General features: G+C 69.9%; 51 protein-coding genes (1 of these 51 cut by a window edge). 15 read left to right on the top strand and 36 right to left on the bottom strand.

What is annotated here, in order from left to right:
- A protein-coding gene (gene hisI, locus NRF20_RS32950) for a phosphoribosyl-AMP cyclohydrolase (protein ID WP_398629607.1) crosses the window boundary here: on the bottom strand, positions 1-291 show its 5' portion. Its footprint begins 93 nt before the window's first position; only the first 291 of its 384 coding nucleotides appear in the window; the start codon lies at positions 289-291; its stop codon lies beyond the left edge, outside the window.
- Between the two features lie 84 nt (positions 292-375).
- Here hisI and NRF20_RS32945 point away from each other — a divergent pair, with 84 nt between their 5' ends.
- On the top strand, positions 376-1,008 hold the full coding sequence (locus tag NRF20_RS32945) for a TIGR03085 family metal-binding protein (RefSeq protein WP_266362033.1): 633 nt from the start codon (positions 376-378) through the stop codon (positions 1,006-1,008).
- Between the two features lie 168 nt (positions 1,009-1,176).
- Here the strand turns inward: NRF20_RS32945 and hisF are convergent, their stop codons facing one another.
- Genes hisF through hisD form a run of 8 tightly spaced genes read right to left on the bottom strand, consistent with a single transcriptional unit; the run spans position 1,177 to position 6,934 of the window.
- Entirely contained in the window at positions 1,177-1,932 is a 756-nt protein-coding gene (gene hisF / locus NRF20_RS32940) for an imidazole glycerol phosphate synthase subunit HisF (protein WP_398629608.1), read from the bottom strand.
- Positions 1,929-2,327 carry a RidA family protein gene (locus NRF20_RS32935; RefSeq protein WP_093894915.1) on the bottom strand — a complete coding sequence of 133 codons (399 nt, stop codon included), beginning with the start codon at positions 2,325-2,327 and terminating at the stop codon, positions 1,929-1,931. Before NRF20_RS32935 ends, hisF begins: the two co-directional genes overlap by 4 nt.
- Positions 2,324-3,049: a bifunctional 1-(5-phosphoribosyl)-5-((5-phosphoribosylamino)methylideneamino)imidazole-4-carboxamide isomerase/phosphoribosylanthranilate isomerase PriA gene (priA, locus tag NRF20_RS32930; protein ID WP_266362029.1), complete on the bottom strand. Its 726-nt coding sequence runs from the start codon at positions 3,047-3,049 to the stop codon at positions 2,324-2,326. The genes NRF20_RS32935 and priA overlap by 4 nt, the downstream gene beginning before the upstream one ends.
- Positions 3,049-3,705: an imidazole glycerol phosphate synthase subunit HisH gene (hisH, locus tag NRF20_RS32925; RefSeq protein ID WP_398629609.1), complete on the bottom strand. Its 657-nt coding sequence runs from the start codon at positions 3,703-3,705 to the stop codon at positions 3,049-3,051. The genes priA and hisH overlap by 1 nt, the downstream gene beginning before the upstream one ends.
- 10 nt (positions 3,706-3,715) lie before the next feature.
- Entirely contained in the window at positions 3,716-3,883 is a 168-nt protein-coding gene (locus NRF20_RS32920) for a hypothetical protein (RefSeq protein ID WP_176740053.1), read from the bottom strand.
- Positions 3,880-4,482: an imidazoleglycerol-phosphate dehydratase HisB gene (gene hisB / locus NRF20_RS32915; protein WP_093894918.1), complete on the bottom strand. Its 603-nt coding sequence runs from the start codon at positions 4,480-4,482 to the stop codon at positions 3,880-3,882. Before hisB ends, NRF20_RS32920 begins: the two co-directional genes overlap by 4 nt.
- Positions 4,479-5,615 carry a histidinol-phosphate transaminase gene (locus tag NRF20_RS32910; protein ID WP_413753801.1) on the bottom strand — a complete coding sequence of 379 codons (1,137 nt, stop codon included), beginning with the start codon at positions 5,613-5,615 and terminating at the stop codon, positions 4,479-4,481. The genes hisB and NRF20_RS32910 overlap by 4 nt, the downstream gene beginning before the upstream one ends.
- Positions 5,612-6,934, bottom strand: coding sequence for a histidinol dehydrogenase (gene hisD, locus NRF20_RS32905; RefSeq protein WP_413753800.1), 1,323 nt, complete (start codon positions 6,932-6,934; stop codon positions 5,612-5,614). The genes NRF20_RS32910 and hisD overlap by 4 nt, the downstream gene beginning before the upstream one ends.
- A gap of 138 nt (positions 6,935-7,072) precedes the next feature.
- Here hisD and NRF20_RS32900 point away from each other — a divergent pair, with 138 nt between their 5' ends.
- The 4 genes from NRF20_RS32900 to ybaK all read left to right on the top strand — a co-directional run bounded on the left by NRF20_RS32900 (position 7,073) and on the right by ybaK (position 11,263).
- On the top strand, positions 7,073-8,674 hold the full coding sequence (locus NRF20_RS32900) for an oxidoreductase (protein WP_398629611.1): 1,602 nt from the start codon (positions 7,073-7,075) through the stop codon (positions 8,672-8,674).
- A 266-nt stretch (positions 8,675-8,940) separates the two neighbouring features.
- On the top strand, positions 8,941-9,978 hold the full coding sequence (locus tag NRF20_RS32895; protein WP_398629612.1) for a hypothetical protein: 1,038 nt from the start codon (positions 8,941-8,943) through the stop codon (positions 9,976-9,978).
- Positions 9,979-9,983: 5 nt separating this feature from the next.
- Entirely contained in the window at positions 9,984-10,727 is a 744-nt protein-coding gene (locus NRF20_RS32890; RefSeq protein WP_266362018.1) for an LON peptidase substrate-binding domain-containing protein, read from the top strand.
- 32 nt (positions 10,728-10,759) lie between these two features.
- Entirely contained in the window at positions 10,760-11,263 is a 504-nt protein-coding gene (ybaK, locus tag NRF20_RS32885) for a Cys-tRNA(Pro) deacylase (protein WP_398629613.1), read from the top strand.
- 416 nt (positions 11,264-11,679) lie between these two features.
- On the opposite strand, the gene NRF20_RS32880 is transcribed toward ybaK, so the two are convergent.
- The 4 genes from NRF20_RS32880 to NRF20_RS32865 form a co-directional block, all read right to left on the bottom strand.
- Positions 11,680-12,426, bottom strand: coding sequence for an ABC transporter permease (locus NRF20_RS32880; protein WP_398629614.1), 747 nt, complete (start codon positions 12,424-12,426; stop codon positions 11,680-11,682).
- A 34-nt stretch (positions 12,427-12,460) separates the two neighbouring features.
- Complete coding sequence (locus NRF20_RS32875) at positions 12,461-13,339, bottom strand: ABC transporter permease (protein ID WP_413754634.1); 879 nt, start codon at positions 13,337-13,339, stop codon at positions 12,461-12,463.
- A 28-nt stretch (positions 13,340-13,367) separates the two neighbouring features.
- Positions 13,368-14,342 carry an ABC transporter ATP-binding protein gene (locus NRF20_RS32870; RefSeq protein WP_398629742.1) on the bottom strand — a complete coding sequence of 325 codons (975 nt, stop codon included), beginning with the start codon at positions 14,340-14,342 and terminating at the stop codon, positions 13,368-13,370.
- A gap of 154 nt (positions 14,343-14,496) precedes the next feature.
- On the bottom strand, positions 14,497-15,768 hold the full coding sequence (locus tag NRF20_RS32865) for an NYN domain-containing protein (RefSeq protein WP_266362012.1): 1,272 nt from the start codon (positions 15,766-15,768) through the stop codon (positions 14,497-14,499).
- 224 nt (positions 15,769-15,992) lie between these two features.
- On the opposite strand from NRF20_RS32865, the gene NRF20_RS32860 reads away from it, so the two are divergent.
- Positions 15,993-16,172 (top strand): hypothetical protein, encoded by a 180-nt coding sequence (locus tag NRF20_RS32860; RefSeq protein WP_398629615.1) that lies wholly within the window; start codon positions 15,993-15,995, stop codon positions 16,170-16,172.
- A gap of 98 nt (positions 16,173-16,270) precedes the next feature.
- Here the strand turns inward: NRF20_RS32860 and dnaE are convergent, their stop codons facing one another.
- The gene (dnaE, locus tag NRF20_RS32855; RefSeq protein WP_413753799.1) at positions 16,271-19,810 is read right to left on the bottom strand and encodes a DNA polymerase III subunit alpha; all 3,540 of its coding nucleotides are present in this window, start codon (positions 19,808-19,810) and stop codon (positions 16,271-16,273) included.
- Positions 19,811-19,979: 169 nt separating this feature from the next.
- Between dnaE and NRF20_RS32850 the strand changes: the two genes are divergently transcribed.
- The 6 genes from NRF20_RS32850 (at position 19,980) to NRF20_RS32825 (ending at position 26,634) form a co-directional block, all read left to right on the top strand.
- Positions 19,980-21,305, top strand: a complete 1,326-nt coding sequence (locus NRF20_RS32850; RefSeq protein ID WP_398629617.1) for a DUF2252 domain-containing protein — start codon at positions 19,980-19,982, stop codon at positions 21,303-21,305.
- 65 nt (positions 21,306-21,370) lie between these two features.
- Positions 21,371-22,093 (top strand): hypothetical protein, encoded by a 723-nt coding sequence (locus NRF20_RS32845; protein WP_398629618.1) that lies wholly within the window; start codon positions 21,371-21,373, stop codon positions 22,091-22,093.
- A gap of 48 nt (positions 22,094-22,141) precedes the next feature.
- The gene (locus NRF20_RS32840) at positions 22,142-22,963 is read left to right on the top strand and encodes a DsbA family protein (RefSeq protein ID WP_398629619.1); all 822 of its coding nucleotides are present in this window, start codon (positions 22,142-22,144) and stop codon (positions 22,961-22,963) included.
- Between the two features lie 196 nt (positions 22,964-23,159).
- Entirely contained in the window at positions 23,160-23,561 is a 402-nt protein-coding gene (locus NRF20_RS32835; protein WP_398629620.1) for a hypothetical protein, read from the top strand.
- Between the two features lie 115 nt (positions 23,562-23,676).
- Complete coding sequence (locus NRF20_RS32830; protein ID WP_398629621.1) at positions 23,677-25,338, top strand: alkaline phosphatase D family protein; 1,662 nt, start codon at positions 23,677-23,679, stop codon at positions 25,336-25,338.
- Between the two features lie 285 nt (positions 25,339-25,623).
- Entirely contained in the window at positions 25,624-26,634 is a 1,011-nt protein-coding gene (locus tag NRF20_RS32825; RefSeq protein WP_413753798.1) for a zinc metalloprotease, read from the top strand.
- A 50-nt stretch (positions 26,635-26,684) separates the two neighbouring features.
- Here NRF20_RS32825 and NRF20_RS32820 read toward each other — a convergent pair whose 3' ends face one another.
- The gene (locus NRF20_RS32820; RefSeq protein WP_398629743.1) at positions 26,685-27,263 is read right to left on the bottom strand and encodes a dienelactone hydrolase family protein; all 579 of its coding nucleotides are present in this window, start codon (positions 27,261-27,263) and stop codon (positions 26,685-26,687) included.
- 37 nt (positions 27,264-27,300) lie between these two features.
- Here NRF20_RS32820 and NRF20_RS32815 point away from each other — a divergent pair, with 37 nt between their 5' ends.
- The gene (locus tag NRF20_RS32815; RefSeq protein ID WP_413754633.1) at positions 27,301-28,425 is read left to right on the top strand and encodes a mechanosensitive ion channel family protein; all 1,125 of its coding nucleotides are present in this window, start codon (positions 27,301-27,303) and stop codon (positions 28,423-28,425) included.
- 18 nt (positions 28,426-28,443) lie between these two features.
- On the opposite strand, the gene NRF20_RS32810 is transcribed toward NRF20_RS32815, so the two are convergent.
- Entirely contained in the window at positions 28,444-30,030 is a 1,587-nt protein-coding gene (locus NRF20_RS32810) for a Na+/H+ antiporter (protein WP_266361997.1), read from the bottom strand.
- Between the two features lie 241 nt (positions 30,031-30,271).
- Here NRF20_RS32810 and NRF20_RS32805 point away from each other — a divergent pair, with 241 nt between their 5' ends.
- Positions 30,272-32,587: a glycosyl hydrolase family 95 catalytic domain-containing protein gene (locus tag NRF20_RS32805; RefSeq protein ID WP_413753797.1), complete on the top strand. Its 2,316-nt coding sequence runs from the start codon at positions 30,272-30,274 to the stop codon at positions 32,585-32,587.
- Positions 32,588-32,655: 68 nt separating this feature from the next.
- On the opposite strand, the gene NRF20_RS32800 is transcribed toward NRF20_RS32805, so the two are convergent.
- Genes NRF20_RS32800 through NRF20_RS32785 form a run of 4 tightly spaced genes read right to left on the bottom strand, consistent with a single transcriptional unit; the run spans position 32,656 to position 35,577 of the window.
- Positions 32,656-33,132 carry a GNAT family N-acetyltransferase gene (locus tag NRF20_RS32800; protein ID WP_413753796.1) on the bottom strand — a complete coding sequence of 159 codons (477 nt, stop codon included), beginning with the start codon at positions 33,130-33,132 and terminating at the stop codon, positions 32,656-32,658.
- Positions 33,129-34,070 carry an RluA family pseudouridine synthase gene (locus tag NRF20_RS32795; RefSeq protein WP_266361992.1) on the bottom strand — a complete coding sequence of 314 codons (942 nt, stop codon included), beginning with the start codon at positions 34,068-34,070 and terminating at the stop codon, positions 33,129-33,131. Before NRF20_RS32795 ends, NRF20_RS32800 begins: the two co-directional genes overlap by 4 nt.
- Positions 34,071-34,093: 23 nt before the next feature.
- Complete coding sequence (lspA, locus tag NRF20_RS32790; RefSeq protein ID WP_398629625.1) at positions 34,094-34,684, bottom strand: signal peptidase II; 591 nt, start codon at positions 34,682-34,684, stop codon at positions 34,094-34,096.
- Positions 34,685-34,743: 59 nt separating this feature from the next.
- Complete coding sequence (locus NRF20_RS32785; RefSeq protein WP_413753795.1) at positions 34,744-35,577, bottom strand: TraR/DksA family transcriptional regulator; 834 nt, start codon at positions 35,575-35,577, stop codon at positions 34,744-34,746.
- 541 nt (positions 35,578-36,118) lie between these two features.
- Between NRF20_RS32785 and ileS the strand changes: the two genes are divergently transcribed.
- Complete coding sequence (gene ileS, locus NRF20_RS32780) at positions 36,119-39,268, top strand: isoleucine--tRNA ligase (RefSeq protein ID WP_413753794.1); 3,150 nt, start codon at positions 36,119-36,121, stop codon at positions 39,266-39,268.
- 331 nt (positions 39,269-39,599) lie between these two features.
- On the opposite strand, the gene NRF20_RS32775 is transcribed toward ileS, so the two are convergent.
- The 16 genes from NRF20_RS32775 to rsmH all read right to left on the bottom strand — a co-directional run bounded on the left by NRF20_RS32775 (position 39,600) and on the right by rsmH (position 57,592).
- Positions 39,600-40,742: a DivIVA domain-containing protein gene (locus NRF20_RS32775; protein WP_266361984.1), complete on the bottom strand. Its 1,143-nt coding sequence runs from the start codon at positions 40,740-40,742 to the stop codon at positions 39,600-39,602.
- 49 nt (positions 40,743-40,791) lie between these two features.
- Positions 40,792-41,076 carry a YggT family protein gene (locus tag NRF20_RS32770; protein ID WP_072483208.1) on the bottom strand — a complete coding sequence of 95 codons (285 nt, stop codon included), beginning with the start codon at positions 41,074-41,076 and terminating at the stop codon, positions 40,792-40,794.
- A gap of 70 nt (positions 41,077-41,146) precedes the next feature.
- Positions 41,147-41,764 carry a cell division protein SepF gene (locus NRF20_RS32765; protein WP_327278232.1) on the bottom strand — a complete coding sequence of 206 codons (618 nt, stop codon included), beginning with the start codon at positions 41,762-41,764 and terminating at the stop codon, positions 41,147-41,149.
- A gap of 126 nt (positions 41,765-41,890) precedes the next feature.
- Positions 41,891-42,610: a YggS family pyridoxal phosphate-dependent enzyme gene (locus NRF20_RS32760; RefSeq protein WP_398629627.1), complete on the bottom strand. Its 720-nt coding sequence runs from the start codon at positions 42,608-42,610 to the stop codon at positions 41,891-41,893.
- A 6-nt stretch (positions 42,611-42,616) separates the two neighbouring features.
- Positions 42,617-43,366 (bottom strand): peptidoglycan editing factor PgeF, encoded by a 750-nt coding sequence (gene pgeF / locus NRF20_RS32755; RefSeq protein ID WP_398629628.1) that lies wholly within the window; start codon positions 43,364-43,366, stop codon positions 42,617-42,619.
- Positions 43,363-44,577, bottom strand: a complete 1,215-nt coding sequence (gene ftsZ / locus NRF20_RS32750; protein WP_266361980.1) for a cell division protein FtsZ — start codon at positions 44,575-44,577, stop codon at positions 43,363-43,365. The genes pgeF and ftsZ overlap by 4 nt, the downstream gene beginning before the upstream one ends.
- A gap of 277 nt (positions 44,578-44,854) precedes the next feature.
- Complete coding sequence (locus tag NRF20_RS32745; RefSeq protein WP_398629629.1) at positions 44,855-45,649, bottom strand: cell division protein FtsQ/DivIB; 795 nt, start codon at positions 45,647-45,649, stop codon at positions 44,855-44,857.
- Positions 45,650-45,700: 51 nt separating this feature from the next.
- Positions 45,701-46,795 (bottom strand): undecaprenyldiphospho-muramoylpentapeptide beta-N-acetylglucosaminyltransferase, encoded by a 1,095-nt coding sequence (gene murG / locus NRF20_RS32740; protein WP_398629630.1) that lies wholly within the window; start codon positions 46,793-46,795, stop codon positions 45,701-45,703.
- 6 nt (positions 46,796-46,801) lie between these two features.
- Complete coding sequence (gene ftsW, locus NRF20_RS32735; RefSeq protein WP_398629631.1) at positions 46,802-48,247, bottom strand: putative lipid II flippase FtsW; 1,446 nt, start codon at positions 48,245-48,247, stop codon at positions 46,802-46,804.
- Positions 48,248-48,360: 113 nt separating this feature from the next.
- Positions 48,361-49,788: a UDP-N-acetylmuramoyl-L-alanine--D-glutamate ligase gene (murD, locus tag NRF20_RS32730; RefSeq protein WP_398629745.1), complete on the bottom strand. Its 1,428-nt coding sequence runs from the start codon at positions 49,786-49,788 to the stop codon at positions 48,361-48,363.
- The gene (gene mraY, locus NRF20_RS32725) at positions 49,785-50,855 is read right to left on the bottom strand and encodes a phospho-N-acetylmuramoyl-pentapeptide-transferase (RefSeq protein WP_398629632.1); all 1,071 of its coding nucleotides are present in this window, start codon (positions 50,853-50,855) and stop codon (positions 49,785-49,787) included. The genes murD and mraY overlap by 4 nt, the downstream gene beginning before the upstream one ends.
- A complete protein-coding gene (locus NRF20_RS32720) occupies positions 50,852-52,258 on the bottom strand; it encodes a UDP-N-acetylmuramoyl-tripeptide--D-alanyl-D-alanine ligase (protein ID WP_398629633.1) in 1,407 nt (468 codons plus the stop codon). Before NRF20_RS32720 ends, mraY begins: the two co-directional genes overlap by 4 nt.
- Positions 52,259-52,262: 4 nt before the next feature.
- Entirely contained in the window at positions 52,263-53,987 is a 1,725-nt protein-coding gene (locus tag NRF20_RS32715; protein WP_413753793.1) for a UDP-N-acetylmuramoyl-L-alanyl-D-glutamate--2,6-diaminopimelate ligase, read from the bottom strand.
- Between the two features lie 18 nt (positions 53,988-54,005).
- On the bottom strand, positions 54,006-55,988 hold the full coding sequence (locus NRF20_RS32710) for a penicillin-binding transpeptidase domain-containing protein (protein ID WP_413753792.1): 1,983 nt from the start codon (positions 55,986-55,988) through the stop codon (positions 54,006-54,008).
- A 4-nt stretch (positions 55,989-55,992) separates the two neighbouring features.
- The gene (locus NRF20_RS32705; protein WP_398629746.1) at positions 55,993-56,577 is read right to left on the bottom strand and encodes a septum formation initiator family protein; all 585 of its coding nucleotides are present in this window, start codon (positions 56,575-56,577) and stop codon (positions 55,993-55,995) included.
- Positions 56,578-56,626: 49 nt separating this feature from the next.
- Positions 56,627-57,592: a 16S rRNA (cytosine(1402)-N(4))-methyltransferase RsmH gene (rsmH, locus tag NRF20_RS32700; protein WP_398629636.1), complete on the bottom strand. Its 966-nt coding sequence runs from the start codon at positions 57,590-57,592 to the stop codon at positions 56,627-56,629.
- Positions 57,593-57,671: the final 79 nt, after the last annotated feature.

Here is a 57,671-nt window from a genome sequence, read left to right as displayed (position 1 = left end):
GTCGGCGTCGCAGTCGAGGGCGACGGACTTGACCTGCTGGATGTGGCCCGAGGTGTCGCCCTTGACCCAGTACTCCTGACGGCTGCGGGACCAGTAGGTGCAGCGGCCGGTGGTGAGGGTGCGGTGCAGGGCCTCGTCGTCCATCCAGCCGAGCATCAGCACCTCACCGGTGTCGTACTGCTGGGCGATCGCCGGGACGAGGCCGTCGGCACCGCGCTTGAGGCGGGCGGCGATGGCCGGGTCGAGGTTGCCGGACGGCGGCGGAGTGCTGGGCGTGGTCGCGCTGGTCATGCGCCCATTGTGCCGTGGCCGCGGGAGCGGCTCTGTGCAGCGTCCACTGGGCGGACCGCGTGCGGCGGTCGTACGCTGGCGAGCATGTCGACCCATGCGAAGCGTGAACGACTTCTGCTCGCCGACCTGTTGGAGGCGGCGGGACCGGAAGCCCCGACCCTGTGCCACGGCTGGACGGCCCGGGACCTGGCCGCCCATGTGGTGGTCCGCGAGCGCCGGCCGGACGCGGCGGGCGGGATTCTGCTGGGCGCGCTCAAGAACCGCCTTGAGCGGGTGCAGGCCGAATTCGCCTCGAAGCCGTACGAGGAGCTGATCCAGCTGATCCGTACGGGACCGCCGAGGTTCTCCCCGTACGCCGTGAAGCAGGTCGACGAGGCCGCCAACACCATCGAGTTCTACATCCACGCGGAGGATGTGCGCCGGGCCCAGCCGGACTGGTCGCGGCGCGAGCTGGACCCGGTCTTCGCCGATGTGCTCTGGTCGCGCGCCGAGAAGACGGCCCGGCTGCTGGGCCGCAAATCCCCGGTGGGACTGGTGCTGCGACGCCCGGACGGCCAGACGGCGGTGGCGCACAAGGGCACCCCGGTGGTGACGGTCACCGGCGAGCCGGGCGAGCTGCTGCTCTTCGCGTTCGGCCGGCAGGACGCGGCGACGGTGGACCTCGTGGGCGACAAGGAGGCGGTGGCCCGGCTGCACACGGCGGAGCTGGGGATGTAGGACCGACCGGTGGATGGGGGGCGGGCCAGCTGTCCGGCGGCGGTGATCCGGGGCGCTTTTGGGTGGGGTGTTGCCGCGACCGGAGATGCGACGCGACTGCCCTCGGAACGCCGATCGCCGGACGGAGCCGAAAAATCGGCTCCGTCCGGCGATCGATGAGTGCTGCGGTCAGCGGACCGGGTGTCCGGCCTCCCTGAGCGCGCCCTTGACCTCGGAGATCCGCAGATCACCGAAGTGGAAGACGGACGCGGCGAGCACCGCGTCGGCGCCCGCCGCGATGGCGGGTGCGAAGTCTGCGAGCCGGCCCGCGCCGCCGGAGGCGATGACGGGGACGGTCACGTGCTCCCGTACCGCCGCGATCATCTCGGTGTCGTAGCCGTCCTTGGTGCCGTCCGCGTCCATCGAGTTGAGCAGGATCTCGCCCGCGCCCAGCTCGGCGGCCCGGTGCGCCCATTCGACGGCGTCCATGCCGGTGCCCCTGCGGCCGCCGTGCGTGGTGACCTCGAAGTTGCCCGCGGGTGTGCGCCGGGCGTCCACGGAGAGCACCAGGACCTGGCGGCCGAAGCGCTCGGCGATCTCCCGGATGAGGTCCGGGCGGGCGATGGCCGCGGTGTTGACGCCGACCTTGTCCGCACCGGCCCGCAGCAGCTTGTCGACATCGTCGGCGGTACGGACGCCGCCGCCGACCGTGAGCGGGATGAAGACCTGCTCGGCGGTGCGGCGCACCACGTCGTAGGTGGTCTCCCGGTCGCCGCTGGACGCGGTGATGTCCAGGAAGGTCAGCTCGTCGGCGCCCTCGGCGTCGTACAGCTTCGCCATCTCGACGGGGTCGCCCGCATCGCGCAGGTTCTGGAAGTTGACGCCCTTGACGACCCGGCCGTTGTCGACGTCCAGGCACGGAATGACGCGTACCGCGAGGGTCATCGCGCACCTGCCCGGTATGCCTCGACCTCGACCTCGACGACCAGGCTCGGGTCCACGAACCCGGACACGATGATCATCGACGCGGCGGGGCGGACGTCGTCGAAGAGCTCCTTGTGGGCGCGGCCGACCTCGTCCACGTCCCGGGCGTGCGTGATGTACATCCGGGTGCGGACGACGTCCTCGCGGCCCAGACCGAGCTGCTTCAGGGCGTCGAAGGCGACCTTGAAGGAGGTGACGGTCTGCTCGTACGGGCCGCCCGCGGAGATCTGCCCGTTCTCCACCGACGTGCAGCCGGCGACCAGGACGAGGCCGTTCGGCAGCTCGACCGCGCGGGAGTAGCCGAACTTGTCCTCCCAGGGGGCGCCGGAGGAGATGCGGTTGACGGAGTCGGTCATCCGGAGACCACCTGCAGTGCTTCTTCGAGGGTGAACGCCTTCGCGTACAGCGCCTTGCCGACGATCGCGCCCTCGACGCCGTTGGGGACGAGCGAGGAGATGGCCCGCAGGTCGTCCAGCGAGGAGACACCGCCGGAGGCGACGACGGGCTTGTCCGTGGCGGCGCAGACGTTCTTCAGGAGCTCCAGGTTGGGGCCCTGGAGCGTACCGTCCTTGGCGATGTCGGTGACGACGTAGCGGGCGCAGCCCTCGGAGTCGAGACGGGCGAGCGTCTCGTAGAGGTCACCGCCGTCGCGGGTCCAGCCGCGGCCGCGCAGTGTCGTGCCGCGGACGTCGAGGCCGACGGCGATCTTGTCACCGTGTTCGGCGATGACCTTGGCCACCCACTGAGGGGTCTCCAGGGCGGCGGTGCCGAGGTTGACCCGGGTGCAGCCGGTGGCGAGGGCCGCGGCGAGCGAGGCGTCGTCGCGGATGCCGCCGGAGAGCTCGACCTTGATGTCCATGGAGCGGGCGACCTCGGCGATCTGCGCCCGGTTGTCGCCGGTGCCGAACGCGGCGTCCAGGTCGACCAGATGCAGCCATTCGGCGCCCGCCTGCTGCCAGGCGAGGGCGGCCTGCAGGGGGTCACCGTAGGAGGTCTCGGAGCCGGACTCGCCGTGGACGAGGCGGACGGCCTGGCCGTCGCGGACGTCGACGGCGGGGAGGAGTTCAAGCTTCGGCATTACAGCGTCTCGATCCAGTTGGTCAGCAGCTGGGCGCCGGCATCGCCGGACTTCTCGGGGTGGAACTGGGTGGCCCACAGGGCGCCGTTCTCCACGGCCGCGACGAACGGCTCGCCGTGGGTGGCCCAGGTGACCCGGGGCGCGCGGATCTTGGCGTTGGTGACCTCCAGGCTCCAGTCGTGCACGGCGTAGGAGTGCACGAAGTAGAACCGGGCCTCGGGGTCGAGACCTGCGAAGAGCTGGGAGTCCTCGGGGGACCGCACGGTGTTCCAGCCCATGTGCGGGACGATCGGGGCCTTCAGCGGGGCGACGGTGCCGGGCCATTCGTCCAGCCCCTGCGTCTCCACACCGTGCTCGATGCCGCGCTCGAAGAGGATCTGCATACCGACGCAGATGCCCATGACGGGGCGGCCGCCGGAGAGCCTGCGGCCGATGATCCATTCCCCGCGGGCCTTCTTCAGCCCCTCCATGCAGGCGGAGAACGCACCGACGCCGGGCACCAGCAGCCCGTCGGCGTTCATCGCCTTCTCGTAGTCGCGGGTGATCTCGACATCCGCGCCGACGTGGGCGAGGGCCCGCTCGGCGGACCGGACATTGCCGAAGCCGTAGTCGAAGACGACGACCTTCTTCTTGTCGCTCTTCTTCTTGTCGCTCACAAGTCGTACCTCAGTCCCAGAGTCCCTGGATCCGCATGACGCCTGCCACCAGGCACATCACGGACGCGAGCCCGAGCAGGACGATGACGCCCTTGGGCATCTTCTGCTTCGAGAAGGAGTAGACCCCGCCGGCCAGGAACAGGCCGACCAGGATCAGGATGGTGTTGAGGCCGGTCACAGCGCGCCCTTCGTGGAGGGAAGAATTCCGGCAGCACGCGGATCGTGCTCACTGGCGTACCGCAGGGCGCGGGCGAGCGCCTTGAACTGGCACTCCACGATGTGGTGGGCATTGCGCCCGTACGGCACGTGGACGTGCAGGGCGATCTGCGCCTGGGCGACGAAGGACTCCAGTATGTGCCGGGTCATCGTCGTGTCGTACTCGCCGATCATGGGCGCCATGTTCTCGGGCTCGGTGTGCACGAGGTACGGGCGGCCGGACAGGTCGACGGTGACCTGGGCGAGCGACTCGTCCAGCGGGACGGTGCAGTTGCCGAATCGGTAGATGCCGACCTTGTCGCCGAGGGCCTGCTTGAACGCGGCACCCAGGGCGAGGGCGGTGTCCTCGATGGTGTGATGCGAGTCGATGTGCAGGTCGCCGTCGGTCTTGACGGTGAGGTCGAAGAGTCCGTGCCGGCCGAGCTGGTCGAGCATGTGGTCGTAGAAACCGACCCCGGTCGACACCTCGACCTTGCCGGTGCCGTCGAGGTTGATCTCGACGAGTACCGAGGTTTCCTTGGTGGTGCGTTCGACTCTTCCTACACGGGCCGCGCGAGTCATGCGTCGTGCTCCTTCTTGGCGATCTCATTTACAAGCGTGCGTACCGCATCGAGGAACGCGTCATTCTCTGCCGGGGTGCCCGCGGAGACCCGCAGCCATCCAGGTACGCCGTTGTCCCGGACCAGGACGCCCCGGTCGAGAATCTGCTGCCAGGCGGTGTGGCTGTCGGCGAAGCGGCCGAACTGGACGAAGTTGGCGTCCGAGTCGGTGACGTCGTAGCCGAGAGCGCGCAGCCGGGTGACGATCCGGTCGCGCTCGCTCTTGAGCTGCGCGACGTATCCGAGCAGCGTATCCGTGTGCTCCAGGGCGGCGAGCGCGGTGGCCTGGGTGATGGAGGACAGGTGGTACGGCAGTCGCACCAGCTGGACCGCGTCGACGACGGCCGGGTCGGCGGCGAGGTAGCCGAGGCGCAGTCCGGCGGCGCCGAACGCCTTCGACATGGTGCGCGAGAGCACCATGTTCGGCCGGCCCTCGATCAGCGGGAGCAGCGAGGCGTGGTGGCTGAACTCGCCGTACGCCTCGTCGACGACGGCCATCGACGGCTTGGCCGCCTGGGCGGCCTCGTACAGCGCGAGTACGGTCTCGGCGTCGACGGCGGTGCCGGTGGGGTTGTTGGGCGAGGTGATGAAGACGACGTCGGGCCGGTGCTCGGCGATGGTCTTCCGGGCGGCCTCGACGTCGATGGTGAAGTCCTCGTTGCGCGGTCCGGAGATCCAGCCGGTGCCGGTGCCGCGGGCGATGAGGGCGTGCATGGAGTACGAGGGCTCGAAGCCGATCGCGGTGCGCCCCGGGCCGCCGAAGGTCTGCAGCAACTGCTGAAGCACCTCGTTGGAACCGTTGGCCGCCCAGACGTTGGCGAGGCCGACCTCGTGCCCGGCGGTGCGGCTCAGGTAGCGGGCCAGCTCCGTACGGAGCTCGACGGCGTCCCGGTCGGGGTAGCGGTTGAGGTCGCGGGCGGCCTCGCGGACGCGCTCGGCGATCCGGTCGACGAGCGCCTCGGGCAGCGGGTACGGGTTCTCGTTGGTGTTCAGCCGCACGGGTACGTCGAGCTGCGGCGCGCCGTACGGGGACTTGCCGCGCAGTTCGTCGCGGATCGGGAGATCGTCCATGCGGGTGGTGTTGCTGTGCGTCACTGTTGCGGAACCTCTCCGCCGAACCTGGCCTTGAGCGCGGCGCCGTGGGCGGGGAGGTCCTCCGCCTCGGCGAGGGTCACGACATGGTGGGTGACCTCGGCGAGCGCATCGCGCGTGTAGTCGACGATGTGGATGCCGCGCAGGAAGGACTGCACGGACAGGCCCGAGGAGTGGCAGGCGCAGCCGCCGGTCGGCAGGACGTGGTTGGAGCCGGCGCAGTAGTCGCCGAGCGAGACCGGGGCCCACGGGCCGACGAAGACCGCCCCGGCGTTGCGGACCCGGTCGGCGAGCGCGGCGGCGTCGGCGGTCTGGATCTCCAGGTGCTCGGCGGCGTACGCGTCGACGACCTTGAGGCCGTCCTCCAGGTCGTTGACCAGGACGATCGCGGACTGGCGGCCGGCCAGTGCGGGCTCGATCCGGTCGGTGACGTGCTTCGTCGCGGCGACCTGCGGCTTCAGCTCGGCCTCGGTGGCTGCGGCCAGTTCCTCGGAGTCGGTGACGAGGACGGCGGCGGCCATCGGGTCGTGTTCGGCCTGGCTGATCAGGTCGGCGGCGACGTGCACCGGGTCGGCGGTGGAGTCGGCGAGGATCGCGATCTCGGTGGGGCCCGCCTCGGCGTCGATGCCGATCCGGCCCTTGAGGAGGCGCTTGGCGGCGGCGACATAGATGTTGCCGGGGCCGGTGACGAGGTTCACCGGAAGACATTCGGCCGTTCCGTACGCGAACATCGCGACGGCCTGGGCGCCGCCGGCCGCGTACACCTCGTCGACGCCGAGCAGGGCGCAGGCGGCGAGGATCGTCGGGTGCGGCAGACCGTCGAAGTCCTTCTGCGGCGGGGATGCGACGGCGATGCCCTCGACGCCCGCCTCCTGGGCCGGTACGACGTTCATGACGACGGAGGACGGGTAGACGGAGCGCCCGCCCGGTACGTACAGCCCGACGCGCTCGACCGGCACCCACTTCTCGGTGACGGTGCCGCCGGGGACGACCTGGGTGGTGTGCGTGGTGCGGCGCTGCTCGCGGTGGACGAGGCGGGCGCGGCGGATCGACTCCTCCAGGGCGGCCCGTACGGCACGGTCGAGCCGCTCCAGCGCCTCGGCGATCGCCGAGGCCGGGACGCGGATCGAGTCGATCCGTACGCCGTCGAATTTCTCCCCCCACTCGATCACTGCCGCCGAGCCACGATGGCGTACGTCCTCGCAGATGGGCCGCACCGTCTCCAGGGCGGCTTCCACGTCGAACTCGGCACGGGGCAGCAGGTCGCGCAGGGCTCCACCCTCGGGGAGGGCGTTGCCGCGCAGATCGATTCGAGAGATCACACCGCAATTCTCGCAGACCGCCTCCGGCGTCCGGTCGCCCGTATCACTGGCTGATACATGTCCCGGACGTCACTGCTGACCAATAGCGTTCACTTCGTCACACAGAGGGAAGAACAGCTCCGAGCGGAAGGGGCACCCGTGACCGAACCGCACGACGGCGATTTTCCGGACGGTCTCAGCGCGGCCGAACTGGGCATGTGGCAGGCGTTCCGGAACGGCAGCACCTACGATCTGCGCGCCCGCGACCCGGCGCGGGACGATCCGTTCGCGCCGCGCACCTGGGGACCGGAGCGCAGTGTGGACGGGCGCGTCGTCGCCCGGCTGCTGCTGTCCGGGCCACCGCCGCGGCCCGGCCGGGTCGCGGCGCTGAAGCTCCGGGGCGTACGGATCACCGGGACGCTGGATCTCGCGGGCGGGCGCGTCGCGCCGTACGTCGAGCTGACCGGCTGCCGCTTCGAGAGCGAGGTGGCGCTGCCGGAATGCCATTTCACGACGTTGCGGATGGTCGGCTGCGCGATGCCGCGGCTGGAGGCGGCCCGGCTGCGCACCGAGGGCGATCTGCATCTGCCGCGCTGCCGCATCAAGCGCGGGATCCGGCTCACCGACGCACAGATCGGCACCGATCTGCTGATCAACCAGATCGAGATCGGCCCCGACCGCAACGGGCGGGCCCTGGCCGGTGACGGGCTGGCGGTCGCCCAGGACCTGCAGGCGGAGATGGTCGAGGCGCGCGGCGAGCTGAGCCTGCGCGGGGCGAAGGTCGGCGGCTCGCTGAGTCTGCGCGGCAGCCGACTGCGGGGCAGGGAGGGACGGCGCGCACTGAACGCCCCTCAGCTGACCGTGGAGCGGACGCTGTACATGAGCGAGGCGTGGGTGAGCATCGACACCGGGAACCAGGGCACCACTCCCCCGTACGGCATCGTCATGGCGCCGACCCCGGCGCGCGGTACGCGTTCGCAGATCTTCGAGTGCCGCGGCGGGGTGCGCCTGGACGACGGACGGTTCGGCGACGCGGTCGATCTGCACAAGGCGCGGTTCGTACTGGCCAGGCACGAGGAGCTGTCGCTGCGCCGGATCGTCACCCCGGAGCTGCGGTTCAACGCGGAACAGCCGGAGGAGGGCCGGGTCGTGCTGAACGGCGCGAAGGTCGTCACGCTGATCGATGTGTCGACCAGCTGGCCGGGGCCCGGCGGTCTGGCGATGGGCGGTTTCGTGTACGAGAACCTCGTCCCGTACGGGCACTTCCCGCTCTCCCGGCGCCTGGAGTGGGTGGCGGCGGCGACCCCGGAGTACGTACCGGAGCCGTACGAACGCCTCGCCACGGTGCTGCGCAACTGCGGGGAGGACGCGGACGCCCGCGAGGTGCTGCTGGCCAAGCAGCGGCGGCGCCGCGAGACGCTGCCGCCCGCCGCAAAGCTCTGGGGCTTCCTCCAGGACTGGACGGTGGCGTACGGCTACCGGCCGGGGCGGGCCGCGGTGTGGATGGCGGTGCTGTGGGCGGCGGGTGCGGTGGCCTTCTCCCAGCACGTCCCGGCGGCGATCAAACAGGATGAGCATCCGCAGTGGAATCCGGCGCTCTATGCACTCGATCTGCTGGTGCCGGTCATCAACCTCGGCCAGGACGGTTACTGGCGTATGGAGGGCGGCTGGCAGTGGGCGGCGGCCGTGCTCGTCCTGCTGGGTTGGATACTGGCCACGACGGTCGCGGCAGGCGCCTCACGGCTGCTGCGCCGGGGCTGACCGGAATCCGGCTTCGGCCGGCCGGACGACCGACCGTCCGACCGGCCGAAGCCCTTCTGCGCAGTGGCCGTCGCAGGCCGGAGGCCGTGGTCGAACGATCTACCGAGCCACGGCCGAAGTGTCGGAGACCGATGGCCGGATCAGTGAAAACAAGCCAGATCCCCCGCTTTCCTTTACTTTTTATTGACCCAGCCCGATACAACCCATGCAGTCGGCACCAAAGCTTCACAGCGCCCCCCTGGCGCCGTCCCGACCAGCGCTTTTCAATGGCCTGCACCATGTCATTCCTTCGCGCTCTGCTCCGTACCGCGCGCATGATCCGGCACTCCCCCCAGGGGTCCGCCGGACTGCCCGCGGACGACGCGGTGCTGCTCGACGCCCCCGACGAACGGCTCTCCCCGGCGCTTGTCGCCGCCGCCCTCGGGGAGTACGAACCGGCCGCGAAACTCCTCGCCACCACCCGGGACGGCGCCGAGTGGGAGGACCGGGACCGCTACCTCAGCCGGCTCGCCACGTTCGCCCGCAACCGCGACAGATGGCTGACCGACTGGCTCGCCGCCGCACCGCACGACCCGGACGCGCTGCTCGTCAAGGCCGAGCTGGCGGTCCGCCGGGCCTGGGAGTCGCCCGTCCGGGCAGAGCAGCTGCGCGAGGTGGGACCGCTGATCACCGCGGCGGCCGAGAGCGACCCCCGCGACCCGGTGCCGTGGCGGCTCGCGCTCGACCATGCGCGCGGCACCCATGCCACGCACACCATGTTCGAGGCGCTGTGGGAGCAGGCGATCCAGCGCTCCTCGCACCACTACGGCTGCCATGTCGCGGCGCTGCGGTATCTCTCCGCCGCCTGGTACGGCTCGCACCGCGAGTGCTTCGACTTCGCCGAGCGGGCCGCCGAGGACTCGCTGCCCAGCTCACTGGTGCAGGCGCTGCCGCTGCGGGCCGCCTTCGCCCTGCTGATCGAGGGGCCGGACGTACGGACCACCTCGGTGCAGGAGGAACGGATCGACGCGGCAGTGGATCTGACGATCACGCTGTCCGCCTCGTTCGCGCCCGGCGATCCCTGGCCCGCCGAGGTCCGCAACCTGCTGGCGTACGTGCTGGTCGCGCGGGGCCGCTGGGGCGAGGCGCTGGAACAGTTCCGGCAGATCGGACTCCATGCTGCGTCGTTCCCGTGGTCGTCGGTCTCCGACGATCCGCTGGGCCGGTTCCTCGACGCGAGGGACGAGGCGCGGCTCCGGGTGGCCTGTGCGACGCCCTTGTCGGGCCGGGCCGACCGAGGTCGGCCCCGCGGCCATTACGCTTGACCGTTGTGACCACCGCTCGCCTGCCTCTGTTCCCGCTGAACGCGGTGCTGTTCCCCGGCCTCGTGCTGCCGCTGAACGTCTTCGAAGAGCGTTATCGCGCCATGATGCGCGAGCTGCTGAAGACCGACGACGACGAACCCCGCCGCTTCGCCGTGGTCGCGATCCGCGACGGCCGCGAGGTCGCCCCGACGGCCGCCGGAATGCCCAAGGCGGTGAGCACCCCCGCCGAGCGCGGTCCCGCGGACGGCTTCGGCCCCGACCCGATCCAGACCTTCCACCGGGTCGGCTGCATCGCCGACGCGGCGAAGATCCGGGAACGGCCGGACGGCAGCTTCGAGGTCCTCGCGACCGGCACCACCCGGGTCAAGCTGCTCTCCGTCGACGCGAGCGGCCCCTATCTGACGGCCGAACTCGAAGAACTGGACGAGAAACCCGGCGAGGAGGCCGGCGCACTCGCCGAGGGTGTCCTGCGGGCCTTCCGCAGCTACCAGAAGCGACTGGCCGGGGCGAGCGAACGCTCCCTGACGACGGGGGCGGACCTGCCCGACGACCCCTCCGTCGTCTCCTACCTGGTCGCGGCGGCGGCCGTATTCGACATCCCGTGCAAGCAGCGGCTGCTCCAGGCACCCGACACCGCGACCCGGCTGCGCGAGGAACTGACGCTGCTGCGCTCCGAGACCGCCGTCATCCGGCATCTGCCGTCCCTGCCCGCGGTGGACCTGACGCGTGCGCCGACCCACCCCAACTGACTGACGACCGACCGACCCGAGGACCCTCCCCCGTGGCGAAGAAGCCGAAGAAGCAGCAGCAGTCCGGCGGCACCCCGGCAACGGTCGCACTGACCGCGGCCGGCACGGCGTTCACCGTCCACTCCTACGACCACGACCCGGCGTCGGCCTCCTACGGCGAGGAGGCGGCCGAGGCACTGGGCGTCTCCCCCGACCGGGTCTTCAAGACCCTGGTCGCGGACGTCGACGGCACACTCACCGTGGCGGTCGTCCCGGTGGCCGGCTCCCTGGATCTCAAGGCCCTGGCCTCCGCGGTGGGCGGCAAACGAGCCGCGATGGCCGACCCGACAGCCGCAGAACGCACCACCGGCTACGTACGGGGCGGCATCTCCCCCCTGGGCCAGCGGAAGCGGCTGCCTACGGTGCTGGACGCGTCGGCACAGTCCCACGAAACAATCTGCGTCTCGGCGGGCCGCCGCGGCCTGGAGGTCGAACTCGCCCCCACGGATCTGGCGTCCCTGACGGGGGCGGTGTTCGCGGAGATCGGCCGGGAGTAGCCGCCCTGGGCACTTCTCGGCCCGGCGCTTGCGGGTGCCGTTCAGCCTGCCCGGCGCTGGAGGACGCTTTCAGCCCGTCCGGCGTTTGAGGACCGGCGTCCGGGGCGGAGCCCCGGTCCGGAAAGGGGCGGGCAGGGGACAAGCCCCGCGCAGCGGCCCACCCCTCACCGGCACCCCGCGCTCCGCACCCTGTCTAAGACCGACCGGCACATGGGGGTGGGAGAAGGAGCGGGGCTGGGTGCGTGCAGCTGCAAGGCGGCGGAGGGAGGCAACGCGAAGGGGGCCCCATGCCTTCAGGGCTATGGGGGGGGGGTTGTCGACTGACGACAACGCCGGAGGGGGTCCCCCCTGGCCCTTAATGCCTTGGGGGAGTGCGTGCCCAGCCCCGCGACGCCGCCCCCCATGTGCCGGTCGGTCTAAGACTCAGTCGGCGGCACAGGCGGCACACCCCCACCCGCGGGCGACGGCCCCGCCCCCGGTACAGGCCCACCCGCGGCCCACCCCGGAAACACACCCCACTCCGGCTCCGGATCCCGCGGCCCGAACCACGCCGTCAACCCGAGATGAACCGCCATCGCCCCCAGCGGCCACGCCAGCAACGCCGCCTTCGCCCGCAGCTGAAGCGGCGCATCGAAGACCACACCCTTGCCGACCGCTCGCGCGTGCGCGACCACGTCCTGGTCCGGCCCGAGCCACACCCCCAGCCGCCAGGCCAGCAGCGAACCGAGCAGCCCGCCCAGCGCGAGCCCCACCACCAGGGCGATTCCGCCACGCCGCTGGAACAAGAAGACCAGCGCCGCGGAGAGCGCACCGAAGGCCAGCGCCAGCAGCACGAACGTACCGTCGGCGCCGATCGCCTCCTCGCCCTCACTGTCACTGAGGAAGACGGCCGTGCTGTCGGAGATCAGCGGAACCCGCGGCGCCAGCCACAGCCAGAGGAGTCCGAGCCCGATGCCGAGGACGGTCACGAGAACGGTGACAACAGCGGCACGCAGCAGATCCGACCGGAGATTCCGCTCCTCCTGCGACTCCAGCAGGGCGCCGGAGTGGGCGGCACCCGGGCCGCCGGGACGACCGGGCCCACCCTGACCACCCCATTTCGGCGGGGTCTGCCAGGGGTCGTTGGACGAGGGCTGGTGAGGCGGCGTCAGAGGTGCGGTCACCTTGCCATCGTGCCAGGCGTCCCTGTGCCGCGCCTCACCGGACCGCTGCCCTGCGGTACGCCCAGGTGGCCGCAGCCAGCGAGAGGACGCCGACGACGGCGCAGACCGCGAGATCCAGGGCGACGACCGCCCAGTCGGGGTGGGTGTCGAAGGACCGGGAAAGCGCCTCTACACCGTACGTGGAGGGCAGCAGATCGCGGGCCCAGCCGATCGGCCCGGGCAGCCGGTCGGCCGGAAGGACGCCGAGCAGCAGCGCCGCCGACATGCCCAGCTGCCCGAGCAGCGTGGCCAGCTCCTGCCGGGGCGCGAGCAGCCCCATCGCGGCACCGAGCCCGGAGAGCGCCGCCCCGGAGAGCGGGATGACGGCGACGAGCACCCACAGATGCGTCAGCGGCAGTCCGAACAGCACGCTCCCCGCCACGGCCGTGACGATCGTGCCGGGCACGGTGAAGGAGGCGTATGCCCCGGCCGCACCGAGCACCACCGCGGCGGGCGGCACCGGCAGGGTGGCGTAGTGGTCGAGTCCGCCGCCGGCCCGCAGCTGCCCGAAGTACTGGGCGAGCAGGTTGAGCGCGACGAAGGCCACCACGAGGACGCTGGATCCGGCGACGACGGCGCGCGCCTCGGAGCCGCCGTCGACGACCCCGCGCATCAGCACCATGATCCCGACGGACTGGAAGGTCGCGACGAAGAGCAGCGGGATACGGGCGACCCTGGCCCTGGACAGCTGGGCACGGTAGACGGCCGCGAGCGAGGGGAACAGCCGGGCCCCTGGCGCGAGCGGCGCGGGAGCTGCCTCTTCCTGGCCGGCACGGCCGTCATCGGCGGTCCGGACGGGTCCGGTCACCGCCTGCGCGGGAACGATGCTCGTCACCTGGCGCTGCTCCTGTTCGCTACCTGCCCGGCCACGCATGCGCATCCGGTCGCCCCGCCCGCGCCGGTCATGACTTCACCAGCCCCTTGGTCGCGTCTCCGCCGAGCGCGAGATAGACGTCCTCCAGGCTGGGCGTCGCCAGCGTGAAGTCGTCGAGTGCGGCAAAGGCCGCGCCACCGGTCACGGTGGCGACCGCCGCCCGCGCCTCGTCGGGACCGAGCCTCAGCACCCAGCGCCGCCCGGACTCCTGGGCCGAGCCGCGCAGCGCGGCCACTTCGGGCACGTCCAGGGGCGCCTGTTCGCGCCACACCAGCTCGACCCGGACCTCGCCGGCGACACGTTCCTTGAGCCCGGTCGGCGTGTCGCAGGCGATGACCTGGCCGCGTTCGATCACGGCGACCCGGTCGAGAACCGTCTCGGCCTCGATGACGTTGTGGGTGACGAGCAGCACCGTCGTGCCGCGTTCGGCCCGGCGCCGGTCGACGGCGGCCCAGACGGCGCGCCTCGCGACGGGGTCCATGCCGGTCGTCGGCTCGTCCAGCACCAGCACCGGCCGCTCGCCGACCAGCGCGGCCGCGAAGCAGGCGAGCCGCCGCTGTCCGCCGGAGAGCTTCTTCAGGGGGCGTCCCGCGATCTCGGTGAGGCCGAGTTCGTCGAGCACGTCGTCGCGCTCGGAGCGGGCGTCCCGCACCGCGAGGCCGCGCAGCCGTCCGGTGGTCTCGGCGGCGAGCGACACGGTCAGCTCGTCGAGGGCGGTGGACTCCTGCCCGAGGTATCCGATCAGCCGGGAGGCCCGCTCGGGATGGCGTACGAGGTCGTGGCCCAGCATGGTGACACTGCCGGAGTCGGGCCTCATCAGCCCGGTGAGCTGCCGCACCAGGGTGGACTTTCCGGCGCCGTTGGGGCCGAGGAGGCCGAAGATCTCGCCGCGCCGCACATCCAGGCTGATCCCGTCGGTGGCGCGCACCTCAGGTGTGGCGGGTGCACCGCGGCGGCCGCGGGCGGCGGGATAGGTCTTGACCAGATCACGCACCGCGCACACGGTCCCGGTCGCCGTCTGCGCCTGTGCTGTGCCCGTACTCACGAGGTACGAGAGTACGGGGTCGGATGCCCCGTATTGCGCCCGGGGCCATGCCGGTCGGACGCCGACGCCGCAATCGCAGGCGGGGTTGCCCGCCCGCACGGCCGTTGTGCCGTCAGTCGCCGGACGGGCTCGTCCGCTCCACCGCCGGGGCGTGTTCCGCAGCGGCCCGTACATCGATCTCCCGCCAGAATCCGGCCCGGATCGCGTAGCGGTCGTGCTCGTCGATCTGGTCGTCCTTGTGGGCGAGCAGGCCGAACCGTGCCGCGTACCGCAGCAGTTCGCCGTCGATGCGGTGCGGGATGCGCGGATACATGGTCGACAGCTTCTGCAGATGGACGGTCTCCGGCAGCCGCTCCATCCAGCGCCGGGCGAAGACCTGGCCCACCTCGAAGGGGTCGCCGCCCACGGTGGTGATGTCCTCCTCCCGGTCCGCCCAGCGCTGCTCGGCACTGGTGAGCTGGGCCAGCGTCGGGAGGGACGCGGTTTCGGCGGGCTCGCCCAGCGGTCCGCCGCGTTCCATCCAGCCCTTGTCGGAGGACCAGCGCAGTGTGGCGTTGGCGGGCGACGGCTGGGTGGGCTGGGCGCCGGGGCCGCGGAGGCTGCCCGCCAGGTCCTTGGGTGTGGGGACGCCCCTTCCGCCGTGGCCGGGCCGGTCGGCGGTGGAACTCTCCTCGGGCGGCGGCACCGCACCATTGCCGGCGGCCGCGGCCTGGGCCTCCGATGCCCGCTCGGCGGAGGCAGCGAGGGCCGCCTCGGGCAGCGGTGCGGAGAGGATCGCAGCGATCTCCGGTCGGGGGGCGGGCGGCGGGGCGCAGACACCGCCGGTCTCCTTGGCCCGTACGGCCTGGGTGATCCAGGCCCGGTCGAGCACCCTTCGTTCGTCGGCCTCGGCGACCAGGTCCTCGGACTGGTTGTAGTCGCCGTCGGCGGCCTGGACGGCCCACAGATGGACGGCGACGCCGTGTTCCTTGGCGGACATCAGGCCGGGCAGCAGATCTCCGTCACCGGTCACCAGCACCACGTCGGAGCAGGCCCGGTTCCTGGCCAGTTCGGTGAGCTCGGCGTGCATCGCGGCGTCGACGCCCTTCTGCGCCCAGCGCCCGTCGCTGCGGGTGAGAGCACCGAGCCGGACGGTCACCCGGGGCATCACACGAAGTCTGCGGTGCTCGGGCTGCGGTACGCGGTCGGGGGCGCCGTCGAACCAGTAGATCCGAAGCAGCGGCTGCCGCGTATCGGCCTCTGCCAGCTCGCGCAGGCCCCGGATGAGGGCCGCGTGGTCGACGGTGATGCGGGAACGGGCGGGCTCCCCGGCCAGCAGACTCGCGGCTGCGCCCAGCAGGTAGCCGGCGTCCACCAGGACGACGCAACGGTCCACGCGTTCCACCCTCTTCCAGAAGTTCGGGTGTGGTCTTTGCCAAGGGTTTCCTTCGAGTCTGCCCGACCGCGCAGGGGTTGACGGCCGGAACTCGATCATCGGCGTGGCGGATCCGGAAAACGGCGCATGATACCCCCTCACTACGCACGGTAATGATCCAACATGCACGCTTTACCCCGCTATGTGAATCTGAACGCGGTCCTGGCCCCGAGAGTCCCCGTAGGAGGAACACCATGGCCAAGAACAAGAACCGCAAGCAGAGCAGCCGGCAGAACCGCGCGTCGGATCCGGAGCGCGGTGCGGAAGAGGCCAAGTCGACGGGTTACGACTCGCAGATACAGCCTCAGTCGCAAGCCCAGGGCAGCCCTGCTGATGTTGCCCGTAAGCACCAGCGGCGCTTCGGCCACAACTGACCGGACGGGTCCCCGGTCACGGCCGCCGGCCGGGTGGCCGAGAGGGGCGCTCCCGCTTTCGCGGGGCGCCCCTCTCGTATCGTCGGCCGTGAACCGGCTCAGCCGGCCAGGCAGGACGGCCCGAGCAGCACCTTCAGATCGCCGAAGAGCGCCGGGTCGGGCTTCACCCGGTGCCGGTCGAGCCGGAGCACCGTGGTCTTGCGGGGGCCCTGGAGCCTGATCCGCACCTCGGTGTCGCCCCGGTGGTTGCTGAGGACCTCGCCGAGGCGGCTGACCATCGGCGGGGTGATCTTGACCGTGGGGATGGTCAGGACCACGGGGGCGTTGGTGCCGGCCGACGAGATGTCGGGGACCTGCATCTCCATGGCGACGAGCCGGGGCACGTCCTCCCGCTTGTCGAGACGTCCCTTGACGAAGACGACGGTGTCCTCGACGAGCTGGGTGGAGACCAGCTGGTAGGTGGCGGGGAAGAACATGCACTCGATGGATCCGGCCAGGTCCTCGACGGTGGCGATGGCCCAGGCGTTGCCCTGCTTGGTCATCTTGCGCTGCAGGCCGGAGATGATGCCTCCGACGGTGACGATGGCACCGTCGGAGTGCTCCCCGCCGGTCAGCTGGGAGATCGAGGAGTCGGCCTTGTCGGACAGCACGTGTTCCAGACCGAAGAGCGGGTGGTCGGAGACGTACAGGCCGAGCATCTCGCGCTCCTGGGCCAGCAGGTACGACTTCTCCCACTCGATGTCGGAGAACTCCACATCGAGCCCGAAGCCCGGCTCGTCGCTCTCCTCCTCGCCCATGCCGCCGAAGAGGTCGAACTGGCCCTCGGCCTCCTTGCGCTTGACCTGCACCACGTTGTCGATCATCGGCTCGTGGTGGGCGACCAGACCCTTGCGGGTGTGCCCCATCTCGTCGAAGGCGCCGGCCTTGATCAGCGATTCGACGGTGCGCTTGTTGCAGACGACTGCCTCGACCTTGTCCAGGAAGTCGGGGAAGCTGCTGTACTTCCCCTTCGCCTTGCGGCACCGGATGATCGAGTCGACGACGTTCTGACCCACGTTCCGCACGGCCGTGAGGCCGAAGAGGATCACGTCGTCGCCCTGCGCGGCGAAGTTCGACAGCGACTCGTTCACATTGGGCGGCAGCACCTTGATGCCCATGCGACGGCACTCGTTGAGATAGACCGCCGACTTGTCCTTGTCGTCCTTGACCGAAGTCAGCAGCGCCGCCATGTACTCGGCGGGGTAGTTCGCCTTGAGGTACGCGGTCCAGTAGGTGACCAGGCCGTACGCGGAGGAGTGCGCCTTGTTGAAGGCGTAGCCGGCGAACGGGACCAGCACGTCCCACAGCGCCTTGATCGCGGCGTCGGAGAAGCCCTTCTCCTTGGCGCCCGCCTCGAAGAGGACGAAGTTCTTCGCCAGTTCCTCGGGCTTCTTCTTGCCCATCACGCGGCGCAGGATGTCGGCCTCGCCGAGCGAGTAGCCGGCGACGATCTGGGCGGCCTTCTGCACCTGCTCCTGGTACACGATCAGGCCGTAGGTGAGGCCGAGGACCTCCTTGAGCGGTTCCTCCAGCTCCGGGTGGATCGGGGTGATCTCCTGGCGGCCGTTCTTGCGCTCGGCGTAGTTCGTGTGCGAGTTCATGCCCATCGGGCCCGGCCGGTACAGGGCCGAGACGGCGGAAATGTCCTCGAAGTTGTCGGGCTGCATCTGGCGCAGCAGGGAGCGCATCGGACCGCCGTCGAACTGGAACACGCCGAGCGTGTCACCGCGGCAGAGCATTTCGTACGTCTTCGGGTCGTCCAGCGGGAGGCCGAGCAGGTCCAGCTTGACGCCCTTGTTGCTCTCCACCATCTTGACGGCGTCGTCCATGATGGTCAGGTTCCTGAGGCCCAGGAAGTCCATCTTCAGCAGGCCGAGCGACTCGCACTGCGGGTAGTCCCACTGCGTGATGGTGACGCCGTCGGTGTGCCGCACCCAGATCGGGGCGTGGTCGACGATGGGCTCGCTGGACATGATGACGCCTGCGGCGTGCACGCCCATCTGCCGGACCAGGCCCTCGACGCCCTTCGCGGTGTCGATGACCTTCTTCACGTCCGGCTCGTTCTCGTACATCCCCCGGATCTCGCCCGCCTCGCTGTAGCGCGGGTGCTTGGGGTCGGTGATGCCGTTGAGGTCGATGCCCTTGCCGAGGACGTCTGCGGGCATGGCCTTGGTGAGCCGGTCGCCCATCGCGTACGGGTAGCCGAGGACACGGGCGGAGTCCTTGATGGCGTTCTTCGCCTTGATCTTGCCGTACGTGCCGATCATGGCGACCTTGTCGGCGCCGTACTTCTCCGTCACGTACCTGATCACTTCGACGCGCCGACGCTCGTCGAAGTCGATGTCGACGTCGGGCATGGAGACGCGCTCGGGGTTGAGGAACCGCTCGAAGATCAGTCCGTGCTCGATCGGGTCGAGGTCGGTGATGCCCATCGCGTACGCCACGATCGAACCGGCGGCGGAGCCCCGGCCGGGGCCGACCGCGATGCCGTTGTTCTTCGCCCACATGATGAAGTCGGCGACGACCAGGAAGTATCCCGGGAACCCCATCTGGATGATGATGTCCATCTCGTACTCGACCTGCTTCTGCCGGTCCTCGGGGACACCTCCCGGGAAGCGCCGGTTCATGCCGACGCGGACCTCTTCCTGGAACCAGGTGATCTCCGTGAAACCGTCCGGGATGTCGAACTTCGGCATCAGGTCGCGCTTCTCGAACATGCCGGTGGTGTCGATCTGCTGCGCGACCAGCAGGGTGTTGGCGCAGCCCTCCTGCCAGGCGTCGGAGGAGTCGACGGCGTACATCTCGTCGGTCGTCTTGAGGTAGTAGCCGGTGCCGTCGAAGCGGAAGCGGTCCGGGTCGGAGAGGTTCTTGCCGGTCTGGATGCAGAGCAGGGCGTCGTGCGCGGTGGCCTCGTGCGCGTAGGTGTAGTGCGAGTCGTTGGTCACCAGCGGCGGGATGTTCAGCTTCTTGCCGATTTCGAGTAGCCCGTCACGGACCCGGCGCTCGATCTCGATGCCGTGGTCCATCAGCTCCAGGAAGTACTTGTCCTCGCCGAAGATGTCCTTGTAGTCGGAGGCGGCCTGGACCGCCTCGTCGAACTGGCCGAGCCGCAGCCGGGTCTGCACCTCGCCCGAGGGGCAGCCGGTGGACGCGATCAGGCCCTCGGACCACTGGGCGATGGTCTCCTTGTCCATGCGCGGCCACTTCTGCAGCCAGCCCTCGGCGTACGCGTCCGAGGACAGCTTGAAGAGGTTGTGCAGGCCCTTCGCGTTGGACGCCCAGATCGTCTTGTGGGTGTAACCACCCGAACCCGAGACGTCGTCGCGCTTCTGGTGCGGCTGGCCCCACTGGATCTTCCGCTTGTGCTTGCGCGACTCGGGGGCGACGTAGGCCTCGATGCCGATGATCGGCGTGACGCCCGCCTTCTGCGCCGAGTGGAAGAAGTCGTAGGCACCGTGCAGGTTGCCGTGGTCCGTCATCGCGATGTGCGACATGCCCATTTCGTTACAGGCAGCGAACATGTCCTTGAGCCGCGCGGCACCGTCCAGCAGCGAGTACTGGGTGTGTACGTGAAGGTGCGTAAAGGGCGGCTTGGTCACGGCGTCGGGCCTCCGGGGAAACAGGCAATGACTGACTGGGGGGACAGCGTGGAAGTCTACGTCTCCGAGGTGACAACCGAGGGGCACTCCCGGGTACGGTCGCGCGTTGAAGGGGCTGAGAAGCCCATCCCGTTTGTCATGCACGTCAGGTACCAGGAGGCACCCAGAGATGTCGGAAGCGCAGACCGGCGCAGCGCAGCGCGGGGAGCAGATTCTTGAGGTCTTCGACACCGCGTTCGGGGAGCTGCTGGCCGCCGATCCGGCAGCCTTCCGGGTGAAGTTCCGCAAGATGGCGGGCTCGGCGTTCGCCTTCTACCGGGGCACGGCATGCCTGTTCTACAACGACCTGGAGCGGGAGCGGCACGGCGGCCCGTACCTGGACGAGCGGACCGGCCGGGTGTGGATCCACGGCGATCTGCACGCGGAGAACTTCGGCACGTACATGGACGCCAACGGCCGGCTGATCTTCAATGTGAACGACTTCGACGAGGCGTACGTCGGCCCGTTCACCTGGGACCTCAAGCGGTTCGCCGCCTCCGTCGCGCTGATCGGGTACGCGAAGGCACTGGGTGACGACCAGATCACCGAGCTGGTCCGGGTCTACGCGGCGGCCTACCGTGAGCGGATCCACGCACTGGCGACGGGCGCGAAGAACGACGAGGTACCGCCCTTCACGCTGGACACGGCGCAGGGCCCGCTGCTGGACGCGCTGCGCGACGCCCGGTCGCTGACCCGGTTCTCGCTGCTGGACTCGATGACGGAGATCCGGGACTTCGAGCGCCGGTTCGCGGCGGGCGGCGGCTCGATCGACCTGGACGCGGCGACGCGCTACAAGGTGCTGTCCGCCTTCGACGGCTATCTGGAGACGCTGCCGGAGTCCAGCCTGACCCGCCCCGACTCCTACCGGGTGAAGGATGTCGTCGGCCGTCGTGGCATCGGTATCGGTTCGGCCGGGCTGCCCTCGTACAACATCCTTCTGGAGGGCAACAGCGACGCCCTGGAGAACGATGTGGTGATCTACCTCAAGCAGGCGCAGACCCCCGCGGTCTCCCGGCACATCACCGACGCGGCCGTGCGCGAGTACTTCCAGCACGAGGGCCACCGCACGGTCATCTCGCAGCGCGCCCTGCAGGCGCACGCCGACCCGTGGCTCGGCTGGACCGAGCTGGACGGGGCCGGGCAGCTGGTCGCCGAGGTGTCTCCGTACGCGGTCGATCTGGACTGGTCCGACATCGACGAGCCGGAGGAGATCGCCGCGGTCGTCGCCGACCTCGGCCGGGCGACGGCGACGATGCACTCCGCGGCGGACGACGAGAGCGGCCACTCGCTGGTGCCGTTCTCCACCGAGCGGGCGATCGACGCGGCGATCGCGGCGGACGAGGAGGGCTTCGCCGGCCTGCTGGTGGACTTCGCGCACAGCTATGGTGCCCGGGCCCGCGCCGACCACCAGATCTTTGTGGATCTCTTCCGCAACGGCCGCATTCCTGGGCTGTAGGGCTCCGCACCCGACCGGGCCCCTTTAGGAGTCGCTTACAGGTTCGCATGCGACACTCCTCGACGATGGACATATCCGGGACGCAGCTCAGAGTCGTTCGCGCGGCGCTTTTCACAGCGCTCGTCGTGACGCTCTCCGCTGCGTCCCATGTGCTGCTCTCCCAGGTCTCGCTGCCACTGACCGTCGTCGCCCTGCTGGCCGGCGTGGTCTTCGCCGTGGCGTACGCGCTGGCCGGCCGGGAGCGCGGCTTCGGGGCGATCGCCGGACTGCTGGTCCCGCTGGAACTGGCCGCCGACACCGTGTTCACCACCGGCCAGCACCTCTGTTACGGCGCGGCAGGCGGCCCGATCGCGGGGCCGCTGCGCTCGGTCGGCGTCGATGTGCTGTGCGGCGGCGGTGACATCGGTGCCGGTGCGCCCGAGGTCGGTGACATCGGCACCCCACTCACCTCGGTGACCGGTGGCGGACACACGGCGGTCGCGCTGCTGGCCTCCCCGGGCCCGGCGGTGCCATGGCTGCTGCTCGCCGCCCATGTGACGGTCGGTCTGCTCGCCGCGGCCTGGCTGCGGCGAGGCGAGTCCGCGCTCGTCGCCCTGCTGGGCGCGGTCGCCGTCCTGGCGTTCCGGCCGCTGCTGATCGCGGTCGCCGTGGTGGGTACGGTTTGCCGCTCTGTACGTCGCAGGGTGCGCCCCGCCGGACGCGGCCCGCACCTGCTCGTACACGCCCGTCTGCTCGTGCACTCCGTGGGACGGAGGGGACCGCCGCGCTCGGCCTGCGCCATCGCCTGAGCACGCACATCCCTGACGACGTATCACCCCCACCATGGAGAGACGAACATGAGCAAGCGCAACAGCCAGGCCAACAAGTCGGCGGCCCGCGAGCGTCTGCGCGCCGAGCGCGAGCGCCAGGCCAAGAAGGACAAGACCCGCAGGCAGATCATCGTCGGCGTCTCGGTCGTCGGCGTCCTGGCGGTCGTGGGCCTCGGCACCTGGGGCTTCATGCAGCTGAACAAGCCCTCCCAGTGGGAGGCTGCCAAGGACGCGAAGAACGTGACCGCGCCCAAGAACACCTCGGGCGAAGACGGCACCACGGTCGTCATCGGCAAGTCGAGCGCCAAGAAGACCCTGGAGCTGTACGAGGACCCGCGCTGTCCGATCTGCGCCACGCTCGAACAGGGCGTCGGCGAGCAGGTGCACAAGGATGTCGACGCCGGGAAGTACAAGATCAAGTACATCGGTGCCACGTTCCTCGACGGTGAAAACTCCATCAACGGCGTGGGCTCCAAGAACGCACTGAGCGCGTTCGGCGCCGCACTCAACGTCAGCCCGCAGGCGTTCCTCGACTACAAGGCCGCGCTCTACTCCGCGAAGTACCACCCGGAGGAGACCGACGACAAGTTCAAGGACGACGCGTACCTGATCAAGATCGCCGACACGGTCGACGCCCTGAAGGGCAACAAGGCGTTCCAGAAGGACGTCGAGGACGGTACGTACGACAACTGGGCGATGAAGATGTCCGCGACGTTCGAGAAGAGCGGCGTGAGGGGCACCCCGACACTGAAGATGGACGGCAAGACGCTCACCGGCAAGGACGGTCAGAACGCGCCGATGACGGTGGACGAGTTCACCACCGCGATCGACAAGGCGCTGAAGGGCTGAAGCAGGCCGTTCGGGCAGCTCCGGCCTGCCAGCGGCGCACCGATCCGAGCGGCGGCGGAATCCACGGATTCCGCCGCCGCTCGCTTGCCCCCGCACAAGGTCGGCACCCGATAAAACTGCGTTGACGTGCACCGGACCACCTGAAAAGATCTCCGCCTGTTGGCAAGTGATGGATCTTTCGGGAGGGGTTCCTTTCATGAGCATTTCAGGAACGAAGACACGCCGCATAGCAGTCGTCGCATCCTTCGCGGCGGCCACCATGGCCCTGTCCACCAGCACGGCCATGGCCGGGACCGACGCGATTGCCTACACGAACGACGCCGGGTGGGGAGGCTGGGCCAAGTTCGTTTCCAATGGCGACAGACTGGACGTCTGCGACACCAGGGCGGACGGCAAGCGGGTGCACGGCGAACTGCTCTACACGACCTCGACAGGCAGCTACCGGCGGGTCGCCGAGGACACCGACGGCGCCAACAACGCCTGCGCCAGCAAGAGCGGCGACATCCCTGAGGGAACCTCGGTGACTGTGCGCGTATGCCTCAAGGACGGCGCCAACGGTGCCGAGGAGTACTGCGCCACCAAGCGCGGGACCGCCTGACCCAGCCATAAGGTCCGGTCACCGGCGGCACCCAGGATGGGCATGTAGTGACGGGCAGGCGAACTTCCTTCGTTCGCCTGCCCGTTCGCTATACCGGTCAGTAGGGTTCTCCTCCGTGACCAGTCGACACCTCTCTTCGCCGATATCCGCCCCCAGCCGCCGCACGGTCGTCAAGGCCGCTGCCGTCACCGCCGTCGCCGCGCCCGTGCTCGGCACCGCCACCACCGCGCGTGCCGCGGACGGGCCCGCGTTCCTGCACGGCGTCGCCTCCGGCGACCCCCTCCCCGACGGCATACTCCTGTGGACCCGCGTCACCCCGTCCCCCGACGCCGTGCCCGGCTCAGGCCGTGGCGCCGATACGGCGGTGCGCTGGGAGGTCGCCGGGGACAAGGAGTTCGCCCGGGTCGTCGCCCGGGGCACGACCGTCGCGAAAGCCGCTTCCGACCACACCGTCAAGGCCGATGTGCGGGGTCTGAGCCCGGCCACCACCTACTGGTTCCGCTTCTCGGCGGGCGACGGTACGGGAACCTTCTCGCCGGCGGGCCGCACCCGTACCGCGCCGGCGGCCGGAGCTGCCACGCCCGGTGTGCGCTTCGGGGTGGTGTCGTGCGCCAACTGGGAGTCCGGATTCTTCTCCCCGTACCGGCATCTCGCCGCCCGCGCCGATCTCGACGCGGTGCTGCATCTCGGCGACTACATCTACGAGTACGCGTCCGGCAGTTACCCGGACGCCAAGTACGTCGTACGGCCGCACGAGCCGAAGCACGAGATCCTGACCCTCGCCGACTACCGCACCCGGCACGGCAACTACAAGGCGGACACCGACCTCCAGACCCTGCACGCCACCCACCCGATGATCGCGATCTGGGACGACCACGAGTTCGCCAACGACGCCTGGTCGGGCGGGGCCGAGAACCACACGCCGGGCACGGAGGGCTCCTGGGCCGACCGGGCCGCGGGCGCCAAGCAGGCGTACTTCGAGTGGATGCCGGTCCGCGCCTCCACCGAGGGCACCGTCTACCGGCGGCTGCGCTTCGGCAACCTGGCCGATCTGCACCTCCTCGATCTGCGCACCTTCCGCTCCCAGCAGTCGACGATCGGCAACGGCTCGGTCGACGACCCGGACCGCACGATCACCGGCCGGGCGCAGCTGGACTGGCTGAAGTCGGGTCTGGCCGGCTCGGACGCCACCTGGAAGCTGGTCGGTACGTCGGTGATGATCTCGCCGGTCGCGTTCGGTTCCGTACCCGCGCATCTGCTGGAGCCGCTGGCCGAGTTGCTGGGGCTGCCCGCGGAGGGTCTTGCCGTCAATGTCGACCAGTGGGACGGCTACACGGACGACCGCAAGGAGCTGATCGCGCATCTGCGGGACCGGTCGATCACCAACACGGTCTTCCTGACCGGCGACATCCACATGGCGTGGGCCAATGACGTACCGGTGAAGGCGGCGACGTATCCGCTCTCGGCGTCGGCCGCCACCGAGTTCGTGGTGACGTCGGTGACGTCGGACAATCTCGACGACATCCTGCACGTCGCACCGCAGACCGTCTCGGTGGTGGCTGCCGCAGCGGTCAAGGCCGCCAACCGCCACGTGAAGTGGGTGGACATGGACTCGCACGGCTACGGCGTCCTCGATGTGACCGCCGAGCGCTCGCAGATGGACTACTACGTGGTCTCCGACAAGACGGAGCGGGACGCGACCTCCGCCTGGACGCGTTCGTACCGGACACTCAGCGGGACGCAGAAGGTCGAGCGGGTGGACCGCCCGGTGCGCTGAGGGTCTGTTTTCAGCCACTCAGCTCCATGTTGACGGCGCATTACATCACTACGGCGGGTGGTGTGACCCCGGGCTCCAATGGGGACAGACCGCCCGCCGGGGTAACGCGGGACGTTACGTCCGCGTCTCAAACCCTGGAACACACAGAATTATTTCTTCCTGTTTCCCCGGTTTGCCCCACGATTGATTGGGCTTGATCGATTCTCCTCAAGATCTGACATGCGCACGTAACCTCCCGGCGGCGGGTGAGGAAATTCCTCCCCCACACATCCGCGAGGAGTCCCTGTGCGCGTTCTTGCCCGTATATCGCCGCGTATACGTAACCGTGCGATCGGCACCGCCGTCCTGGCCGGAACCCTGGCCCTGGCACCGCTCTCCGCCTCCACCGGCTCCGCCGCCGCAAAGGCATCCGCCTCCTCCGCCTCCTCCGCGTCCGCCGCATCCGCCGAGAAGTGCGCGAGCGAGGCGAGCACCGGCGCCACCGCGCGCGAGGCGCGCCCCTCGGGCACCAACCACGCCGCTGACCCCAATGAACTCACCACGTCCCAGGCCAAGGCCATGGACACGCAGCTCAAGGAGAGACTCGCGGACCGCCGGGTCAGCGGCTCCACGCTCGCTGCCGGAGCGACCATCCCTGTCTACTTCCACGTCATCCACTCCGGCACCACCGGCAAGCTCACCGCGGGCGACATCAGCAGCCAGATGAACGTGCTGAACGCGGCCTACAGCGGCCAGGGCACCGGAAACACCGACTCCGGCTTCCAGTTCTCGCTGGCCGGCACCGACTACACGGACAACGCCTCCTGGTACAACCTCTCGTCGGGCTCCGCCGCCGAGAAGTCGATGAAGTCGACCCTGCGCAAGGGCGGCAAGAACGCGCTCAACGTCTACACCGCCAACCTCGGCGGCGGCCTGCTCGGCTGGGCCACCTTCCCCAGCTCGTACGCCTCCAGCCCGAGCATGGACGGCGTCGTCATCCTCGACGCCTCACTGCCCGGCGGCTCCGCCACCAACTACGACGAGGGCGACACCGCCACCCACGAGGTCGGCCACTGGATGGGGCTCTACCACACCTTCCAGGGCGGCTGTAGCGGCAACGGCGACTACGTCTCCGACACGCCCGCCGAGAAGAGCGCCGCGTTCGAGTGCCCGACCGGGCGCGACACCTGCACCAACAAGACAGGGGTCGACCCGATCCACAACTTCATGGACTACACGTACGACTCCTGCATGACCCAGTTCACCTCGGGCCAGGTGCAGCGGATGAGCGACAGCTGGATCGCCTACCGGGGCTGATCCTCCCGCCCGCGCGAAGGGCCCCGCGACGCACGGGGCCCTTCGCGCGGTCACAGCGTGGCGAGGAAGCCGAGTGCGACCTTCCAGGCCAGCTCGGCCGAGGCCGCGTCGTGGTCCGGCAGTTCGGGGTCCGTGAAGAGATGACCCGCACCCGGATAGCGGTAGACCTCGACATCGGCACCGGTCCGCTGCATCTGCAGATACCAGGAGTTCAGCCAGTCGTGCGTCTCGAACGGGTCCGGGTCCGCGACATGCAGTTGTACGGGCAGCTCGTCCACCGAGGCGTTCTCGGCGATGTCCGAGGTGCCGTGGAACAGCAGCAGACCGCGCGCCTTCTCATCACCGAGCGCCAGGGTCTGCGCGGTGGACGCCCCGAAGGAGAATCCCGCGTACACCAAGCCCCGGTCGGAGTAGGGCGCGGCGGCCAGTACTGCCCTCCTGAGCAACTCGTCCTTGCCCACCTCTTCCCTGAAGGCCATGCCTTCCTCGACGGTTTCGAAGGTGTGCCCCTCGAAGAGATCGGGCACCTGCACCTCGTGCCCGGCGGCACGCAGCCGGGCGGCGGCCGCGTGCACCGCGGGGCGCAGACCGTACGTCGAGTGGAAAAGCATGATGTTCATGAGGCCAATGGTGCCAGCTACGGTCGGGAGCATGGAGAACGACAGGATGGAGATCGTGCTGCGACCGCTGATCGTCGTCGGCGGCTCGCTCGTGATCACGCTGCTGGTCGGCTGGCTGGTCGATCTGCTGCTCAGACGGGCCGACCGCCGGCACCACGAGACACCGCTGTGGGGTCTGCTGCGGCGCTGCCGGATCCCGCTGCAGCTGACCCTGTGCGCGGCGCTGCTGCGGGGCACGTACACCCACACCCGGCTCGAACTCGTCAAGGACCACGGGGCCGGGATCGGCCAGGTCCTGACTCTGGTGCTGATCGGGACGTCGGCCTGGCTGGTGGTGCGGATCGCGGCGGCCGTCGTCGACTCCGTCTACGCCCGGTACGCGGCAAGCACCCGCGATCCGGCACGGGTGCGGCGGGTCCGTACGCAGGTGACGCTGATCCAGCGGGTGGTCACCGCGATCGTGGCGACCGTCGCCGTCGGCGCGATGCTGCTGACGTTCCCGGCGATGCGGACGTTCGGCACCTCGATGCTGGCCTCGGCCGGTGTGCTCGGCATCGTCGCGGGCATCGCGGCCCAGTCGACGCTCGGCAATCTCTTCGCGGGGCTGCAGATCGCCTTCGGCGACATGGTGCGGATCGGCGACACGGTGGTGGTGGACGGCGAGTGGGGCACGATCGAGGAGATCACGCTGACCTTCCTCGCGGTACGGACCTGGGACGAGCGGCGGATCACGATGCCGGTCTCGTACTTCACCAGCAAGCCGTTCGAGAACTGGTCGCGCGGCGGCGCCCAGATGACCGGCTCGGTCTTCTTCCATCTCGACCACTCGGCCCCGGTCGCGGCGATGCGTGACCGGCTGCGGGACATCCTGGGCGAGTGCGCCGCCTGGGACGGCCGCAACTGGTCCCTGGCGGTCACGGACACCACACCTTCGACGATCCAGGTCCGCGCGGTCGTCACGGCGAAGGACGCGGACGACATCTGGACGGTTCGCTGTGCCGTGCGGGAGCAGCTCATCGGCTGGCTGCGCGACCACCATCCGTACGCACTGCCGAGGATCGCGACGGCGCCCGCGACGCTTCCGCCGGGCGACGAGTGGCCCGACTCGCCCCACCCCACGGACGAGAAGCCGACGGGCTGGGACAAGTCCCCCCGCACGGGACGCGGCTGACCGGGCGCGGGCGCCACGTCACCGCAGGCTGCGTACGTCCAGCTGCCGCAGCACCCGGTCGACGACCTCCGGGTCCGTGCCCGCCTCGTTGCGGGCCGAGAGCACCGCGTGGCGGGCGGCCGACATCATCTCGCGCTGGACGCGGTTGATCGCCTTGAAGCGTTCGGCGCGCTTCGCGTACGCCTCTCGGCGCTCGTCGTCGACCATGTCGGGGCTGATCCGCGCCCCTACGTCGTACGCCAGCCGCTGCAGCCGCTCCGCGACCTCGTCCGGGAACTCCTCGACCTCCCGGATCTCCTTGAGCCGCTGCTTCGCGGCCTTCGCGGCGCGGATCGCGAGGTCCTTCTCCAGCGCCTCCTCGGCGTCCGTGTCCGCCCGGACCCGTAGCTTGCGGACCAGCCACGGCAGGGTGAGTCCCTGGACGACAAGCGTGGCCATGATCACGGCGAAGGCGATGAAGACGATCTCGTCACGGCCCGGGAACGGCTTCCCGTCGTCCGTCTTCAGCGGAATCGCGAGCGCCAGCGCGACCGAGGCCACTCCCCGCATCCCGGACCACCACATGACGACGGTCTCCCGCCAGCTGGTGGGGATCTCCTCGCTGACGTCGCGCCGGGTGTGCAGCCGCTTGGCGAGCCAGGTCGCGGGCAGCAGGTACAGCAGCCGTACGCCGACGACGACCGCGACGACGACCAGGCCCCAGCCGAGCATCTGGAGCTCGCGCCCGCCGGCCGTCCCGAAGACGTTGTGCAGTTCGAGGCCGATCAGCCCGAAGGCGACCCCGGTGACGAGGGTGTCGACGATCTCCCAGAAGGTACGGCCGGTGAGCCGCCCGAGGACGTCGTCGGCATCGGCGGTGTGCTCGGCGAGGAAGAGCGCGGTGGTGAGGACGGCGAGGACGCCCGACCCCATCAGCTCCTCCGCGAGGACATAGCTGACGAACGGCACCAGCAGAGTGAGGCCGACCTGGAGCGTGGCATCGCCGAGCAGGCCCATGAGTTTGATGGTGATCCAGCCGAGCGCGACACCCACCGCCACGGCGACGACCGCGGAGAGGATCAGCAGCCCGAACGCCTCCGGCAGCGAGAACGTGCCGCTCACCGCGGCGGCGATCGCCACGTGGTACAGCACGATCGCGGTCACATCGTTGAACAGCCCCTCGCCCTCCAGGATGGAGACGAGTCTGCGTGGCAGCCCGACCGAGCCCGCGACGGCCGTCGCCGCGATCGGGTCGGGCGGGGCGACGAGCGCGCCGAGCGCCACGGCGGCGGCGATGGGCAGTCCGGGGACAATCGCGTTGGCGACCGCGGCGACGGCGGCTGTCGTAATGAAGACCAGCGCCACGGCCAGCAGAAAGATCGGTCGTTTATTGGCGGCGAACTGCCGCCAGGAGGTGCGCTGCACGGAGGCGTAGAGCAGCGGCGGCAGCAGCGCGGGAAGAATGATCTCGGGCGGGATGTCGACATTCGGCACGAAGCTGAGGAACGCCATGCCGACTCCGGCGAGCGTCATCAGCACCGGCGCGGGCAGTCCGAGACGCTCCCCGAGTGGCACCGTGACCACAGCTCCGAGCAACAGCAGGAGGAGCAGTGCCATTTGGTCCACGAGGTGCCTTCCGGAACGCGGCGAGCCGACCTCTTTGGTCGGTCGATCTGGACTTCAAGCCTGCCACGCAAGGCCCGCAATCCAGACAACACCCCCTCGATGACGCCTCTCTGACCGACCATTCCTCCGATGTTTATGCTGTCAGCCCTCTTCCGCCACCTCCCCGGGGCGGGCAGTATGCGGCATGCGTCATTCAGGGACAGGAACCCTCACCACATACATGACTGGCAGGAGAAACCACGTGACCGCGTTCTCCCGAAGGCATTTCGTCGGCGCCGCCGCTGCCGGAACATCCGCGCTCTGGCTCGCCGGCTCCCGTACCGCATGGGCCGCGGCCGCCCCCGCACCGACGGGCCACCCGGACGCCGACATGTACGAGAAGACCGTCCGCGAAGCCGCCATGACCTGGCGCACGCTCCCCACCGGCTGGCAGCAGGCCCCCTTCCTCGCCAACGGCTACCTCGGCGCCCAGCTGTACGCGGGAAAGACCGCCAACACCCTGAAGCTGATGCTCAGTCACAGCCAGGTGCAGGACCAGCGCGGCCAGTGGCGCGGCGGCATCGGCTTCTCCCGCCTTCCCATCGGGTACTTCACCCTGACCCTCGCCGGTGAGATCACCGCCGTCGACTGGACCCTGGATCTGTACGACGCCGAGCTGCGCGGCACCATCACCACCACGCGCGGCTCCCTGGCGTTCTCCGCCCTCGTACAGAACGACACCAGCGCCCTGCTGATCTCCACCCGGCCCACCCCCGGCGAGGAGTCCGCCGCCTGGTCCTTCCAGTGGCTGCCCGCCGCCACCACCCGCAGCAGCGGAAAGCCCGAGGACTACACGGCCAACCCGGACCCACGGGTCGGCGACGGCTTCGTCGAGCAGCCACTGCTCGCGGGCGGGGGCTGGACCACCGCCTGGCGCGAGCAGCGCGAGGGCACCGGCCGGCTGCTCGCCGCGCACCTCGTCTACCGCTTCCCCGGCCAGGTGTCGCAGGCCACGACCGCCGCGCTGAGGGCCGTGGACCGCACCCTCGCCGCCGGCCCGGACCGGTTGGTGGACCGTCACCGCACCTGGTGGCACGCGTACTACCGGCGCAGCTTCCTCTCCGTACCGGACAAGCGGCTGCAGAGCTTCTATCTCACCCAGCTCTACAAGCTCGCCGCCTCGACCAGGGCCGAGGGTCCGACGATCTCCGAATGGGGCCCGTGGTTCCCCGAGGTCGGCAACAACTGGACCGCGGTCTGGTGGAACCTCAACGTCCAGATCGGCATGGCACCCATCCACGGCTCCAACCACCCCGAACTCGACTCGGTCACGGGCGCCTTCCGCCGCTTCGAGCACAACCTCCCGGCCTCCGTCCCCGTCGACTACCGCGACGGCGAGAGCTACGCGCTGGGCCACCCCTCCGACTGGCAGCTGCGCGCAGGCGATACGTACGACGTCGGCGCCCCGGGCTCGGACCACGTCTCCGACAACTTCGGCAATCTCACCTGGGCCCTGCACAACGTCTGGCAGTCCTACCGGCACTCGATGGACCTGTCCGTCCTGCGCGACGTGGTGTATCCGATCCTCGCGAAGGCCATCAACTTCTACGCGCACTTCCTGCACGAGGGCCCGGACGGCAGGCTGCATCTGCTGGAGACCCGCTCCCCCGAGTACGCCAACGCCGAGGACTGCACCTACGACCTCTCGCTCGTCCGCTGGGGTGTGCGCACCCTGATCGCGTCGGCGAAGCTGCTGCGCAACAACGATCCGCGGCTGAAGCGCTGGCAGGACATCGACCGAAGGCTCACCCCGTACGCCGAGGACCCGGCGGCCGGCGTCATGATCGGCAAGGACGTCCCGCTCGCCGACTCGCACCGGCACCACTCGCATCTGCTCTGGCTCTACCCGCTGCGCGAACGGAACTGGGACCGGGCCGGGGACCGTGATGTGATGCGGCGCTCCATGGACCACTGGGTCTCCATGCAGCAGCTGTGGCACGGCTACAGCTACGCCACCGCCTCGTCCATGTACTCGGTGATGGACGAGCCGGAGAAGGCCCTCGACCTCCTGACCTTCTTCACCGATCTGAAGGTGGTCGCGGACTGCGGGATGACCGTCAACACGATGTACCGGGAGGGCAAGAACCTCGCCCTGGAGAGCCCGCTGTCCGCCGCCCAGTCGATGCTCGACATGGTGGTGCAGGGCCACGAGGGAGTGGTGAAGGTCTTCCCGTCCGTCTCGGACCGCTGGGCGGACGCGTCGATCGCGTCACTGCGCACCCAGGGCGCCTTCCTCGTGGACGCGGACCGCTCCGGCGGCACCACGCGCTGGGTACGGGTGCACAGCGAGGCGGGCTCCCCGCTGACGCTGGACCACTCCATCGCGGGCCGCATCGACGTACGGGACGCGCACGGGCGCCCGCTGCGCTGGCGGGAGGTCGGAGCGGGCCGGATCACGGTCGCCCTGCCGCGCGGTGGCACGGCGGTGGTCACTGCGCACGGCGCGCGCCGCCCCGGGACGGGACCGCGCGATGTGCCGTCGAACGGGACGTGGACGCGCTGGGGCCTGCCGGACTGACCCGGACGTATGCGGGGGTGCCGCTCGCTCCGTACGGCGGGGGGCGGCACCCGGCACTCGTTCGCTTGCTACAGAGCGCGGCGCATCGCCCGGTGGGCGATCCCGGCGTCCGGGAATTCGGGGCCGTACGCCACATACCCGAGCCGCTCGTAGAAGCCGAGCGCATGGGTCTGGGCGTGCAGATCGACGGCGGCCAGACCGAGCTCACGGGCCGCGTCCTCAATGGCCCGGACCAGCGCCCCGCCGACGCCGAGACCGCGCGCCTGCTTGGTCACCGCCAGCCTGCCGAGCGAGCCCACGGTGAGGTCGCCGCCGGTCTTGGCGACGGCGGCCGAACCGTGCAGCAGCCGCCCGGTACCGAGCGCGGAGCCGTCCGCCGCGACGGCGATCACATGCACCGCGTCAGCGTCGTAGGCGTCGTACTCGATCTCTTCGGGCACGTTCTGCTCGCCGACGAAGACGTCCCTGCGGACCTGGAAACAGGCGACGCGGTCCTGCTCGTCGACGACGGTACGGGTGGTGTACGGGGCGGACGTGCCGGTCATTGACTCTCCGCCGCGATCTTGTCCAGGGCCTGCTGGAGGTCGTCCGGGTAGTTGCTGGAGAACTCCACCCAGCTGCCGTCGGACGGGTGCTCGAAGCCGAGCCGGACGGCATGCAGCCACTGCCTCGTCAGGCCGAGGCGCTTGGCCATCGTCGGGTCGGCGCCGTAGGTCAGGTCGCCGACGCAGGGGTGGCGGTGGGCGGACATGTGCACCCGGATCTGGTGGGTGCGGCCCGTCTCCAGCTTGATGTCCAGGAGGCTGGCGGCCCGGTAGGCCTCGATGAGGTCGTAGTGCGTCACGGAGGGCTTGCCCTCGGCCGTGACGGCCCACTTGTAGTCGAGGTTGGGGTGGCGCCCGATGGGGGCGTCGATGGTGCCGCTCATCGGGTCCGGGTGGCCCTGCACCAGCGCGTGGTACTTCTTCTCGACGACCCGGTCGCGGAACTGGGCCTTCAGCAGGGTGTAGGCCCGCTCGGACTTGGCGACGACCATCAGGCCGGAGGTGCCGACGTCGAGGCGGTGGACGATGCCCTGGCGTTCGGCGGCGCCGGACGTCGAGATCCGGTACCCGGCCGCGGCGAGACCGCCGATGACGGTCGTACCGGTCCAGCCGGGGCTCGGGTGGGCAGCGACCCCGACCGGCTTCACGATCACGACGATGTCGTCGTCGTCGTGCACGATCTCCATGCCCTCGACGGGCTCGGCGACGATCTGCACCGGAGCGGGTGCCTGCGGCATCTCCACTTCCAGCCAGGCACCGCCCCGTACCCGCTCGGACTTCCCGACCACCGCGCCGTCCACCTGCACCTTCCCGGCAGCGGCCAGGTCGGCGGCCCGGGTGCGGGAGAAACCGAACATCCGGGAAATGGCGGCGTCGACACGCTCGCCCTCCAGGCCGTCGGGTACGGGCAGGGTGCGGACCTCGGGATACGTACTCACCTGTCGAGTATGCCTTGCGCCCGCTAGTCCTTGTGCACGGTCCCGTCGGGGTCCAGGCCCTTGAAGGAAAGGATCACGATCAGGATGCCGCCGCAGACGATCGCGGAGTCGGCGAGGTTGAAGACGGCGAAGTGCGCGGGGGCGATGAAGTCCACCACCGCGCCCTGGAAGATGCCGGGAGCGCGGAAGATGCGGTCGGTGAGGTTGCCGAGCGCACCGCCGAGCAGCAGGCCGAGCGCGATGGCCCACGGCAGGCTGTAGAGCTTGCGGGCGAGGCGGGCGATCACGACGATGACGGTCGCCGCGATGAAGGTGAAGATGATCGTGTAGGCCTCACCGAAGCCGAACGCGGCGCCCGCGTTGCGGATCGCGTCGAGCTTCAGCCAGTCGCCGAGGATCTCGACCGGCGGGTGGTGTTCCAGCTTCGCGACCACGATCATCTTGCTGATCAGGTCGAGCAGATAGGCAAAGACGGCCACGGCGAAGAGCACCATGATCATCCGCTTGCCCCTGCTCGGGACCGTCTCCTCGACCCGGCTCTCGGCCTCGTCCCCTTCGGTCCCCTCAGCATCGGGGATGTCCGGCGTACCGATGATGCGCTCCGCCTCTGCCACGTGAGTCCCTCAACCTAGGTTCCTGACTAGAGGACGAGGGTACGACACACAGCCACGGATCAGCCGCGGCGCTCCTGCTTCTGTTTGTCCTCGACGCAGAGCGTGGCGCGGGGGAACGCCTGCATCCGCGCCTTGCCGATCGGATTGCCGCAGACCTCGCACAGTCCGTACGTCCCGGCGTCGAGCCGGGCCAGGGCCCGCTCGGTCTGGTCCAGCATCTCCTGGGCGTTGGCGGCGAGCGACATCTCGTGCTCGCGGGTGATGTTCTTGGTGCCGGTGTCCGCCTCGTCGTCACCCGCCCCGTCACCGGAGTCGCGCATCAGCCCGGCGAGTGCGGCACTCGCGGCCTCCAGCTCACTGCGCAGCCGCATGATCTCGCTGCTCAGCACGGCCCGTGCCTCTTCGACCTCTTCCGGCGTCCAGGGGTCCTCACCCGGCCGGACCGCCAGTTCGCCGGGGGCTGTCGTGGCGACTCCACGGGCCGGGGGCACGGGCGCCGCGCCCTTGCCGGTCGTGCGGGTCCGGGCCGCGCTCTTCTTGGCTACCACCGTGTGGGCTCCCGTCTGCTCGGCGGACTCGGCCGCCACCGTGGCCGCCGCAGCGGCCTTCTTCGAAGCCTTCTTGGCCGCGCTCTTCTTCGCAGGTGCCTTCGTGGCCTGCGCCGCGTGCTCGGCGGGCGCCGCCCGCTTCCGGGCGGCGGTCTTCTTCGCAGCCGCCTTCTTCTTCACGGCTGCTGCCCTCGGGCCGGCCTCGGGAACGGTCTCCGCATCCGCCGTCTCCACACCCGCCTGCGAACCGCCCTCCGCACCCGCCTCTCCGCTCGTCCTCCCGGCCGCCGCACCCGTGGATCTCGCTGACGCCGACTTCTTTGCGGCGGTCTTCTTCGCCACCATGGCCGCGGCCCCTTCACATATTGTGATCTTGCACGCGAATCGTGCTGGGACGATAAATCGACCCCAGCCCCGCGGCAACGGGGCACGCCGCCGAATCGCCCCTCCCCGTGTCCGGATACCGACGCGCCTGAATCCGTTGTGCCCAGCTCCCCGCCGGGTAATCCGCCTCCCGGCCCCCCGCCCGGACTCCGTACGTCCGCGTCTGCCCATTCGGGTCACGCCCCGCCCCACGGGTTAAACCGGTCGGCCGTCGCCCGTACGGGCCCGTACACTGGCCTCAGCGAGAGGCGTGGATGGGACGAGTAGCGTCGTACGCAGCCAGGAGCGACCCGGGGACGGTGTGAGCCCGGGGGCGAGCGCGTCGTGAAGATCACCCGGAGCCGTCGGAAGAAAGCCGCAAGGCGAGTAGAACCGGCATCGCGACCCCAATGAGGGGGCCACGGGTGCACACCCGGGGCCAAGGAGGGTGGTACCGCGGGAGTCGATGAGGCTCTCGTCCCTCCGACGGAAGTGGAAAACGTCCGCCGGAGGAAGTCCGCCCATGACATCGCCGCAGTACCGCCAGGTACCCGCCCAGGTCGACCTGCCCGCGCTGGAGCACGCCGTGCTCGATTTCTGGCGCGAGAGCAAGGTCTTCGCCAAGAGCCTCGAACAGTCCGAGGGCCGCCCCGAGTGGGTCTTCTACGAGGGCCCGCCCACCGCCAACGGTATGCCCGGTGCCCACCACATCGAGGCCCGCGTCTTCAAGGACGTCTTCCCCCGCTTCCGCACCATGCAGGGCTACCACGTCGGCCGGAAGGCCGGCTGGGACTGCCACGGACTGCCGGTCGAGCTCGCGGTCGAGAAGGAGCTGGGCTTCAACGGCAAGAAGGACATCGAGGCGTACGGCATCGCCGAGTTCAACGCCAAGTGCCGCGAGTCCGTGACCCGCCACACCGACGCGTTCACCGAGCTCACGACCCGGATGGGCTACTGGGTCGACCTCGACGACGCCTACCGCACGATGGACCCCGAGTACGTCGAGTCGGTGTGGTGGTCCCTGAAGGAGATCTTCAACAAGGGCCTGCTGGTCCAGGACCACCGCGTCGCCCCCTGGTGCCCCCGCTGTGGCACCGGCCTCTCGGACCACGAGCTGGCGCAGGGTTACGAGACCGTGGTCGACCCGTCGGTCTTCGTACGCTTCCCCCTCACCTCCGGCCCGCTGGCCGGCGATGCCTCGCTCCTCGTCTGGACGACCACCCCCTGGACCCTGGTCTCCAACACCGCCGTCGCCGCGCACCCCGATGTCACCTACGTCGTCGCGACCAATGGCGAGGAGAAGCTCGTCGTCGCGCAGCCGCTCGTCGAGAAGGCGCTGGGCGAGGGCTGGGAGACCACCGGCCAGACCTTCACCGGCCGCGAGATGGAGCGCTGGACGTACGAGCGACCGTTCGCCCTCGTCGACTTCCCGGCGGAGGCCCATTACGTGGTCAACGCCGAGTACGTGACGACCGAGGACGGTACGGGTCTGGTCCACCAGTCCCCGGCCTTCGGCGCCGACGACCTCGTCGTCTGCCGCGCCTACGGCCTCCCGGTCGTGAACCCGGTCCGCCCCGACGGCACCTTCGAGGAGAACCTGCCGCTGGTCGGTGGCGTCTTCTTCAAGAAGGCCGACGAGGCGCTCACCGAGGACCTGGCCGCCCGCGGCAAGCTCTTCCGGCACGTCCCTTACGAGCACAGCTACCCGCACTGCTGGCGCTGCCACACCGCGCTGCTCTACTACGCGCAGCCGTCCTGGTACATCCGTACGACCGCCATCAAGGACCGGCTGCTCGAGGAGAACGAGAAGACCAACTGGTTCCCCGACTCGGTCAAGAACGGCCGCTTCGGTGACTGGCTGAACAACAACGTCGACTGGGCGCTGTCCCGTAACCGCTACTGGGGCACCCCGCTGCCGATCTGGCGCTGCGAGGACAGCCACCTCACCTGCGTCGGCTCGCGCGCCGAGCTCAGCGAGCTCACCGGCACCGACCTCTCCGGTCTCGACCCGCACCGCCCGTTCATCGACGAGATCACGTTCACCTGCTCGCACGAGAACTGCCAGCTGGAGGCGTACCGCGTCCCGGAGGTCATCGACGCCTGGTACGACTCGGGCTCGATGCCGTTCGCGCAGTGGGGCTACCCGTACAAGAACAAGGAGATCTTCGAGAGCCGCTACCCGGCGCAGTTCATCTCGGAGGCCATCGACCAGACCCGCGGCTGGTTCTACACGCTGATGGCGGTCGGCACCCTGGTCTTCGACAAGTCCTCCTACGAGAACGTGGTCTGCCTGGGCCACATCCTCGCCGAGGACGGGCGCAAGATGTCCAAGCACCTCGGGAACATCCTTCAGCCGATCCCCCTCATGGATCAGCACGGCGCCGACGCGGTGCGCTGGTTCATGGCGGCGGGCGGCTCCCCGTGGGCGGCGCGGCGCGTCGGCCACAACACGATCCAGGAGGTCGTCCGCAAGACCCTCCTGACGTACTGGAACACGGTCGCCTTCCAGGCCCTGTACGCCCGTACGTCGGACTGGGCGCCGTCCGCGGCCGACCCGGCCCCTGCGGACCGCACGGTCCTGGACCGCTGGCTGCTGAGCGAACTGAACGCACTGGTGGACCAGGTCACGCAGGCTCTGGAGGGTTACGACACCCAGCGCGCCGGCAAGCTCCTGTCCGCGTTCGTCGACGATCTGTCCAACTGGTACGTACGCCGCTCGCGCCGCCGCTTCTGGCAGGGCGACAAGGCGGCCCTGCGCACCCTGCACGAGGTCATCGAGACGGTGACCCGGCTGATGGCCCCGCTCACCCCGTTCATCACCGAGCGGGTCTGGCAGGACCTGGTGGCTCCGGTCACCCCGGACGCCCCCGAGTCGGTCCACCTGTCCGCCTGGCCGAAGGCGGACCTCGCGGTCATCGACCCGACGCTCTCCACTCAGATGGCGCTGGTTCGCCGCCTGGTCGAGCTGGGCCGGGCCACCCGCGCCGAGTCGGGCGTCAAGACCCGTCAGCCGCTGTCCAGGGCCCTGGTCGCGGCGGCGGGCTTCGAGTCCCTCTCCCCCGAACTGCACGCCCAGATCACGGAGGAACTGAACGTCTCCTCGCTGGCCTCCCTCTCCGAAGTCGGTGGTTCACTGGTCGACACCACCGCGAAGGCGAACTTCCGTGCGCTCGGCAAGCGGTTCGGCAAGGGCGTCCAGGCGGTCGCGAAGGCCGTCGCGAACGCCGACGCGGCAGCGCTCTCGCTGGCCCTGCGCGAGGGCACCGCGTCGGTCGAGGTGGACGGCGAGACGGTCACCCTCTCCCCCGACGAGGTGATCATCACCGAGACGCCTCGCGAGGGCTGGTCGGTGGCCTCCGATTCGGGTGCGACGGTCGCCCTGGATCTGGAGATCACCCCGGAACTGCGGCGCGCGGGCCTCGCCCGTGACGCGATCCGCCTCATCCAGGAGGCCCGCAAGAACAGCGGCCTGGACGTCGCGGACCGCATCGCCGTCCGCTGGACGTCCACCTCCCCCGCCACGGCGGAAGCCCTGACCGAGCACGCGGCCCTGATCGCGGACGAGGTCCTGGCCCTGGACTACGCCCAGGGCGAGGCGGATACGGCATACGGCACCCCGTTCGAGGACGAGGGCCTGTCCCTGACGTTCCGCCTCCGCAAGACGGAGCAGTAGCCCAAGTACGCCGGAGGCCCGCCCGGAACAAGTGTTCCGGGCGGGCCTGGGGCGTTCTCCCCTACCGCCCCTTCCCGTAACCAGGGGCTTGGCCCCGAACCCCCGCTCCTCAATCGCCGGAGGGGCTTGATTGTGCCGGGTGCGGCGTGAGATTCGGCCTCGCCGGCGTTTGAGGCGCGGAGGCTGGGGTGGCCCAGTTCAGGAAGGGGCGGATCGGGAACAGACCCGCCCCAGGCCCCCCGCCCACAGCAAAAGGGCCGGGCCCCGGGGAAAACCCCGGGGCCCGGCCCTCAGCCTGCCGACGGCTACGCGCTCACCGCGCGCACCCGGCTCAGTTGTCGTCCTCGTCGATCAGGAACCCGCGCATCGGCGAAGGAGCCTGCTGCATCGGCTGCGGCGCCTGCGGGCGCACCGGCGCCATCGGCTGGGTCATCGCCGGCGACATCTGCTGCTGGCCACCGTACGAGGGCCCACCGCTCATGGACGGGTTGCCGCCCATCTGCTGGTTGCCGTGACCGCCGTGGTTGCCGCCCATGGTGTGACCCATGGCACCCGCACCGGCCGGAGCCAGCGAGGGCGACGGCGGCAGCGAAGCAGTCGCCGGGGTCCGCGGCGGGGCCAGCGAGTCGTCGGCCTGGGTCTCCAGCTGACGCAGCTGGCTCTCCAGATAGGACTTCAGCCGGGTCCGGTACTCGCGCTCGAAGCCACGCAGGTCCTCGACCTTGCGCTCCAGCGTCGCGCGGGCCGACTCCAGCGAGCCCATCGCCACGCGGTGCTTCTCCTGCGCGTCCCGCTCCAGCGCGTCCGCCTTGGCACGCGCGTCCCGCTCCAGGCCCTCGGCACGGCTGCGCGCCTCGCCGACGATCTTGTTGGCCTCGGAACGGGCCTCCGCGATCGCCTGGTCGGCGGTCTGCTGTGCGAGCGAGAGGACACGGGCGGCGCTGTCGCCACCGGGGCCCTGACCGGGCTGCTGCATCTGCGGCGGCTGCTGCATCTGCTGCATCTGCTGCTGCGGGGCGTGACCGCCCATGGGGCCACCCATCGGGCCACCCATGGGACCGCCCTGCATCGGACCGGGGCCGTGCGGGCCCTGCGGGCCGGGGCCGTGCTGGCCCTGGGGACCAGGACCGTGACCGCTGGGACCGGCGGGCAGCTGCGGAGCACCACCGGGCAGCTGGGGCGGACCCATCTGCGGGGGCTGCTGCTGGACCGGCGGGCCCGATATGGCGGCGGGCACAGGTGCCCCGGGCCGGTCCTGCGGCTCCGGCTTGCGCATCCCCTGCTGCTGGTTCTGCGCGGCGGCACGCGTGGCGGCGGCCAGCTTGGCGCGCAGGTCCTCGTTCTCACGGAGCAGGCGGGTCAGCTCGGACTCGACCTCGTCGAGGAAGGCATCGACCTCGTCCTCGTCATAGCCTTCTCGGAGACGGACGGTCGTGAACTGCTTGTTCCGCACGTCCTCGGGGGTCAGCGGCATCTCTTCTTCACCTCTACGTAGTCGTCGGCAGTCGGCAAGACCGTATCGCTCACAGCCTGATCACAATGCTGATCAGGATGTAGACGATGATCATCAGAACGAAGAAGGACAGGTCGAGTGCCACGCCCCCGAGACGCAGCGGCGGGATGAACCGCCGCAGAAGCTTGAGCGGTGGATCCGTGACAGTGTAGGTGGCCTCAAGTATGACCACCATCGGCTTGCCGGGCTGCCATGAACGTGCGAACTGGAAGACGTAGTCCATGACCAGCCGGAAGATCAGCACGATGAGGAAACACATCAACGCGATATAGACAACCTGCAGTGCGACGCCCATTTCGCGCTTCCCTCTCCCCTGACTCTCGTAGCTCCGGCCTTACGGCCGGGTCGTTCCCGGTGTCGTGTTCTCAGCTCTGGTTGAAGAATCCGCCCTCAGCAATGCGGGCCTTGTCCTCCGCCGTGACATCGACGTTAGCAGGCGACAACAGGAACACCTTCTGCGTCACGCGCTCAATGCTGCCATGGAGACCGAAGACGAGTCCTGCGGCAAAGTCGACAAGTCGCTTTGCGTCCGTATCGTCCATCTCCGTGAGATTCATGATCACCGGAGTGCCCTCACGGAAGTGTTCCCCGATGGTACGGGCCTCGTTGTAGGTCCTGGGGTGCAGCGTGGTGATGCGGTAGGGCTCCCGCTCGGACACGACCTTGGGCATGATCACCGGTGCGTTCTTCTCCATGTTCGGGCGTTCAGGTGTGATGGATGCCACGGGGGCGATCCGGGCGGGTCGCTCCCTCTCCGCCGGGATCTGAACCGGCTCCCGCTGCGCGGGAGGCTGCACCACTCGTACCGGTTCGCCCCTTTCCCGGTCCCGCTCCACCTGATGCGCGGGCTGATGCCGCCGCCGGTCGCGCTCGGGCTCCGGCTCGGGTTCGAATTCGTCGTCGGGGTCGAACCCCGGACCGTCGTACCCATCGTCCTCCACGAGGCCGAGGTAGACCGCCATCTTGCGCATCGCGCCGGCCATGCTCTGAGTCCTCCGCTCTGTGGTGGATCGGCATCTGTCACCAAGTGCCCCGCGATCCACTGAGGCCTGCCCGCCAAAGGCGGGAATGACCATATTTTCTGCTGTGGTCCGACTTGCTTGGCGACGTTACCCGAGCCTCGGTCGGACTCCGAGTACCGCCGTACCGACGCGCACATGTGTCGCTCCGGCCGCAACCGCTTCCTCGAGGTCCGCGCTCATCCCTGCGGAGACCATGTTCGCAGCCGGATGGTTCCCGCGCAGGCGGGATGAGAATTCCATCAGCCGGTCGAAGGCGGCGCGTTGCCGTCCCGCGTACGGTCCGGCGAGCGGTGCGACAGTCATCAGACCGCCGAGCCGCAGCCCGGGCGCGGATTCGACCGCGGCGGCCAACTCCTCGATCCCGTCCGGCGCGACGCCGCCCCGGTCACCCCGCTCGCCGCGCTCCGCGTCGAGTGCGACCTGGATGAGGCAGCCGAGTTCGCGCCCCTCACGCACGGCCGCCACCGAGAGAGCCGTGACCAGCTTGGCCCGATCCACCGACTGCACGACATCGGCATAACTAGCCACAGAACGAACCTTGTTCGTCTGCAATTGACCGACAAAGTGCCACGTGAGCGACAGATCCGAACATTGCGCTGCCTTGGGTGCCGCGTCCTGGTCACGATTCTCTGCGACATGACGCACACCGAGTTCATGCAGAATCCGCACATCGCTCGCGGGGTAGGTCTTGGTGACCACGATGAGGGTCACTTCTTCCCGTTTGCGACCGGCGGCGATACAGGCGGAAGCAATGCGTTCCTCCACCCGTGCCAGATTTTCGGCGAGTTGAGTCTTACGGTCCGTCATGCCCTATCAGTCCAACCAGACATATCCGGCGAGCCGCCCGGTGGTGCGGTCGCGGCGGTACGAGAAGTGGTCGCCCGATTCGAGGGTGCAGACCGCAGATGCGCGCCGGTCCTGGACCCCGAGGGCTTCGAGCTGGGCGTGGACCCCGGCGGTGACATCCACGGCCGGGGTGCCCCAGCTGGTCTCGGACCATGAGGCCGGGACGCTCTCGGCGACCTCGGCGCGCATCCGGGACGGGACTTCATAGCACCGTCCGCAGACCGCCGGTCCGGTGCGGGCGATGATCCGGGAGGGCTCGGCGCCGAGCCCGATCATGGCCTCGACCACGGCGGGGACGACTCCGGCGACCAGACCGGGACGGCCCGCGTGCGCTGCCGCCGCGATCCCGGCGACCGGGTCGGCGAGCAGTACGGGGGTGCAGTCGGCGGTGAGCACGGCGAGCGGGAGTCCGCGCCGTGCGGTCACCACCGCGTCCACCGCGGGGATCTCCGAAGCGTCTCCCCACGGGCCGTCGACGACCGCGACGTCCCGCCCGTGCACCTGGTTCATCCAGACGACCTGCGCCGGGTCCAGACCGAGGGCCCGCGCGGCGCGCTCCCGATTGGCCAGAACGGCGGCGGGGTCGTCTCCGACCGCGCCGCCGAGGTTGAGCTCCTCGTACGGAGCGGCGCTCACCCCGCCCCACCTGTCGGTGAAGGCGAAGTGTGCGCGACCCCCCGAGGGTACTGAAGACAATGCGTGGTGCGGACCTATCACTTCAAGAAGTCCGGAACATCCAGCTCTTCGGCCTGGGAGTCCTGGTAGGGACGGGCCGGCGGAATGTGCGGCGGAGCGACCGGCGGCAGATGACTCTCGCCGGCCGCCGGAACGGGCTCGGCCTGGACCGGGGTCTCCTCGCGCGGGGGCACGGAGCCCAGTCCGCCGGTCTGGCGCACGGGCTCGGCGCTGCGGACCGGAGGGGCCGGCTCCTCACGCTTGGTGGCGTTCGCGCCCAGGACGTTCTCGCGACGGGCCGGCGGCTGTCCGCCGTCGAAGCCCGCTGCGATCACGGTGACGCGTACTTCGTCGCCCAGTGCGTCGTCGATGACCGCACCGAAGATGATGTTCGCCTCGGGGTGCGCCGCCTCGCTCACCAGCTGGGCCGCCTCGTTGATCTCGAAGAGACCGAGGTCGCTGCCGCCGGAGATGGAGAGCAGGACACCGCGGGCGCCGTCGATGGACGCCTCCAGGAGCGGCGAGGAGATCGCCATCTCCGCGGCCGCCACCGCGCGGTCGTCGCCGCGGGCGGAACCGATGCCCATGAGTGCCGATCCGGCCTCGGACATGACCGACTTGACGTCGGCGAAGTCGAGGTTGATCAGACCCGGGGTCGTGATGAGGTCGGTGATGCCCTGGACACCCGAGAGCAGCACCTGGTCGGCCGACTTGAACGCGTCGAGCACGCTGACCTGGCGGTCCGAGATGGACAGCAGTCGGTCGTTGGGAATGACGATGAGGGTGTCGACCTCCTCGCGGAGCTCGGCGATGCCGTCCTCCGCCTGGTTCGCGCGTCGACGGCCCTCGAAGGTGAACGGGCGGGTGACCACGCCGATCGTCAGGGCGCCGAGCGAGCGCGCGATGTTGGCCACGACGGGTGCGCCGCCGGTGCCGGTGCCGCCACCCTCTCCGGCGGTGACGAAGACCATGTCGGCCCCCTTGAGGACCTCCTCGATCTCCTCACGGTGGTCCTCTGCCGCCTTGCGACCGACGGCCGGGTTGGCCCCGGCGCCGAGGCCGCGGGTGAGTTCGCGGCCGACGTCGAGCTTGACGTCGGCATCGCTCATCAACAGGGCTTGCGCATCAGTGTTGATCGCGATGAACTCGACGCCCTTGAGACCGACCTCGATCATTCGGTTGATGGCATTGACACCACCGCCGCCGACACCGATGACCTTGATGACTGCGAGGTAGTTCTGCGGTGCTGCCACGTCGAAGGCCTCTCGCCTCGAGTTACGTGTCGTCGCTTCGCGGTAGTACCGCGGCGACGACGGATGCCGATTGGGACGGTCCGAAACGCCGACCCAAACCCTAACGTTGAAGTTTAGGGTTACCAGTGTGTCTGCTTCATGGACTCTTCCGAACAGGACACTAAGTCGACAAGTGGCGCACGTTCAACGAACACGCCGAACCTCCCGTTTTTCTTTTCACCCTATGTGATCACCCGTAGCGCTGACCAACCAGGGTGCTGGCCAGGCCAAATGCGCGTCAACTGCCCGACACCGCAGGGGCGGTGGGTGCACTCACGTCGAAGTGTCCCGCTTTGGGAGCGGCTTTCATGAGAGCGGCGAGGACTCTTGCCTTCGCCGGACCTTCTTCACCGCTGCCCCAGACCACCGTGCGCCCCCGGGTGAGTTCCAGGGAGATCGAGTCGTACGAGGTGACCCGTACGGCCTTGGTGTCCTTCGCGACGCCGGCCGGTAGTTCGCCTGCGACCCGGACCGCTTCCTGCACCAGCCGGGCACTGCCGAAGCGGCGCAGACTCGCGGACTGACCGGGCGTCAATTCCAGCAGCGGTACATGCCCGGGCGATTTGTCCACCGTTGCGAAGCGCACGCCTTTCGCGTCCACTTCAATGAACTTTGCGCCCTTTTTCACCAACAGGACCGGCTGTCGTTCGGTTACCTTAAGTCCGATTCCGTGCGGCCATGACCGTACGACATCCACCGAGTCGATACGAGGCAACTTCTGGCGCAACCGGTCGGCGATGGCGTCGGTGTCCACGGAGATCAGCGGGGCGCCGATCGGTACCGCCGCGGCGGCTTCCACCTCGGCCGGTGTCAGTACGTCGACACCGGTGATCCTGACCTGTTCGGCCCGGAGCCAGGAGGAGCCGTAGAGCGCCCAGACGGCCCCGGAGGCGAGCAGCAGCACGAGCACACCGATCACGATCAGCTGTCTGCGGCTGGGCAATCTGCGCCCTTCGGGGCGCGGACGCGGCGGGCGGGCCGGGGAGTCCTCCCGCTGCGCTGCACCGCGCTGGGCGGTCGTCGGTCCGGCCACGCTCGCTCCTTATGCCGGGTCCGGGGGCCACCGCTCCCGGACCCGTCCGCCTCACGCGTTGCGGCGTGCGGCAATCGCCTCGTACACCATGCCGACGAGCAGGTCGTCGGCGTCCCGGCGGCCGAACTCGGCGGCGGCACGGGACATCTCGTACAGCCGGTGCGGATCCGCAAGCACCGGCAGGACGTTGCCCTGCACCCACTCGGGGGTGAGCGCCGCATCGTCCACCAGCAGACCGCCGCCGGCGTTGACCACCGGCTGGGCGTTGAGCCGCTGTTCACCGTTGCCGATGGGCAGCGGTACGTAGGCGGCGGGGAGCCCGACGGCGGAGAGTTCGGCGACGGTCATCGCACCCGCGCGGCAGAGCATCATGTCAGCCGCCGCGTACGCGAGATCCATCCGGTCCACGTACGGTACCGGGATGTAGGGCGGCATCCCGGGCATGTTGTCGACGCGCGGCAATTCGTTCTTCGGGCCGACCACGTGCAGGATCTGGATCCCGGAGCGCTGCAGCAGCGGGGCGACCCGCTGGACCACTTCGTTGAGGTGGCGGGCGCCCTGCGAGCCGCCGGAGACCAGCAGCGTCGGCAGGTTCGGGTCGAGGCCGAAGGCGGCACGCGCCTCGGGGCGGACCCGGGCCCGGTCCAGGGTGGCGATGGTCCGGCGGAGCGGGATGCCGATGTAGCGGGCACCACGCAGCTTGCTGTCGGGGGTGGAGACGGCGACCCCGTGGGCGTACCGCGAGCCGATCTTGTTGGCCAGGCCCGGCCGGGCGTTGGCCTCGTGGACGACGATCGGCACACCGGCCCGTTTGGCGGCGAGATAGCCGGGCAGGGCGACGTAGCCGCCGAAGCCGACCACGCAGTCCGCGTTGGTGCGTTCCAGGACCTGCTCGGCGGCCTTGATGGTGCCGCGCAGCCGTCCCGGGACGGTGATCAGTTCCGGGGTGGGCTTGCGCGGCAGCGGCACGGCCGGGATCAGGGCGAGTTCGTACCCCCGCTCGGGTACGAGCCTGGTCTCGAGTCCGCGCTCCGTGCCGAGGGCAGTGATTCCCACGGTCGGGTCCTGCCTGCGCAGGGCGTCCGCGAGGGCAAGCGCGGGCTCGATGTGGCCGGCGGTCCCCCCACCGGCGAGTACGACATGCACCGAAATTCACCGCTCTCCGGACGGACGCTTCTTGACGCGCCGTCTCATCGTCTTCCATCTCACCCCGGGCCTCCGCATGGCCAGGGCCGCCTTCGCTGCGGGATCCTCTCGCGCGAACGCGATCAGCAGCCCGACGGCGAACATGGTCGGCAGCAGGGCCGATCCTCCGTAGGAGAACAGCGGGAGCGGGACACCGGCGATCGGCAGCAGGCCGAGCACCGCACCAATGTTGATCACGGCCTGCACCGTGATCCAGGTGGTCACACCTCCCGCGGCATACCTCACGAAGGGGTCCTCCGTGCGTCCGGCCACGCGGATACCCGCATAGCCTAGAGCCGCGAAGAGGGCGAGTACCGACAGCGTCCCCGCCAACCCCAGTTCCTCCCCGGTGATGGCGAAGATGAAGTCGGTGTGCGGTTCGGGCAGTTGGCCCCATTTTTCCACACTTGCACCGAGCCCGGAACCGAACCATCCACCGGACGCCAGAGCATAGATGCCGTGCACGGCCTGCCAGCAGGAGTCCCCCGGGCCGGGTTCGCTGGCGCCGATGCAGGCGAGCCTGGACATCCGGTTCGGGCTGGTCTTGATCAGCACGAAGGCGATCACTCCGGCGAAGGCGAGCACCCCGGCGAAGAGCCGGGTGGGGGCCCCGGCCAGCCAGAGCAGTCCGAACAGGATCGCCGTGAGAATGATCGCAGTGCCCATGTCGCCACCGAGCATGATCAGCCCGAGGAGCATGAAGGCGACCGGGACGAGCGGTACGAGCATGTGCTTCCACTGCGTGAGCAGCCGTCTGTCCTGTTTACGGGCGAGCAGGTCCGCGCCCCACAGGACCAGGGCGAGCTTCCCGAACTCGCTGGGCTGGAGCTGGAAGGGGCCGCCCAGATAGAGCCAGTTCTGGTTGCCGTTGACCGACATCCCTATCCCCGGCACCTGGACCAGCACCATCAGGAAGACGGTTCCCATGAGCAGCGGATAGGCGAACGCCCGGTGCAGTTTGGCGGGCATCCGGGCAGCGAGCGCCATCAGTCCGGCGCCGATGACGGCGGCGAGGAACTGTTTGCGGAAGAAGTAGGTGCCGGGTTTGTCCAGCTCCAGGGCCTTGATCATCGAGGCGGAGTAGACCATCACCAGGCCCAGCACGGTGATCAGCAGGCCGGCGCCCAGGATCAGGTAGTACGCGGTCAGAGGGCGGTCCCAGGCCCGGCGTGCCTGCTCGTACATCCGCCGCACACCGCCGCCGCGGGGGGACCGGGGGCCGCCGGAACGCCCCTTGGATCGTGGCGCCGAGGGGCGCCGGGAGCCGGTGACCGACCGGACCCGCAGAGCGGGGCCGAGGGGCACCGGGGAGCCCGCACCCGCGAGCAGGGGCGGGGTGAGCGCCCGGCTGATCGCCGCGGTGGCCCGTGAGCGGTCCCCACGGAGCGCGGCGGAGCTCTCTTCGGCCGGCATTGTCGCTGTCCCCTCCACTGCTCGTGCCCGGGGCTGCTGCCGAGGGCCGGGGCCCGTGGCGCGGCCGCCCGCACCCGGTCGTCCGGGACAGTACGGCGCGGGGGCCGGGCCCGTCAGTCGCTCTCGGCGGCGAGTGCGCGGACCGCGTCCGCGAACGCCTCGCCCCGCTTGTTGTAATTGACGAACATATCCATCGAGGCGCAGGCCGGGGCCATCAGTACGGTGTCCCCCGGACGGGCGAGCCGTGCCGCCTCGCGGACCGCCTCGGACATCGCCCCAGTGTCGGTCCGGTCGAGGTCGACCACCGGGACCTCGGGGGCGTGTCGCGCGAGGGCTTCGCGGATCAAAGCCCGGTCGCGGCCGATCAGTACGACGCCCCGCAGCCGCCCGGCTGCCCCGGTCACCAGCTCGTCGAAGGTGGCTCCCTTGGCGAGGCCGCCGGCGATCCAGACGATCGGGTCGTAGGCCGCGAGGGAGGCCTCGGCGGCATGGGTGTTGGTGGCCTTGGAGTCGTCGATGTACGCGACCCCGGCGACGTCCGCGACATGCTCGATGCGGTGCGGGTCGGGGCAGAAGGCCCGCAGTCCGTCCCGTACGGCCGCGGGCTCGACACCGAAGGCACGGGCCAGGGCCGCGGCCGCCAGGGCGTTGGCGATGTTGTGCGGGGCCGGCGGGTTGACGTCGGTGACCTCGGCGAGCTCCTGGGCCTGCTTCTGCCGGTTGGCCACGAAGGCGCGGTCGACGAGGATGCCGTCGACGACGCCCAGTTGGGACGGGGCCGGTGCGGCCAGCGTGAAGCCGATGGCGCGGCAGCCCTCCTCGACGTCGGCCTCGCGGACCAGGTCCTCGGTCGCCTTCTCCGCCGCGTTGTAGACGCAGGCGACGCGGTTGCCCTCGTAGATCCGGCCCTTGTCCGCGACGTACGCCTCCATGGAGCCGTGCCAGTCGAGATGGTCCGGGGCCAGGTTGAGGACGGCTGCGGAGTGGGCGCGCAGCGAGGGCGCCCAGTGCAGCTGGTAGCTGGACAGCTCGACAGCGAGTACGTCGTACTTCTCGTCGCCGAGGACGGCGTCGAGGAGGGAGACGCCGATGTTGCCGACAGCGGCGGTGCGCAGCCCGGCCGCCTCCAGGATCGAGGCGAGCATCCGGACGGTCGTGGTCTTGCCGTTGGTGCCGGTGACCGCGAGCCAGGGTGCTGGTTCTCTGCCGTCCTGACCGCGCAGCCGCCAAGCGAGTTCGACGTCGCCCCAGACCGGGACGCCCGCCTCGGCGGCTGCGGTGAAGAGCGGCTTGTCGGGCTTCCAGCCGGGGGTGGTGACGATGAGCTCGGTGGACTCGGGCAGGGTCGCCCCGTCGCCGAGGCGCACGGTGATGCCCTGCGCCTCCAGCTCCGCGGCCTGCGCACGGGAACGCTCGTCGTCCCCGTCGTTGACCACCGTGACGACGGCCCCGAGGCCGTGCAGCACCTTGGCCGCCGGGATTCCGGAGACCCCGAGTCCCGCGACGGTGACGCGCTTGCCCTGCCAGTCCTGGTTGCTCACTTCTCGGCTGCCCATCCTGCGTAGAAGAGACCGAGTCCGACGATCACGCACATGCCCTGGATGATCCAGAAGCGGACCACGACAAGGACTTCGGACCACCCCTTGAGTTCGAAGTGATGCTGGAGCGGCGCCATCCGGAAGACCCGCTTACCGGTCATCTTGAAGGAGCCGACCTGGATGACCACGGACATGGTGATCATCACGAAGAGGCCGCCGAGGATGGCCATCAGGAACTCCGTGCGGGAGCAGATCGCCAGGCCGGCGAGCGCGCCGCCGAGGGCGAGCGAGCCGGTGTCACCCATGAAGATCTTGGCGGGCGAGGTGTTCCACCACAGGAAGCCGAAGCAGGCACCCATCAACGCGGAGGCGACGACCGCCAGGTCGAGTGGATCGCGGACCTGGAAACAGGCGTTGGGGTTGGTCAGGGTGTCCGCGTTGACGCAGGACTCCTGGAACTGCCACAGCCCGATGAAGGTGTACGCGCCGAAGACCATCACCGACGCACCGGTGGCCAGACCGTCCAGACCGTCCGTCAGATTCACGCCGTTGGACATGGCGAGGATCATGAACAGCGCCCAGACGACGAACAGCACCGGGCCGATCGACCAGCCGAAGTCCGCGACGAACGACAGCTTGGTGGAGGCCGGGGTGTTGCCCTGCTTGTCCGCGAACTGGAGCGAGAGGACGGCGAAGGCGATGCCGACGATCAGCTGGCCGGCCATCTTCGCCTTGGCCCGCAGGCCGAGCGAGCGCTGCTTGACGATCTTGATGTAGTCGTCGAGGAAGCCGACGAGACCCATGCCGGTCATCAGGAAGAGCACCAGCACACCGGAGAAGCGCATCTCGTCGCCGGTGATCAGCTTCGCCGCAAGGTACGCGATGATCGTCGCCAGGATGAAGGCAATACCGCCCATGGTGGGCGTGCCCTTCTTGGACCCGTGGGTGCGCGGGCCGTCGTCCCGGATGAACTGCCCGTATCCCTTGCGGGCCAGCAGCTTGATCAGCAGCGGAGTTCCGACCAGGGTCAGGAAGAGCCCGATGGCCCCCGCGAAGAGGATCTGCCTCATCGGCCGGCGACCTCGCCCTCGGACGCGTTCTCCAGCAGTGCCATGGCGACCTGCTCCAGGCCGACCGACCGGGACGCCTTCACCAGCACGACGTCTCCCGGGCGCAGTTCACTGCGCAACAGGTCGACGGCAGCCTGTGCGTCGGACACGTGCACCGACTCCTCACCCCACGAACCCTCGTTGTATGCGCCCAGTTGCAGCCAGGAGGCTTCTCTGCCCCCGACTGCGACGAGCTTGCTGACGTTGAGCCGGACGGCAAGCCGCCCGACCGCGTCGTGCTCGGCGAGCGAGGCGTCGCCGAGCTCGGCCATGGGGCCGAGCACCGCCCACGTACGCCGGCCCTTCCCCATGGCGGCCAGCGCGCGCAGCGCTGCTCTCATGGATTCGGGGTTCGCGTTGTAGGCGTCATTGACGAACGTCACGCCGTCCGGACGCTCGGTGACCTCCATGCGCCAGCGGGAGAGGGTGCCCGCCTCGGAGAGCCCTTCGGCGATCTCGTCTGCGGACAGGCCCAACTCATGGGCGACGGCGGCCGCGGCGAGCGCGTTCGACACGTGGTGCTCACCGTACAGGCGCATGGTCACGTCGCTGCACCCGGTGGGTGTGTGGAGCTTGAAAGTGGGGCGCCCGTCGTCGGTGAGACGGACATTCTCTCCCCGTACGTCCGCATCCGCGGCTTCACCGAAGAGCAGCACACGGGCTTTCGTACGGGAGGACATGGCGCGCACGAGCGGGTCGTCGGCGTTGAGTACGGCGAGGCCGTCCTCGGGCAGGGCCTCGACCATCTCGCCCTTCGCCTTGGCGATCTGCTCGCGGCCGCCGAACTCTCCGATGTGGGCGGTGCCGACGTTGAGGACGAGGCCGATCCGGGGCGGGACGAGGCCGGTGAGGTAACAGATGTCGCCGATGTAGCGTGCACCCATTTCGAGGACGAGGTGCTGGGTGTCCTCCGTGGCACGCAGTGCCGTGAGCGGCAGGCCGATCTCGTTGTTGAGGTTGCCCTCCGGGTAGACGGTGGGCCCCTTGCGTTCGAGGAGCTGGGCGATGAGGTCCTTGGTGGAGGTCTTGCCCGCGGAGCCGGTGAGGGCGACGACGGTGGTACCGAGGCGGCCGACGACGGCGCGGGCGAGCGCGCCGAGCGCGGCCACGACGTCGTCGACGACGATCGCCGGAACGCCGACGGGGCGGGCGGCCAGCACGGCTGCCGCGCCCGCCTCGACGGCGCCCTGCGCGAAGTCGTGGCCGTCGGCCCGCTCGCCGGTGAAGGCGACGAACAGGCTGCCTTGCTTCACCTCTCGGGAGTCCATGACGACAGGCCCGCTGACGGTCGCTGCCGGATCCGGTATGTCGTACGACTGCCCGCCGACGATTTCGGCGATCTCGGCGAGGGAAAGGGCGATCACTTGGTCATCCCTGACTGTTGTTCTCGTGGGTGTGGGCGCGGTGGGCGGCGCTCTCGGTGCTCTGTCCCAGGGACCGCTCGATGGCCGCGCGCAGAACCACGCGGTCGTCGAAGGGGCGTACCACGCCATGGATGTCCTGGCCCTGCTCGTGGCCCTTGCCGGCGATCAGCACCGTGTCACCGGGCTCGGCGCGGGCGACCACGGCTGCGATGGCGGCGGCCCGGTCGGCGTCGACCAGGACGTCGCCCCGCTCGTGGACGGGCACCTCGGCGGCGCCCGCGAGCATTGCGGCGAGGATTCCGAGGGGGTCCTCGGAACGGGGGTTGTCGGAGGTCAGTACTGCGGTGTCGGCAAGGCGGGCCGCGGCGGCGCCCATCGGCCCGCGCTTGGTGGTGTCGCGGTCGCCGCCGCAGCCGAGGACGATGTGCAGCCTGCCCTCGGTGACCTTCCGCAGGGAGCGCAGCACGGATTCGACGGCGTCGGTCTTGTGTGCGTAGTCGACGACCGCGAGGTACGGCTGTCCGGCGTCGACGCGTTCCAGGCGGCCGGGGACGCCCGGAACGGCGGCGACACCGTCGGCTGCGGTCTGCGGGTCGAGGCCCGCTACGGCGAGCGTGACGACCGCGGCGAGGGTGTTGGCGACGTTGAACGGGCCGGGCAGCGGGGCCCTGGCGGCGATCCGCTCGCCCTTGGGGCCGACGACGGTGAAGGTGGAACCCCGCGGCCCGACTTCGACGTCCTCGGCGCGCCAGTCGGCGTCCGGGTGGCCCTCGGCGGAGAAGGTCACGACCGGGACGGATGCCTCCGTGACCAGCCTGCGGCCGTACTCGTCGTCGAAGTTGACGACGCCCTGCTGGCTGCGCAGCGGGGTGAAGAGCTGCGCCTTGGCCTGGAAGTAGTCCTCCATTCCGGAGTGGAACTCCATGTGCTCCGGGCTGAGGTTGTTGAAGACCGCGACGTCGAAGACACAGCCGTCGACCCGGCCGAGCACCAGGGCGTGGCTGGAAACCTCCATGGTCACCGAGTCGACGCCGCGTTCGCGCATGACGGCGAACAGCGCTTGCAGGTCGGTGGCTTCGGGGGTGGTGCGCTCGGACTTGATGCGCTCGTCGCCGATCCGTGTCTCCACGGTGCCGATCAGCCCGGTGGCACGCCCGGCGCCCCGGAAGCCGCCCTCGATGAGGTAAGCGGTGGTGGTCTTGCCGGAGGTTCCGGTGATGCCGATCTGGAGGAGGTCGGCGCCGGGCCGTCCGTAGATCTCGGCAGCGAGTTCGCCCATCCGGCCGCGCGGGTCCTCGGTGACCAGCACCGGCAGTCCGGTGGTGGCGGCGCGCTCGGCGCCGGCCGGGTCGGTGAGGATCGCCGTCGCGCCGAGGCCGGCAGCCTGGGCCGCGAAGTCGGCGCCGTGGAAGCGGGCGCCCGGCAGGGCCGCGTACACATCGCCGGGGCGGACCGCCCGCGAGTCGTGGGTGATGCCGGTGACCTCGCCGGTTCCCGGCGGTTCGACTCCCAGCCGGGCTGCCAGCTCGCCGAGGGGCGTCGGCCTGAGCCGATCCGGGCGGGGCGCTCCCGGGTAGTTCACAGGGGCGTCCTTCTGGGTGGTTTGGAACTGATCAGCGTGGGGCACGGCGGTGAGCGTACCGGGCCCACCCGGCCTCTCGCGAAGTGAGGGGGCGGGGGTCTGGTGGTTCCCGTTCCGGTTCCCGGGATCGGGGGTGATGGTTGTCACTGGCTGGTTTCCCCGTGTTCACTCGCCGGGTTTGAAGGACACCGGCAGCCGGGCTGGCTTGCTGCCGGACGGTGGGGTCTGGAGGGTCTTGAGTGCGAACTCCATGACCTGCTTGTAGATCGGTCCGCAGATCTGGCCGCCGAAGTAGCTGCCCTTGGTCGGGTTCTGGATCGCGCAGTAGACGGTGATCTGCGGGTTGTCGGCGGGTGCGAAGCCCGCGAAGGACGCGGTGTAGCCGTGGTAGCCGCCGCGTACCGGATCGACTCGGTTGGCCGTACCGGTCTTGCCCGCCACCCGGTAGCCCGGGATCTTCGCCTTCGTCCCGGTGCCTTCCTCGTCACCGACCACCGACTCCAGCATGGCGGCGAGCGACTTGGCGGTCTTCTCGCTGACCACCCGGGTCCGTTCGGGGGCTGCGGCGGCCTTGAAGCGGCCGTCGGGGCCCTTGGTGCCACGTACCAGCGTGGGCGCGACGCGCACCCCGCCGTTGGCGATCGTCGAGTAGATGGAGGCGGCCTGCATGGCGTTGAGCGAGAGGCCCTGGCCGAACGGGATCGTGTACTGCTGCGAGGTCGACCAGTCCTCGGGCTTGGCGAGGATGCCGGGGGTCTCGCCCGGGTAGTCGAGACCGGTCGGCGAGCCGATCCCGAATTTGCGCAGGTAGGAGTAGAGGACCTTGTTGGCCTCGGCCTGGGTCTTGCCGAGCTCTCCGGTGGCCAGGATCGTGCCGATGTTGCTCGACTTGGCGAGTACACCGTTGAGCGTCAGGTACCAGGTGGGGTGGTCGATGTCGTCCTTGAAGAGCCGGTCGCCGCGGTGCAGCCGGTTGGGGACGGTGACATGGGTTCCGGGGGTGGCGGCCCCCTCCTCCAGCACGGCTGCCATGGACATGACCTTGCTGGTGGAGCCGGGTTCGTACACGTCCTGGAGCGCCGCGTTTCCCAGCGACGCCGCATCGGCCCGCGAGAGGTCGTTGGGGTCGAAGCCGGGCGCGTTGGCCATGGCGAGGACCTCGCCGGTCCTGGTGTTCTGCACGATCACATAGCCGCGGTCCGCCTTGGACTTCTTCACCTGGTCGGTGATGGCCTGCTGGGCGGCCCACTGGATGTCGCGGTCGATGGTCAGCTCGACGTCGGACCCGGCGACGGCCGGGACCTCCTTGGTACCCGCGGTGGGTACCCGCCGGCCGCCGGACTGGGCATACTTGATCTTGCCGTCCTCGCCCGCGAGCTCGTTGTCCAGCTGCGATTCGAGGCCGCCTGCGCCCTTGCCGTCGGTGTTGACATAGCCCAGTATCCCGGCGGCGAGCTCTCCGTTCGGGTAGACCCGCTTGGTCGTCGACTCCTGGAAGACCCCGGCCAGCACATTGGCTCCGGCGCCGCCGGCCGCCTTGTCCTTCGCGGCCTTCTCGGCGAAGACGGACTTGAGGTCCTTGATCTGATTCCAGACCTGCGGGGTCTGGCGGCGGGCCAGGACGGTGTAGCGGCCCTTCTTGGACAGCTTCTCGGTAAGTTCGGAGGCGTCGGCACCGAGGATCGGGGCGAGGAGCGCCGCCGCCTGCTGGGGCGCGTCGGGGGCCTTGCTGATTTCCGGCGTGAACATCGACGGGTCGGCGGTGATGTCGTACGCGTCGACGCTGGTGGCCAGCGCGATACCGCTGCGGTCGGTGATCTCGCCGCGCTCGGCGGAGATCGTGTAGCTGAGGTAGCGGTTCTCCTTGGCCTTGGCCGCGTACGCGTTGGCGTCGACGGCCTGGACCTGGAGGAGTCGGACGACGAACGTCAGCATGACGAGCGTCAGGGCGAGACTGACCAGGCGTAGCCGGGGACGCGGGCTGCCGAGGCGGAGGGGGCGCGCGGGCCGGCTGCGGGGCGTGCGGGCGCGCGGTGCCGGGGACGACGGGCGGCGGGCGGCGGGCCGGGGGCGTCCCTGGCCGCCTGCGGAGCTGCGGGGGCGCGCGGGGCCGGGGACCCGGCGGCGCGGTGGTTCCTTGGAAGGCACTGCGTCACCTGCTGGGGCTCGTCGAGGGCTGGTTGGCCGGGGCACGCGGCGCGGCGGGCGGGGCCGCGGAGGTGCTGGGCTTCACGGCGGCGCCCGAAGGGGTGGCCGACATCGAGGGAGAGGGCGAGCCGGCGGCCGGCGCCGAGGCGGCGGACGGTGCGGTCGCGGGGGGCGCCTGGGAGGTTCTGGGCTTCTGCGGCGGCGTTGCGGGGGTCGGCTCGGCGCTGGCCTCGGCGGCTACGCCGCGGACCTTACCGTCCGGATCGAGAAAGGCGGGGCTGCCGCCGGGCACCATGCCCAGCTTGCGGGCGCGCCGCTCCAGGGCGTCCGGCTCGGAGTAGCTGTCGACGTCGCGCTGGAGGGCCTGCTGCTCGTCCGTGAGCTCCGTGGTCCGCTTCTTCAGCTCGCTCAGCCTGAACGATCCTTCGTTGAGGGCCGAGTTGAGGACCAGAAGCGTGATGAGCCCGCCGCCGAGGAGCAGCACGACCAGCAGGACGAAGGGCGTCCGGGCCGCGTTGCTCGGCCCGGACGGCATCAGCCGGGCGAGCCGCGCCGCCCGCCCTTTCAACTGCCCGGCCGGTTTGCTCACCACGCCGCCCCGGGTGTCGCCGGTGTCCGGGTTCCCGGACGCCGGACACTCATCGTTCCTCCTCGCGGATCCGCTGGGCGCCGCGCAGCCTGGCGGGGGCGGCACGCCGGTTCTCGGCGATCTCCTCCTCCGTGGGCAGCTCCGCGCCGCGGGTCAGCAGCTTCAGCCGGGGCTGATAGCGCTCGGGCACGACCGGCAGTCCGGGCGGCGCCGTGGTGGCGGCGCCCGCCGCGAAGACCTGCTTGACCAGCCGGTCCTCCAGCGAGTGGTACGAGAGGACGGCGATACGGCCGCCGACCGCGAGGCTCTGCACGGCGGCCGGAATGGCCCGCTCCAGGACGGTCAGCTCGCCGTTGACCTCGATGCGCAGCGCCTGGAAGGTGCGCTTGGCAGGGTTGCCGCCGGTGCGCTTGGCGGCCTGCGGCAGCGCGTCACGAATCAGCTCGACGAGCCGGGCGCTGTTGCTGAACGGCTCCTTCTCGCGCTCGCGCACGATCGCGGAGACGATTCGCTTGGCCTGCTTCTCCTCGCCGTACGCCCGCAGGATCCGTACCAGTTCGCCCGGCGGATACGTGTTGAGCACCTCGGCCGCACCGATGCCGGTCGTCTGGTCCATGCGCATGTCGAGCGGGGCGTCCTGGGCGTACGCGAATCCGCGGTCGGCCTCGTCCAGCTGCATGGAGGAGACACCGAGGTCGAACAGGACACCCTGGACCTTGGGGATGCCGAGTCTGGCGAGTACCTCGGGCAGTTCGTCGTAGACCGCGTGCACCAGGGTGGCCCGGTCTCCGTACGGGGCGAGCCGCTCGCCGGAGAGCCGCAGTGCCTCCTTGTCACGGTCCAGCGCGATCAGCCGCGCGGAGGGGAAGGCGGAGAGCAGCGCCTCGCTGTGTCCGCCGAGGCCGAGGGTGCAGTCGACCACCACGGGCTGCGGCGGGCCGGGCGCCTCCAGAGCCGGTGCCAACAGGTCCAGGCACCGCTGGAGCATCACCGGGACGTGTCGGGTCTGGCTCATGCGCCCTCTCAGGCTCAGGTCCCGCGTGGCTGCACGTACGGCCTGGTCCCCGCCCGCTCAGAAGGGGAGGTCGGCCGGC

Source organism: Streptomyces sp. R-74717 (assembly GCF_047305335.1).
In the GTDB taxonomy this organism is placed as follows: Bacteria; Actinomycetota; Actinomycetes; order Streptomycetales; family Streptomycetaceae; genus Streptomyces; species Streptomyces atratus.
This window is presented reverse-complemented; position numbering and strand designations above follow the sequence as displayed.

Coding starts and splice junctions, on each gene's coding strand:
- NRF20_RS32860 (WP_398629615.1), top strand. CDS start 15,993: ATGGCCAAGAACAAGAACCGCAAGCAGAGCAGCCGGCAGAACCGCGCG.
- hisF (WP_398629608.1), bottom strand. CDS start 1,932: ATGACCCTCGCGGTACGCGTCATTCCGTGCCTGGACGTCGACAACGGC.
- NRF20_RS32800 (WP_413753796.1), bottom strand. CDS start 33,132: ATGACCGGCACGTCCGCCCCGTACACCACCCGTACCGTCGTCGACGAG.
- NRF20_RS32945 (WP_266362033.1), top strand. CDS start 376: ATGTCGACCCATGCGAAGCGTGAACGACTTCTGCTCGCCGACCTGTTG.
- NRF20_RS32770 (WP_072483208.1), bottom strand. CDS start 41,076: ATGGGCGTCGCACTGCAGGTTGTCTATATCGCGTTGATGTGTTTCCTC.
- NRF20_RS32845 (WP_398629618.1), top strand. CDS start 21,371: ATGGACATATCCGGGACGCAGCTCAGAGTCGTTCGCGCGGCGCTTTTC.
- NRF20_RS32765 (WP_327278232.1), bottom strand. CDS start 41,764: ATGGCCGGCGCGATGCGCAAGATGGCGGTCTACCTCGGCCTCGTGGAG.
- hisB (WP_093894918.1), bottom strand. CDS start 4,482: ATGACTCGCGCGGCCCGTGTAGGAAGAGTCGAACGCACCACCAAGGAA.
- NRF20_RS32815 (WP_413754633.1), top strand. CDS start 27,301: ATGGAGATCGTGCTGCGACCGCTGATCGTCGTCGGCGGCTCGCTCGTG.
- NRF20_RS32935 (WP_093894915.1), bottom strand. CDS start 2,327: ATGACCGACTCCGTCAACCGCATCTCCTCCGGCGCCCCCTGGGAGGAC.
- NRF20_RS32875 (WP_413754634.1), bottom strand. CDS start 13,339: ATGCGTGGCCGGGCAGGTAGCGAACAGGAGCAGCGCCAGGTGACGAGC.
- NRF20_RS32850 (WP_398629617.1), top strand. CDS start 19,980: ATGTCGGAAGCGCAGACCGGCGCAGCGCAGCGCGGGGAGCAGATTCTT.
- NRF20_RS32840 (WP_398629619.1), top strand. CDS start 22,142: ATGAGCAAGCGCAACAGCCAGGCCAACAAGTCGGCGGCCCGCGAGCGT.
- NRF20_RS32785 (WP_413753795.1), bottom strand. CDS start 35,577: ATGGTGGCGAAGAAGACCGCCGCAAAGAAGTCGGCGTCAGCGAGATCC.
- mraY (WP_398629632.1), bottom strand. CDS start 50,855: ATGAGGCAGATCCTCTTCGCGGGGGCCATCGGGCTCTTCCTGACCCTG.
- NRF20_RS32835 (WP_398629620.1), top strand. CDS start 23,160: ATGAGCATTTCAGGAACGAAGACACGCCGCATAGCAGTCGTCGCATCC.
- ftsW (WP_398629631.1), bottom strand. CDS start 48,247: ATGCCGGCCGAAGAGAGCTCCGCCGCGCTCCGTGGGGACCGCTCACGG.
- priA (WP_266362029.1), bottom strand. CDS start 3,049: ATGCCGAAGCTTGAACTCCTCCCCGCCGTCGACGTCCGCGACGGCCAG.
- ileS (WP_413753794.1), top strand. CDS start 36,119: ATGACATCGCCGCAGTACCGCCAGGTACCCGCCCAGGTCGACCTGCCC.
- NRF20_RS32760 (WP_398629627.1), bottom strand. CDS start 42,610: ATGACGGACCGTAAGACTCAACTCGCCGAAAATCTGGCACGGGTGGAG.
- NRF20_RS32775 (WP_266361984.1), bottom strand. CDS start 40,742: ATGCCGCTGACCCCCGAGGACGTGCGGAACAAGCAGTTCACGACCGTC.
- rsmH (WP_398629636.1), bottom strand. CDS start 57,592: ATGAGCCAGACCCGACACGTCCCGGTGATGCTCCAGCGGTGCCTGGAC.
- NRF20_RS32895 (WP_398629612.1), top strand. CDS start 8,941: ATGGCCTGCACCATGTCATTCCTTCGCGCTCTGCTCCGTACCGCGCGC.